This is a genomic window from Winogradskyella sp. (assembly GCF_045105575.1).
GTDB lineage: Bacteria > Bacteroidota > Bacteroidia > Flavobacteriales > Flavobacteriaceae > Winogradskyella.
In genome coordinates, this window is sequence record NZ_JBGCDQ010000056.1 from 1 (window position 1) to 42,471 (window position 42,471).

At 34.4% G+C, this 42,471-nt stretch carries 37 protein-coding genes; 22 read left to right on the forward strand and 15 right to left on the reverse strand.

Annotation, left to right across the window (positions count from 1 at the left end):
* The 4 genes from AB8B52_RS13090 to AB8B52_RS13105 form a co-directional block, all read left to right on the forward strand.
* A partial coding sequence (locus tag AB8B52_RS13090) for a T9SS type B sorting domain-containing protein (RefSeq protein ID WP_406028839.1) occupies positions 1-340 on the forward strand: 340 nt, incomplete at its 5' end.
* 38 nt (positions 341-378) lie between these two features.
* Positions 379-2,160 (forward strand): gliding motility-associated C-terminal domain-containing protein, encoded by a 1,782-nt coding sequence (locus tag AB8B52_RS13095; RefSeq protein ID WP_406028840.1) that lies wholly within the window; start codon positions 379-381, stop codon positions 2,158-2,160.
* 443 nt (positions 2,161-2,603) lie between these two features.
* Positions 2,604-7,448 carry a choice-of-anchor L domain-containing protein gene (locus AB8B52_RS13100; RefSeq protein ID WP_406028842.1) on the forward strand — a complete coding sequence of 1,615 codons (4,845 nt, stop codon included), beginning with the start codon at positions 2,604-2,606 and terminating at the stop codon, positions 7,446-7,448.
* A gap of 259 nt (positions 7,449-7,707) precedes the next feature.
* Entirely contained in the window at positions 7,708-10,059 is a 2,352-nt protein-coding gene (locus AB8B52_RS13105) for a choice-of-anchor L domain-containing protein (protein WP_406028844.1), read from the forward strand.
* 34 nt (positions 10,060-10,093) lie between these two features.
* Here AB8B52_RS13105 and AB8B52_RS13110 read toward each other — a convergent pair whose 3' ends face one another.
* The gene (locus tag AB8B52_RS13110; protein WP_406028846.1) at positions 10,094-10,963 is read right to left on the reverse strand and encodes a polysaccharide lyase family 7 protein; all 870 of its coding nucleotides are present in this window, start codon (positions 10,961-10,963) and stop codon (positions 10,094-10,096) included.
* Positions 10,964-11,179: 216 nt separating this feature from the next.
* On the opposite strand from AB8B52_RS13110, the gene uvrB reads away from it, so the two are divergent.
* Positions 11,180-13,183, forward strand: a complete 2,004-nt coding sequence (uvrB, locus tag AB8B52_RS13115) for an excinuclease ABC subunit UvrB (protein ID WP_406028848.1) — start codon at positions 11,180-11,182, stop codon at positions 13,181-13,183.
* A gap of 260 nt (positions 13,184-13,443) precedes the next feature.
* Here uvrB and AB8B52_RS13120 read toward each other — a convergent pair whose 3' ends face one another.
* Positions 13,444-13,845, reverse strand: coding sequence for a TerB family tellurite resistance protein (locus AB8B52_RS13120; protein WP_406028850.1), 402 nt, complete (start codon positions 13,843-13,845; stop codon positions 13,444-13,446).
* A gap of 141 nt (positions 13,846-13,986) precedes the next feature.
* Between AB8B52_RS13120 and AB8B52_RS13125 the strand changes: the two genes are divergently transcribed.
* The gene (locus AB8B52_RS13125) at positions 13,987-14,796 is read left to right on the forward strand and encodes an alpha/beta hydrolase (RefSeq protein WP_406028852.1); all 810 of its coding nucleotides are present in this window, start codon (positions 13,987-13,989) and stop codon (positions 14,794-14,796) included.
* 15 nt (positions 14,797-14,811) lie between these two features.
* Positions 14,812-15,081 carry a DUF1456 family protein gene (locus AB8B52_RS13130; RefSeq protein WP_299106131.1) on the forward strand — a complete coding sequence of 90 codons (270 nt, stop codon included), beginning with the start codon at positions 14,812-14,814 and terminating at the stop codon, positions 15,079-15,081.
* Positions 15,082-15,141: 60 nt separating this feature from the next.
* Here AB8B52_RS13130 and sucC read toward each other — a convergent pair whose 3' ends face one another.
* Positions 15,142-16,332 carry an ADP-forming succinate--CoA ligase subunit beta gene (gene sucC, locus AB8B52_RS13135; RefSeq protein ID WP_406028854.1) on the reverse strand — a complete coding sequence of 397 codons (1,191 nt, stop codon included), beginning with the start codon at positions 16,330-16,332 and terminating at the stop codon, positions 15,142-15,144.
* Positions 16,333-16,470: 138 nt separating this feature from the next.
* On the reverse strand, positions 16,471-17,127 hold the full coding sequence (locus tag AB8B52_RS13140) for a hypothetical protein (RefSeq protein ID WP_406028856.1): 657 nt from the start codon (positions 17,125-17,127) through the stop codon (positions 16,471-16,473).
* Positions 17,128-17,225: 98 nt separating this feature from the next.
* On the opposite strand from AB8B52_RS13140, the gene lysA reads away from it, so the two are divergent.
* The 10 genes from lysA to AB8B52_RS13190 all read left to right on the forward strand — a co-directional run bounded on the left by lysA (position 17,226) and on the right by AB8B52_RS13190 (position 28,802).
* Complete coding sequence (lysA, locus tag AB8B52_RS13145; protein ID WP_406028905.1) at positions 17,226-18,449, forward strand: diaminopimelate decarboxylase; 1,224 nt, start codon at positions 17,226-17,228, stop codon at positions 18,447-18,449.
* A 100-nt stretch (positions 18,450-18,549) separates the two neighbouring features.
* Complete coding sequence (locus tag AB8B52_RS13150; RefSeq protein ID WP_406028857.1) at positions 18,550-19,587, forward strand: AI-2E family transporter; 1,038 nt, start codon at positions 18,550-18,552, stop codon at positions 19,585-19,587.
* 74 nt (positions 19,588-19,661) lie between these two features.
* The gene (locus tag AB8B52_RS13155) at positions 19,662-21,551 is read left to right on the forward strand and encodes a histidine kinase dimerization/phosphoacceptor domain -containing protein (protein WP_406028859.1); all 1,890 of its coding nucleotides are present in this window, start codon (positions 19,662-19,664) and stop codon (positions 21,549-21,551) included.
* Positions 21,551-22,294 carry a LytR/AlgR family response regulator transcription factor gene (locus AB8B52_RS13160; protein WP_406028861.1) on the forward strand — a complete coding sequence of 248 codons (744 nt, stop codon included), beginning with the start codon at positions 21,551-21,553 and terminating at the stop codon, positions 22,292-22,294. Before AB8B52_RS13155 ends, AB8B52_RS13160 begins: the two co-directional genes overlap by 1 nt.
* A 154-nt stretch (positions 22,295-22,448) precedes the next feature.
* The gene (locus tag AB8B52_RS13165) at positions 22,449-22,973 is read left to right on the forward strand and encodes a nuclear transport factor 2 family protein (protein WP_406028863.1); all 525 of its coding nucleotides are present in this window, start codon (positions 22,449-22,451) and stop codon (positions 22,971-22,973) included.
* A 291-nt stretch (positions 22,974-23,264) separates the two neighbouring features.
* A complete protein-coding gene (locus AB8B52_RS13170; protein ID WP_406028865.1) occupies positions 23,265-24,005 on the forward strand; it encodes a hypothetical protein in 741 nt (246 codons plus the stop codon).
* 191 nt (positions 24,006-24,196) lie between these two features.
* A complete protein-coding gene (locus tag AB8B52_RS13175; RefSeq protein ID WP_406028867.1) occupies positions 24,197-24,778 on the forward strand; it encodes a hypothetical protein in 582 nt (193 codons plus the stop codon).
* A gap of 35 nt (positions 24,779-24,813) precedes the next feature.
* Complete coding sequence (locus AB8B52_RS13180) at positions 24,814-26,178, forward strand: MFS transporter (protein WP_406028869.1); 1,365 nt, start codon at positions 24,814-24,816, stop codon at positions 26,176-26,178.
* A 141-nt stretch (positions 26,179-26,319) separates the two neighbouring features.
* Positions 26,320-27,498 carry an acyltransferase family protein gene (locus AB8B52_RS13185; RefSeq protein ID WP_406028871.1) on the forward strand — a complete coding sequence of 393 codons (1,179 nt, stop codon included), beginning with the start codon at positions 26,320-26,322 and terminating at the stop codon, positions 27,496-27,498.
* 119 nt (positions 27,499-27,617) lie between these two features.
* Positions 27,618-28,802, forward strand: a complete 1,185-nt coding sequence (locus tag AB8B52_RS13190) for a DUF1624 domain-containing protein (protein WP_406028873.1) — start codon at positions 27,618-27,620, stop codon at positions 28,800-28,802.
* Positions 28,803-28,829: 27 nt separating this feature from the next.
* On the opposite strand, the gene AB8B52_RS13195 is transcribed toward AB8B52_RS13190, so the two are convergent.
* From AB8B52_RS13195 to AB8B52_RS13235, 9 genes are all read right to left on the reverse strand, one after another.
* A complete protein-coding gene (locus AB8B52_RS13195) occupies positions 28,830-29,417 on the reverse strand; it encodes a hypothetical protein (RefSeq protein ID WP_406028875.1) in 588 nt (195 codons plus the stop codon).
* Positions 29,410-30,288: a PPK2 family polyphosphate kinase gene (locus tag AB8B52_RS13200; protein ID WP_406028877.1), complete on the reverse strand. Its 879-nt coding sequence runs from the start codon at positions 30,286-30,288 to the stop codon at positions 29,410-29,412. The genes AB8B52_RS13195 and AB8B52_RS13200 overlap by 8 nt, the downstream gene beginning before the upstream one ends.
* Before the next feature lie 13 nt (positions 30,289-30,301).
* Entirely contained in the window at positions 30,302-31,465 is a 1,164-nt protein-coding gene (locus AB8B52_RS13205; protein WP_406028879.1) for a sigma-54-dependent transcriptional regulator, read from the reverse strand.
* A 2-nt stretch (positions 31,466-31,467) separates the two neighbouring features.
* The gene (locus AB8B52_RS13210; protein WP_406028881.1) at positions 31,468-32,358 is read right to left on the reverse strand and encodes a DUF6268 family outer membrane beta-barrel protein; all 891 of its coding nucleotides are present in this window, start codon (positions 32,356-32,358) and stop codon (positions 31,468-31,470) included.
* Positions 32,359-32,365: 7 nt separating this feature from the next.
* Complete coding sequence (locus AB8B52_RS13215) at positions 32,366-33,241, reverse strand: mechanosensitive ion channel family protein (RefSeq protein WP_406028883.1); 876 nt, start codon at positions 33,239-33,241, stop codon at positions 32,366-32,368.
* Between the two features lie 4 nt (positions 33,242-33,245).
* Positions 33,246-34,559 carry an ABC transporter permease gene (locus AB8B52_RS13220; protein WP_406028885.1) on the reverse strand — a complete coding sequence of 438 codons (1,314 nt, stop codon included), beginning with the start codon at positions 34,557-34,559 and terminating at the stop codon, positions 33,246-33,248.
* Between the two features lie 2 nt (positions 34,560-34,561).
* The gene (locus AB8B52_RS13225) at positions 34,562-35,488 is read right to left on the reverse strand and encodes an ABC transporter ATP-binding protein (protein ID WP_406028887.1); all 927 of its coding nucleotides are present in this window, start codon (positions 35,486-35,488) and stop codon (positions 34,562-34,564) included.
* 343 nt (positions 35,489-35,831) lie between these two features.
* Positions 35,832-36,953, reverse strand: coding sequence for a molecular chaperone DnaJ (gene dnaJ / locus AB8B52_RS13230; RefSeq protein ID WP_406028907.1), 1,122 nt, complete (start codon positions 36,951-36,953; stop codon positions 35,832-35,834).
* Positions 36,954-37,038: 85 nt separating this feature from the next.
* Positions 37,039-37,596: a nucleotide exchange factor GrpE gene (locus AB8B52_RS13235; RefSeq protein ID WP_406028889.1), complete on the reverse strand. Its 558-nt coding sequence runs from the start codon at positions 37,594-37,596 to the stop codon at positions 37,039-37,041.
* Between the two features lie 194 nt (positions 37,597-37,790).
* On the opposite strand from AB8B52_RS13235, the gene AB8B52_RS13240 reads away from it, so the two are divergent.
* Entirely contained in the window at positions 37,791-38,444 is a 654-nt protein-coding gene (locus tag AB8B52_RS13240) for a YceI family protein (RefSeq protein ID WP_406028891.1), read from the forward strand.
* A gap of 98 nt (positions 38,445-38,542) precedes the next feature.
* Here the strand turns inward: AB8B52_RS13240 and AB8B52_RS13245 are convergent, their stop codons facing one another.
* Complete coding sequence (locus AB8B52_RS13245) at positions 38,543-38,728, reverse strand: hypothetical protein (protein WP_406028893.1); 186 nt, start codon at positions 38,726-38,728, stop codon at positions 38,543-38,545.
* A gap of 49 nt (positions 38,729-38,777) precedes the next feature.
* Between AB8B52_RS13245 and AB8B52_RS13250 the strand changes: the two genes are divergently transcribed.
* The gene (locus AB8B52_RS13250) at positions 38,778-39,164 is read left to right on the forward strand and encodes a hypothetical protein (protein ID WP_406028895.1); all 387 of its coding nucleotides are present in this window, start codon (positions 38,778-38,780) and stop codon (positions 39,162-39,164) included.
* A 278-nt stretch (positions 39,165-39,442) separates the two neighbouring features.
* Here AB8B52_RS13250 and AB8B52_RS13255 read toward each other — a convergent pair whose 3' ends face one another.
* A complete protein-coding gene (locus tag AB8B52_RS13255) occupies positions 39,443-40,516 on the reverse strand; it encodes a branched-chain amino acid aminotransferase (protein WP_406028897.1) in 1,074 nt (357 codons plus the stop codon).
* A gap of 115 nt (positions 40,517-40,631) precedes the next feature.
* Between AB8B52_RS13255 and AB8B52_RS13260 the strand changes: the two genes are divergently transcribed.
* The 3 genes from AB8B52_RS13260 (at position 40,632) to mnmD (ending at position 42,285) form a co-directional block, all read left to right on the forward strand.
* Positions 40,632-41,135, forward strand: a complete 504-nt coding sequence (locus AB8B52_RS13260; RefSeq protein WP_406028899.1) for a DUF4920 domain-containing protein — start codon at positions 40,632-40,634, stop codon at positions 41,133-41,135.
* 76 nt (positions 41,136-41,211) lie between these two features.
* The gene (locus AB8B52_RS13265) at positions 41,212-41,571 is read left to right on the forward strand and encodes a hypothetical protein (RefSeq protein WP_406028901.1); all 360 of its coding nucleotides are present in this window, start codon (positions 41,212-41,214) and stop codon (positions 41,569-41,571) included.
* Positions 41,572-41,574: 3 nt separating this feature from the next.
* Complete coding sequence (gene mnmD / locus AB8B52_RS13270; protein ID WP_406028903.1) at positions 41,575-42,285, forward strand: tRNA (5-methylaminomethyl-2-thiouridine)(34)-methyltransferase MnmD; 711 nt, start codon at positions 41,575-41,577, stop codon at positions 42,283-42,285.
* The last annotated feature ends 186 nt before the right edge of the window (positions 42,286-42,471 follow it).

Consider the following 42,471-nt stretch of genomic DNA (forward strand, 5'->3'; position numbering starts at 1 on the left):
TATTGAACCCGGTTTATATACCGTTTATGTACGCGATAAAAATAACTGTGGTATTGCTGAAGATGCTGTTTCCGTAATTGGGTTACCTAAATTTTTCACACCGAATGGAGATGGTCCTAACGATTTTTGGCAAGTTTATGGCATTACAGAACAATTTGAAGCTAATGCCACCATATACATTTTCGATAGATACGGTAAACTATTAAAAGAATTAGATCCGCTGAGTGTAGGATGGGATGGCACTTACAATGGTGAAAAAATGCCAACTAGTGATTATTGGTTTAGAGTCACCTTAGAAGATGGTAGAGTCTTTACGAGTCATTTTACTTTGAAGCGGTAATTAAAATATTGTATTTTAGAGCTGCCAATCTTATACTATTGAAAATATTTAGAAATATCGTACTTACTTTTCTACTTGGTTTATCGTACACCTTGTCAGCTCAAGATATTTCCTTATTTCAACAATTTAATGGCAGGTACGATTATACAGCTATTGGTAATACAATGAATAATTCCGAAAATGGATCTGCTGGTTCTTGTACAATTCAAACTGAATCTTCAGCAAATTTAAATTTAGATAGCGGTCAGAATATAATTGCGGCTTATTTATATTGGGCTGGATCTGATACAGGTGATTTCGATGTTACATTAAATGGTATCGATGTCACTGCAGAACGCACTTTTAGTGATGCCTTAGGTAGTGAGCGTGTGTTTTTTGCAGCATTTGCAGACGTCACTGCTATAATTTTAGATCAAGGTAATGCAACCTATACACTATCTAATTTAGATCTTACCGATATTATTGAACCGTACTGCCCTACAGGAACAAATTTTGCAGGTTGGGCAATTACCATTATTTACGAAGATGTGAGTTTGCCACTCAATCAAGTTAATGTTTACGACGGCTTACAAAGCGTTCCCGACTTTTTAACTATAACTCTCAACGATTTAAATGTACTAGACAACGATAACGCCAAGATTGGCTTTATTGCTTGGGAAGGTGATAGTAGTCTTGCCGTCAACGAGCAGCTTACTATAAACGGTAATGTAATTAGTAATTTTCCATTAAACCCAGCCAATAATGCATTTAATGGTACCAATTCATTTACTGGAGACGCTGATTTATATAATATGGATATTGATGTTTATGATATTCAAAACCTTATAAATATTGGAGATTCGTCTGCAACCATTAGCTTAACCTCTGGACAAGACTTTGTAATGATAAACAATATCATTACTGTTTTAAATAGCCAATTACCAGATGCTACGATAGAAATAGACAACTTCACTGTTAACTGTGATAACAATAATATTGAATTATTTTATACCGTACGTAACCTAAATAGTACAGATATATTGCCAGCCAATACTCCAATTGCTTTTTACATTGATGGCGTATTTATTGGGGCAAGTGCTACACTAAATGCTATTGCTATCAATGGCAGCGAATCTAATTCTGTGATCCTTAATTTAGAAGAAGATACAAATCCAAATATTAGCCTTGTAGCTATAGTAGATGATGTTGGTACAATGGATGGCATTGTTACTGAAATAAACGAAAACAACAACAGTACTTTCGCCAATATTGAATTGTTAGTGATTCCAGAAATAATAACGCTTCCCGAACTTCTTGGATGTAATGAAGGTTTCGAGATTTCTACCTACAATCTATTTAATGCAGTTGAAACATTAGATTATAATGAGGAAGATATCACGTTTTATGAATCTCTAGACGATTTAGAAACGGAATTAAACTCCATATTAATACCTAGTGGTTATACAAATACTTTTAATCTTGAAACTATTTATGTGCGTCTAGCGAGCCCTCCATGCTACGAAATTTTTCAATTCAACCTCATTACCGAAAATTGTCCGCCTGAAATTCCTCAAGGCTTCTCTCCAAATAATGATACACTTAACGATTGGTTTAACATTCAAGGTTTGTACGATATATTTATAGAGCACGACTTACAAATCTATAACCGTTATGGTGTTCTAATTTTTGAAGGTAACAACAGTAAGCCATGGTATGGTAATATCAACCGAGGCATTAATGGTAATGGTAACCGAGTTCCTGTAGGTACCTATTACTATATTTTAAATTTAAATGATTCAAATTACGAACCTTTTGTAGGTTGGGTGTATGTAAATTATTAGAATTGTTAAAGTTTTAAGCCGTTGGTCTTATTTTTTTGCAGTTGTCCTAGACATCATTTAGTTTTAGCATCGTTAACAAAAAGAACCTTGTTAATATCTCCCTCATTTTAAAATCACCCTCAACATAAAAGAACTATAAATTCCATTAGTTATAAATTGGAATTGTACAGATACAATTTGAAGAAATTGAGTTTCTGGTTAAGCAATTTCTAGCTCATAGGTTAGAAATCTTTGAAGTCAATTTGGGAAGAAAGGCCTCTTTTTGAGGTCTTTTTTAATTCTAAACGCTTGTTTTGACACTTAAATGTTAACGTTTAGTGTATTTCAACGTATTTTTTTGTATTTCAACTTTTTTAGAACTACATTTCGCCCATAATTAAAAGAAGTGTTTGCGCTAGCCCCAAATCTACCCTTCACTATTTTTTTAAACTTAATCGAAACTAATGACTTATTTTAACCGCTCCCTCTGCTTATTTATAGGCCTAATTTGTAGTGTATCTTTTGCTCAACAAGTTACTGTAGATAATTCAGTTTCACCGCAAGACTTAATTCAAAACACCCTAATACAAGGTTGTGTAGAAGTCTCAAACATTTCGTCACCCTCAAACGGAACTTCCATAGGAATTGGTAGTTTTGGATATTTTGAGCGTTCAGCATCTAATTTTCCTTTCGAGAATGGAATCGTTTTAACCACTGGTAATGCAACATCTGCAGGTAATGGACAAAACAATACCATTTTAAATGAAGGCGATGCCACTTGGCTTACTGATAACGATCTTGAAACCGCCTTAGGTATTTCAGGAACGGTAAATGCCACCTCTATAGAATTTGACTTTGTCTCAATTTCTAACCAAATTCAATTCAATTATATTCTAGCTTCAGAAGAATACTTCGGTAATTTTCCATGCGAATATTCCGATGGTTTTGCGTTTTTAATTAGAGAAGCTGGCACAACAGATCCTTACGTTAATATTGCTTTAATTCCAGGAACTACAATTCCTGTTAATACCAATACCATACATGATGAAATTATAGGTTTCTGTCCACCATCTAACGAAGAATATTTTGACGGTTATAACGTCGGTGACACTAATTATAATGGTAGAACTACAGTTATGTCTGCTACAGCAACCATTCAACCTAATGTGCAATACCAGATTAAATTAGTAATTGCAGATCAAAATGATCAAAATTATGATTCTGCCGTATTTATAGAAGGGAATAGTTTTGATGCCTCTGTTGATTTAGGTGAAGATTTTTCAACCTGTGCTACGAGTGCAGTTTTAGATGGAAATATCGCTAACACAAACGCAACATACGAGTGGTTTTTAAATGACGTGTTAATTCCTTCGGAAAACCAAGCCACTTTGTCTGTTGCTGCATCAGGAAATTACCGAGTAGAAATCTCACTTCCGTTAGCAGGAAGCTCTTGTCTTATTGAAGATGATATTAATATTACCTTAAGTTCTACACAAACTTCTGATCCTATCACAGATTTTTCAATTTGTGACGATTTAAGTGGCGACGGTGTAGAAATGTTCGATTTATCGACGAAAGATGCTGAAGTTTTAGCGTCTGTACCAGCTTCTACTTATACAATTTCTTATCATTTTACCAATGCAGATGCTGTAAGTAATAGTAATGCAATAACGTCTGTCATTCAAAATACAAGTAATCCACAAACCATACATGTAAGAATTGAAGATACCGTCAATGGTTGTTTAGCGTTTTCGACTTTCAATCTTATTGTAAATACTTTACCTATAATTACGGATCCTACACCTTTAGTGGTTTGTGACGATCAAACTGCAGACGGAAGTACAGGAACAGATTTAAACACACTTAGAGATAATGAAATAACGCTTGGTCAAACCAATCTTGTGGTTACTTATCACAGTTCGGCTAGTGATGCCACTTCTGGAATTAATGCATTTTCAATGCCATACATAAATACAAACTCCGTTGAAGAGTTATTTGTTAGTGTAAAAAATCCTGAAACAGGCTGTATAAGCACAACAACTTTAGAACTTAGCGTTTTAGATAGTCCAGTCATAAACATGGACGACCGACACTACATCGATGCTTGTGATACTGATCTTGATGGTTTTGCAAATTTTGATTTAACTTTAATTACACCAAATGTACTGCAAGGCTTAACCGATGTTACTGTAACATTTCATGTATCGCCTGAAGATGCTTTAGCTGGCATTAACCCTATTACAAACCCAACTAATTATGGTAATGTGGTGAGCGAATTTCAATTGGTTTACATACGAGTAGAAAATTCAACTTCTGGTTGTGCGTCAATTGCTCCTATTGAAATTCACACTAATCTTTTGCTTACTGCTACAAATATTAGAGATGTCAATTTCTGTGATATCGATGGTGACGGTACTGAAGAGGTTGATTTTGTAAATATTGCCGATGGTATTATAAATGATCTGCCAGATGTTACAGTCGTTTTTTACGAAACAGAGGAAGATAGAGATAACCAAACCAATCCAATAAACATAGCATTACCGTATTTCTCGCAAGGTAATCCTCAAACCATTTATATTGGTCTGCAAAGCCCAACCTGTACTGCGGTTGAAGAATTTGATTTGGTTTTATTTCCTATCATACAATTTGATTCTGTGGTAAGTTTAATTGTTTGTGATACTGACCAAGATGGATTTACAACCACAGATTTATCTAGCCTAAGCAACGATGTTACTGATGGCGAAGAAGGTTTTGTCGTTACCTATTTCCCAACAGAGCAAGACGCAAAAGATAATACAAATGCATTGCCAAATAACTATACAAACACAACTAATCCTTTTACATTATTTCCAAGAATTACATTTTCTGAAACAGGTTGTTTCGACTATAATTCTTTCGAAGTAACCGTACTGCCTGCACCAGAAAGTGAGCCACTGTTAGATATCATTATTTGTGATGCCGATAGAGATGGATTTTCAACGATAAATTTGAATAACAGTATTCCTAATTCAATTTTGGCGACACCAAATAGATCTGTAACGTTTCATAATACGCTAGTAGATGCGCAACGCGATGAAAATACAATTGCTGATATGTCTAATTACGAAGCACAAACAGAAATTTTATACATGCGTGTTACAAATACAAATACTGGTTGTTACACTATTGAAGAATTAGATATTATTGTAAACACTTTACCTTTTGTAGGTGATTTATCAAATTTTGTGAATGAGCTTAACTTTTGTGAAGATAACTCGGATGGTTTTGGCGAATTCATTTTTGAACAAAAAGATTCAGAAGCCTTAAGCGGACAAATTGGTAAAGAGGTCACGTACTATCTAAATCAATCAGATGCAGACAATAAAACAAATGCTATTGATAAAACGAGTATTTATGAAAACGTTACTAATCCGCAACAAATCTATGTGAGAATTGATAATATTACTGATGAATCATGTTATGAAACGTCCTCTTTTACTATTGAAGTAGGCACCAACCCAGTATTCAATGAACCAACAGATTGGTTTGTCTGTGATGACAGTACTGTAGATGGTTCTGTACTATTTGATTTTTCGGGCACTATGGCAGAAGTTGCTGCAGGTATTCCAGACATACAAACAGTTAAGTTTTTTACTTCTGAGGCAGATGCTATCAATGATGTTAACGAAATTCCATTAGAATTTGCAAATACCGTAAATCCGCAACAAATATTTGTTCAGATCGACAACGGAACTATTTGCCAGTCCATTACGTCATTTGTTGTTAATGTGATTACCACACCAGAGATTGCTCCTGTTGATACCATTATAGAATGTGACGATGATACAGATGGGTCACTTCAGTTTGATTTAACCATCGCAGAAGACAATATTTTAGATGTAAGACAAGAAGATCTTGTGATAACCTATTTTGAGAATTTTGAGGATTCTGAAACTAATACAAATGCCATTTCAAATCCTGCAGCATATACAAACACATCCAATCCGCAGACGGTTTACATAAAAGTAACCAATACCATTTCTAACTGTGCGACGACGCTTCCTATTGACTTGGTTGTTAATCAACCACCTCATATAAATGACTTTCAGCAATACACAGTATGTGCTAATGAAAGCAATACGGTAGATTTAACAGAAATCAATGAAATTGCTAGAGATGTCAATTTCAACGTTATATTCAGTTATTTTGATAACGAAGCAGATGCTATTGCAAATACCAACGCACTAGATACAAATTACACCTACCTTACGGATTTTGATACACTATTTGTGAGAACCATGTTTAGTACGACTCAATGTTCTACGTATTATGAATTCAACTTAAATGTAGAACCTCAACCAATAGCCAATCAACCAAATGATTTAATGGCTTGTGATGATGACTTTGATGGTCTCTTAGAATTTGATTTAACACAACAAAACTCAAGCATACTAGGCAGTCAAAACGCTAATTTATATACCATAACATATCATAATACGGAACTACAGGCTAATGAAAATAGCACAGACTTAGAAACCAATTATATAGCATTTAACAGTGAAGTGATTTTTGCACGACTAGAAAATAATGCCACAGGTTGTTATAGCGTTACGCAATTTTCAGCAATTGTTAATCCTATCCCAGTTATAAATATTGGAGACCAAGTGATCTGTATTGATAATTTGCCATTATTAGTATCCGCAAACACAAATTCATCTACAGACACTTATTTATGGTCTACAGGAGAAGTGACTCCTGAAATTGAAATTACAGATGTTGGTAACTATTGGGTGACCGTAACCTCTCAATTTGGTTGCGAAAACACTCGTAATTTTGGAGTATCGGAATCAGAGTCAGCAACGATAGAAACAACTGAAATAATAGACTTCTCTGATCCCAACAATATAACGGTAACTATTAGCGGTATTGGTGACTACCTCTACCAGCTTAATGATAATGAACCTCAAGAGTCTAACGTTTTTCAAAACGTACCGATGGGTTATCATACGGTTACGATTATAGATCTCAATGGCTGTGCTAATGTTACTAAAGAAGTTTTAGTGGTTGACATTCCAAAATTCTTTACACCAAATAGTGATGGCACTAATGATACTTGGCACATTATAGGTATTGAAACATTACCAGGTACTATTATTACAGTTTTTGATCGTTATGGTAAACTGATAACACAGCTCAGCGCAGATACACAAGGTTGGGATGGTCGATATAATGGAGCACGTATGCCAACAAGTGATTACTGGTTTGTTGCAGATGTACAACAAGGCTCTATTGCCTTTCAAGTAAAAGGCCATTTTACCTTGAAACGCTAATGCCTAAAAATAAATGATTCGCTTTAAAATGAAATTATAATACGTGCTTATAGTTTAATTAAACACCATAGTACTTCAACACCATATGCTTAGCATAAAATCGATAAGACCTACAATTTTTAGGACTTATCGATTTTAAGGTTAAGAATCATTTTACACTTCGTCGATAACTTTTTAAGTTAAAAGCACCATTTCTTTAACATCTTTTTAAAATACGACTACAGGTTAGTGCTTATCTTTGCCCTCCCTTAGATGTGAAATGAAGCAAATATTACTTTTAGCTGCCTTACTAGTTTCCGTATTCACGTATGCTCAAAATATTACGGTAGACAGTCAAACCTATACACCACAGCAACTCATTGAAGATATTTTAATCGATAGTGATTGTATTAATAATATTAATGTCACCAATGTCGTAGGAGGTGAGTTTGGAAGTATGGATAGAAGTTATGGCTATTTTGATGCTACTGGGACTTCTTTTCCGTTTCAAAGTGGTATTGTATTGAGTACTGGAAGACTTAGTAATGTTCCAGGCCCAAATGATAGTTTAAGTGATGATAATGCAACGGGTTGGACGGGTGATTTAGATTTAGAAACTGCCGTTAATGAAAGTGGTACCATCAACGCAACCATTATAGAATTTGAATTTACCGCTGTAGCATCTCAAGTGAGTTTTAGATACTTATTCGCTTCCGAAGAGTACCAAGAAAACAACGCTAATAGTTGTCGGTTTTCAGATATATTTGGGTTTTTAATTAGACCAGCTAATAGTCAAACTCAATTTGAAAATATTGCGCTCGTTCCAAATACTAATACTCCAGTAAAAGTCACCACAGTGACTCCAGGTGTTCTAGGAAGTTGTCCACCAGAAAATGAAACTTATTTTGGTGATTGGAACGACTCCAATTATCAACCCATAAATTTTAATGGCCAAACAGCAGTTTTAACAGCTACAGCCAATGTGATGCCAAACGTCACTTATCAAGTAAAATTAGTCATTGCAGATGAAGGCAATGCAAGATTCGATTCTGCTGTTTTCTTAGAAGCTAGCAGTTTTCAATTATCAACGGATTTAGGTCCTAACCGACTTATTGCAACTTCCAATGCACTATGTGATGGAGAGGCTATAGAACTAGATGCATTTGAACCAGGCCAAAATATTTACGAATGGTATAGAGATGGTGTTTTGGTGCAAACAGATGCTGCCGACTGTGTGGTTTGTGGTAGCTATACCGTAACCCAACCTGGCACTTATTCTGTTGAAATCACCTTAGACAATAATTGTGTCGCTTATGGAGAAACCATTATTGAATATGCTCCATTACCAAACGCTAATGATTCGGTTTTAATTGAATGTGATCTTAATCAAGACGGACTCACTACTTATAATTTATTTGATGCCACAGAAGCTATTTTAACAGGAAATAGTAATGCTGTCATCACCTCATTTTATTTGTCTGAACAAGATGCAAGAACAGACACAAATCCTATAACCGACGCTGTAGCGTTTCAAAATACAAGTCCGAATCAATCTGTTTTTGCACGTATTTTAAATCCTACCAATTGTACTAATGTTGCACGTTTAGAACTTCAAACGTCTAACAATGTCCTTAGTATTCCAGATTTAGCAGGTTGTGATGGAGACGTAGTGGATGGTTTTAGTACCTTCGATTTAACTGAAATTCAGGCATCCATAATAGACTTAATTCCTGTAAATGCTAACGTTCGCTATTACGAAACAGAAGAAGATGCTTTTACTGAAACTAATCCGCTATCCAATACATTTATCAATAACGTTGCAGATTCTCAAACCATTTATATAAAAGTAACCACAAGCAATGCCTGCTTTAGTATTTCTTCTGTCAATCTCAATGTACTTTACACTCCATTATTAGAGGCTGATGAAACGGTTTTATATTGTTTAGATACCTTCCCAGAACCACTAACTATTTTTGGAGGTGTGCTCAATGACCTATCCAACAATTATTATTACGAATGGCAATTTAATGGCACAACAACAGAGGTAAACACCTTGTTTTACGACGTTACAGAACCTGGTACGTACACTGTTATTGTTACGGATCCTAATGGCTGTTCTTCTAGCAGAACTATCACGGTCTTGGCCTCAGAACAAGCAAATTTTGAAGGCTTTAATGTGGTCGGTATTGCACCAAATAATACAGTAACCATTCAACTCTCTGGAGAAGGAGATTATGAAATGGCTTTAGATGATATTGATGGTATCTATCAAGACAATTTTGTTTTTACTAATGTTTCTATTGGCATACATACCGTTTACATCAATGACAAAAATGGTTGTGGTATTATTGAAACTGAGATTTCTGTTTTAGGTTTTCCAAAGTTCTTTACACCAAATGGAGATAAAGACAATCCAACGTGGCAAGTTATTGGTACTGATGCACAATTCAACCAAATTGCATCAATTCAGATTTTTAATCGTTATGGAAAACTGATTACCCAACAAACTGCGACGAGTGGTGGTTGGGACGGTACTTTAAACGGAAACCCACTCCCAACAGACGATTATTGGTTTGTGGCGACCTTTTTAGATGGTAAACGCCATACTGGTCATTTTGCGCTGAAACGTTAGTAGTCTCAAATAAACCTCAGACTTATACTACTTTTTAATCATCAGGATTAACAACTAAGTCTTTAATAAGAACTTGTCCATAAACATCAGAACTAAAGTGACTGTTGCTTGTAGATTGCAAGTAACAGCCTGCCTTAAAATAGTTATTATCTGCATTACCTACATTTTGAGACACAAATAAAGTGGCTATTCTATTTCCACTATCATTCAAGTTATGCAAGCGCACCACTCCATTCTGCATGGTTAATTCAAAATAATATTCAGTATCTAGTTCCATATCAAAGTTTACGGTTTGCCCACTACCCAAAAGATCCTCGGCGACATAACCTAAAATTCTTAAATCGACACTGCCAGAACTTTGACCAGAACTTCCTTGAACTTGCACTCTAATAATATCATCATAAACATCATCTTCCTCATGAATTTGCATAAATGCCAACTTTCCCGAAGGAGGAAGATCTTCTACCTTAAATCTCATCTTCATAGAACGTTGTGCACTTGTATTACCATTCCAATAGTTATTTCCACCATTAATTAACTCCCTCAGTTCAGTTCTTGGATTAGAAGAACCACCAGAAGTTGGATTTCCAGCAAAGGTTTTAAAAGCGGCATATCCATCTTTTTCAAAAAAGAAATGACTTGCCTCAGTACTTGCATTATCGGCATAATTAAGCCCATTATTATTAGAACCTATATTTAAATTACCTGTATAACCATTCAATTTCCAACCACTACCAATAATTGCAGCAGCCGTGCCATCTGCTGGTGGGTCGATTACTTCTTCAGGATCAGTAATTTCTTCGTCAACAGTCGTTTCATCTTCCGCTGAGCAAGACGATAAAGCTATCAAAAACACTAAGGCAACTAATCGAAGTGTCTTAAAGGTGATTAAATTTTGAAGCATATTTATCGCAGTTTATATTTTAAAAATAATACTTTCTAAACCATCTTACGTGAATTGGTTAACCAATTTTAGCCAAAATCATTTTTTTTAACACTATTTTATAAATGGCACTCATTTTCTTCAAGTTTCAACGCATACAAACATCCTACAAAAATTGTCCGTCAACCTTAACATATCGTAACAATTCAAAGCCAAGATTTTTCTTAATTTTACAAAATGAAATTCAAAATTGAATCCGAGTTTAAACCTACTGGAGACCAGCCACAAGCTATAAAACAATTAGCAAAAGGCATTACCAATAAAGAAAAATACCAAACCCTATTAGGTGTTACAGGTTCTGGTAAAACCTTTACGGTTGCCAATGTTATAGAAGAAGTACAACGACCAACCTTAGTTTTAGCACATAATAAAACTTTAGCCGCACAGCTCTACTCAGAATTTAAACAGTTTTTTCCTGAAAATGCCGTTGAATATTTTGTGTCTTACTACGACTACTACCAACCAGAAGCTTACATTCCTACTTCGGGTGTGTATATAGAAAAAGATTTATCCATTAATGAGGAAATTGAAAAGATGCGTTTAAGCACTACTTCTTCCCTGTTATCTGGTCGCCGAGATGTGATTGTTATTGCTTCGGTTTCTTGTTTATATGGTATTGGTAATCCTGTAGAATTTCAGAAGAATGTCATTTCAATTGAACGCGATCAGGTCATTTCACGGACTAAATTACTGCACCAATTGGTACAAAGTTTATACTCTAGAACGGAAGCAGATTTTAAAAATGGAAACTTCCGAATAAAAGGAGATACCGTTGATGTCTTTCCTGGCTATTCAGATAACGCCTTCAGAATTCACTTTTTTGGTGATGAAATTGAAGAAATTGAAGCGTTTGATGCCAGAACTAATGAAATTATTGAACGTTACGATCGCTTAAATATCTTTCCTGCAAACATGTTTGTAACGTCGCCTGATGTATTGAATGGTGCCATAAAAGACATTCAAGATGATTTGGTAAAACAATTTGATTATTTTAAAAGTATTGAAAAACATCTGGAAGCCAAACGCCTTAAAGAACGTACGGAATTCGATTTAGAAATGATTCGGGAATTGGGTTATTGTTCGGGAATTGAAAATTATTCGCGCTACTTAGATGGCAGAGCTCCGGGAACACGTCCATTCTGTTTGCTTGATTATTTTCCTGACGATTACTTAATGGTGGTGGATGAAAGTCACGTCACCATATCGCAAGTGCATGCCATGTATGGAGGCGATCGTAGTCGAAAAGTAAATTTGGTGGATTATGGTTTCCGATTACCAGCAGCCATGGATAACCGACCTTTAAAGTTTGAAGAATTTGAAGCGCTTCAAAATCAAGTGATTTATGTTTCAGCCACTCCTGCAGATTACGAAATGCAGAAAACGGATGGTGTTTATGTGGAACAAGTGATTCGCCCAACAGGCTTATTAGATCCTATTATTGAAGTCCGACCAAGTTTAAACCAGATTGATAATTTAATTGAAGAAATTCAAGATCGTGTTGAAAAAGACGAACGCACTTTAGTAACAACACTTACCAAGCGTATGGCTGAAGAGTTGACGAAATATTTAACTCGAATTTCAATCCGTTGTCGTTACATTCATAGTGATGTCGATACTTTAGAGCGTGTGGAAATTATGCAAGATTTACGAAAAGGTGTTTTTGATGTTTTGGTAGGAGTCAATTTACTGCGTGAAGGTTTAGATTTACCAGAAGTCTCCTTAGTAGCAATTCTCGATGCGGATAAAGAAGGGTTTTTAAGATCTAACCGCTCGTTAACACAAACGGTAGGTCGCGCTGCGAGACACCTCAATGGAAAAGCAATTATGTATGCTGATAAAATTACCAATAGCATGCAAAAAACAATTGATGAAACCAACTACCGTAGAGAAAAGCAAATTGCTTACAATACCAAACATAATATGGTACCAAAGGCATTAAATAAAAGTTTAGACAGCGCTTTGTCTAAAAATTCAGTTAGCACATATCGTACTGAACTTGACGCCAAAATAGCAGCAGAACCAGAAAGCGAATACTTAACCAAGCCACAGCTCGAAAAGAAAATAAGAGAAAAACGCAAGGCTATGGAACAGGCAGCAAAAGCTCTAGATTTTATGGAAGCTGCGCGTTTTAGAGATGAAATTGCAGCTTATCAGAGCAAGTTGGAAGGGTTGAAGGTTTGATGGAAGTTCGAAGCTCGAAGTTTGAAGTTTGAAGTTAGAAGTTAGAAGTTAGAAAAAGCTAGAATTCCATATCTATAGTTTCAAGATGAAAAATAATGACGAAAGTTGATCATTATTCAATACTTAAATGGATAATTTGATATCAGCAATTCTAATGTATACGAAACAAATATCTCATTTGATATGATAAGACTTTTCAGCGGCATAAGTTCAACTAACTAATTTTAATCCGCCTTTGGCTTTTAAAATTAGAGTTTCACTTAATTATACTGAACCTTAAAAATATCAATTAAAAAATCTGGTGGTACTATTTTATTTGGAAAACTGTCCATTAAATCGAGGACTCTGTTGATAGACTCATGGCTCAATCCCATGCGCAAACCAAAATTATGAATTTTCACTAATTGTTTAGGTGACACTTTATGATCTAAATTCATAAGCAACACCAATCGGTGAAACTGAACAATACGCTCACTATGTGATTTTAAGTTGACGTAAGTCACAGGATGTTCAAAAAGATATTCGAAATCTTCTTTCGAAATGTCTAATTGTTTCGAGATACTAAATAAAAAATTATATTCAATAGCCTTTATATTTTCATCTGTTTGAGCGAACGCAATCATTTCGGAAAGTAAGCTCAATTTTTCAGCACGATTTATCATGATGTTGAGGGTATTTAGGATTATGTAAAGTTACATAGGATGATTATTTTATTGTCGTTGATATAATGTATCTTGTCGAAAAATTAAACGTACTTGGTCGAGATTATTAAACGTTTATCAACAAACAACACCAGTTACAGCATGAAATTGAAGCATTTTTACTTACTCATACTAGCCTTTATTCTGAACAAAGTAGCGGCTCAAAGCACTGCTTCTAAACAGGTTACAAAATTCATAATTGCTGCACCACAACTAGATACGTTGAAAACTATTTGGGTGTATTTACCTGAAGGTTATGAAACATCTAAAAAATCTTTTCCTGTCATTTACATGCATGATGCTCAAAACTTATTTGATGCTAAAACAGCTTATGCTGGAGAATGGCAAGTCGATGAGTATCTCGATAGTCTTACCGATAATCAAAGTATCATTATTGGTATTGAACATGGTAACAAAAAACGCATCAATGAACTCACACCTTATCCGAATGAAACTTATGGCGGAGGAAAAGGTGAGGCTTACTTAACCTTTATAAAAAACACCGTAAAACCGCATATAGATATGACCTACAGAACAAAACCCGAAGCAGAACATACTACAATATTTGGTTCGTCTCTAGGTGGATTACTATCATTTTATGCAACGCTTAAACATCCTGAAACCTTTGGTAAAGCTGGAGTCTTTTCTCCGGCCTTTTGGATAAATCCAGAGATTTTCGATTTAGTGAAAACGACAGAAATTCCTGAAACTTCCAAATTTTATTTTTTAGCTGGTACTGATGAAGGCGAAACTATGATTCCTAAATTAGAAAAAATGACAACCTTATTAAAATCTAAAGGCATAAAAGAAACACAATTTAAAGTGCATAAAATTGAAGGTGGTCAACACAATGAAAAATTTTGGGCTGCTCATTTTGGAGAAGCCTATCAATATCTAACAACTAATGACTAACAACACTCAACTAGCATGACAAACAACGACATATTCAAAAAACTAAGAGTAGCTCACAAGCTAAGAGACGATGATATTGTAAAAATATTAGAATTGGTAGATTTCAGAATTTCTAAAAGTGAGCTCAACGCCATGTTTAGAAATGAAGATCATCCAAAATATATGGAATGTGGTGATCAGATTCTAAGAAATTTTCTCAATGGATTAATTATTCATTTAAGAGGACCGATGCCTAAAAAAGGTGAGAAAAAGAAACAAGATATAAAAAAAGGTTCTCAAAATTGAGAACCTTTTTTTAATATATGTAATACCTGAAAGGTTTTTAAACACTGACAGAAAAATAGTTTATCCTAAGACCTGCTGCACCTTATCGGCTGCTTCTTGAAATTCAGTTGCACTCATGACATCTAAGCCAGAATTGTCAATCAATTCTTTAGCAATATCTGCGTTTGTTCCTTGCAGACGCACAATGATTGGCACAGAAATGTTACCCATATTTTTATAAGCATCAATAACACCTTGCGCTACTCTGTCGCAACGTACAATTCCACCAAATATGTTTATCAAGATCGCTTTTACAGCTGGATCTCTTAAAATCAATTCAAAAGCAATTTCTACTCTTGCAGCATCTGCCGTACCACCAACATCTAAGAAGTTAGCTGGCTCACCACCTGCTTGCTTAATTAAATCCATTGTTGCCATTGCTAAGCCAGCACCATTAACCATACAACCAACGTTTCCGTCGAGATCCACATAGTTTAATCCATGCTCACCAGCTTCAACTTCAATTTGATTTTCTTCGCGAATATCTCTTAAAGCTTCTAAATCTTTATGTCTGTATAAGGCATTAGCATCTAAAGTTACTTTAGCATCTACAGCCATGATTTTATCATCACTTGTTTTTAAAACCGGGTTGATTTCAAATAAAGACGCATCAGATTTATCGTAAGCCGTATATAAAGCCGTAACAAATTTTGTCATTTCTTTAAAAGCAGTACCAGATAAGCCTAAGTTAAAGGCGATACGACGTGCTTGAAAAGGCAAAATCCCAGTTGAAGGATCAATCTCTTCGTTATGTATTAATTCTGGGGTTTCCTCTGCAACCGTTTCAATATCCATTCCACCTTCTGTAGAATATACAATCATATTACGTCCTGTAGCACGGTTTAATAAAACAGACATATAATATTCGTCTGGTTCATTTTCACCAGGATAATAAACATCTTCAGCAACTAAAACTTGGTGTACACGCTTACCTTCCGCAGAAGTTTGTGGTGTTACCAAATCCATACCTATAATTTGTCCTGCGATATCTTCAACTTCTTGAAGGTTTTTGGCCAATTTTACGCCTCCACCTTTTCCACGTCCACCTGCATGCACCTGTGCTTTAATCACATGCCAACCTGTAGCAGTTTCCGTTGTTAATTTTTTCGCTGCATCTACAGCTTCTTTAGCACTTTGAGCAACAATACCACGTTGGATACGTACACCAAAACTGCTTAATAATTCTTTTCCTTGATATTCGTGTAAATTCATTTTTTATCAGAAATTTATTGGTCGAACAAAAATAAGCATACTAATAGTTTTTACCAATAGTTTTTAATGTTGATTTAAGCTCTCATATTTTGTAGCCTATAATTGTAAGATCATCCATTTTACTTTTACGAGAAGGATTCAATCTTTTAAACGTTTAATCACCGAAAAGGCTTTATCGACTAAATCGTCTTCAACAACGATGGTAAATTCATTAGTTGTAGAAACCACCTCATATAAAGTAATGTTTTCCCAAGCCAACCGTTTAAAAATTTGATAATACAAGCCAGCTATTTTAGAATTACCATCTGGCAAATAAATACTAATAGCCGATAATTTTTCTTGTAATCCTATCTGTGTTTCATTCTGAAAAGCCTTGAGAACACTCTCTTTTTCAGAGGTTGAAATAATGAGATTACTTTCAAACATACCTCTTGTAAAGGCATAAAAGATTTGTTGATTGCTACTGATTTTCTCTAAGATACGTGAATGACTGTGCATAAGCGTTTTCGAATTTTGAAACGTGAAATCACTTAAATTAGAACGGACTGTAATATCACCTAAATTTTTAAACACCTTTTTTAAACGTGAAGAATTCTCCAAATATAAAGGTTGCTGATACCGTCGTAATGCCATCATTATGGCACCATCCTTTACTGGTTTTCGTAACATCTCAGAAATAGGTTGATTTAAGTCTTTCGCCAAGGCTGAAAAATTAATGATTTGGCGCGACAAGCCTTCTTCTAAAAAAGGACGTGCGATAATCAGATCTTGCACACAGGAAGCTATAGTTTTCAAATTGTTAATTATTTAACATTATGTGTAAAATTAAGCATTTTCTTTTATTTATTATGATATACTTTAGGATTGCATTTAATTTGACAACCTAAATAAAAATTAAGACAGAAACTAAAATGAAAAACACCACCTTATTGCAAATTGCCAAAGATTTTGGAAGTCCGATATACGTTTACGATGCTGAAAAAATTGAATTTCAGTACAAACGCTTAACATCTGCATTTGGTAAGGTGAAACATTTAAAGTTGAATTATGCTGTAAAAGCCTTATCTAATATTTCAATTTTAAAATTGTTTAATACCTTGAGTTCTGGACTTGATACGGTTTCTATTCAAGAAGTCCATTTAGGTTTAAAAGCAGGATTTCAACCAGAAAATATCATCTTTACTCCTAACGGAGTATCGCTTGAAGAAATTGAAAAAGCTGCAAAATTAGGAGTTCAAATTAATATTGATAACCTTTCTATATTAGAACAATTTGGAACTAAACATCCAACAATTCCTGTTTGTATCAGAATAAATCCGCACGTTATGGCTGGTGGCAATACCAACATTTCAGTAGGACATATTGATAGTAAATTCGGGATCTCAATTCATCAGATTCCACTCCTACTTCGCATTGTAGAAAATACCAAAATGAATATCAATGGTATTCACATGCATACAGGAAGTGATATTCTAGATATTGATGTCTTTTTGTACGCCAGTGAGATTCTTTTTGAAACTGCAAAAAACTTTAAAGATCTAGAATTTATAGATTTTGGATCTGGTTTTAAAGTGCCTTATAATTCAGGAGACATAGAAACTAATATTGAAGAATTGGGTAAAAAACTATCGCAGCGTTTCAACGAATTTTGCAAGGAATACGGTAAAGATTTAACCTTAGCCTTTGAGCCTGGCAAGTTCTTAGTGAGCGAAGCTGGAGTCTTTTTAGCAAAAGTGAATGTGGTAAAACAAACGACGTCTACTGTTTTTGCTCAGATTGATTCAGGTTTTAATCATTTAATACGACCGATGCTCTATGGTTCTCAGCACGATATTATAAATATTTCGAACCCTAAAGGACGAGAGCGATTTTATTCCGTAGTTGGTTATATCTGCGAAACGGACACCTTTGCCAATAATAGGCGTATTTCTGAAATCAACGAAGGAGACATTCTCTGTTTTAAAAATGCTGGAGCCTACTGCTATTCTATGGCTAGTAACTATAATTCGCGTTACAGACCTGCTGAAGTCTTAGTCCATAAAGGCAAAGCGCATTTAATACGTAAGCGTGAAACTTTTGATGATATATTGCATAATCAGGTGGAAGTATCATTTTAGCATGAGTAACATTTCGCGTAATTGGGTTAATCTTTTATGCCATTGGAGCAAAGTACAAGCAAGTACTCCAGTATATTTAAGAAAATCTTAAATACGTTCAATGCCACAAATTTCGCCCAAAATAATTCGACAAATATTTATTTTACTTTTAATTATACTCACTGGTAGTTTAATTTTCAGGGAGCTCATACCTTATTTAAGTGGTTTCCTCGGAGCTATAACGTTTTATATTCTGCTTAGAACATTCATGAAGACGTTAGTGACCAAATTTAAATGGAAACCTTATTTGGCAGCTTTGGTTTTAATGTTAAGCTCATTTATAATCGTTTTAATACCACTTACAGGTTTTGGCTTTATGTTGAGTAATAAAATTTCTGAAGTATCTAGTAATAGTGAAAAAGTAATCAGTGCTTTTAAAAGCCAATTGGGACGACTAGAAAACAAATACAATATCGATATCAATTCTAAAATAGATACGCAAGCCATTACCTCATGGCTATCTGAAAGTTTACAAAGTATGGCTGGTAATACCTTTAATCTCATTATTGCCATTGGCCTATTGTATTTTATGCTTTATTTTATGCTTACCAACAGACAGGCTTTAAAAGACGCGTTACGCCATTATATTCCTATGAATACAGCCAATCTTAATGACATTGGTAATGAAATACAAGCGATGGTGAAGTCTAATGCTATTGGGATTCCGTTAGTAGCATTAGCGCAAGGTATCATTGCTTTAATCGGGTTTTTAATCTTTGGTATAGAAGATCCTTTCTTTTGGTTTGTAATAGTGACCATTGGTTCTATGATTCCGTTTGTTGGCACCTTAATTGGTATTTTGCCAATTTTTATATTAACCTTATCTACAGGACATTCATTTCAGGCTTGGGGAATTTTAATCTATGGCTTTGTAGTTGTTGGCTCTACAGATAATATTATCAGATTATTGGTACTTAAAAAATTAGACAATGTCCATCCACTAGTTACACTAATAGGAGTTCTTGTAGGCGTACCCTTATTTGGATTTATCGGTTTAATTTTTGGCCCCTTGTTAGTAAGTATCTTTATGGCTTTAGTTAAAATGTATCAGGTGGAATATGGCAAACAGACTGATAATCAACTAGAAGAATTACTTTAAATTAACAATTATTAACATTTTTGATTACCTTTAGCATTGCCCAAAGTCTTTTTAATCCCAACCATTAAAGACTTATGACTAAAACTATCTCTACACTTCTAACGGTATGCTTCTTTGTTTGCCTTAGTTTTTCGCAATCAACACCATTAAATTCAGACAATTTCAAAACAGTCTCTATTGACTCTTGTTTATCATGGCTGCGCGAAAACACCTATACAGGAAAAGATCTCGACAATTTTCATGCTATTGGGTTGCAAACACTGAAACGAAGTCAGAAAGAATCAGACATTACCACCATTGCGGAAGTTCATGAAGAACTCGTTAATTGGCATAGCTATAACGGAACGTTCTCAGGCGATTCTATTATTCATCATGCAGAAAAAGCACTAGACTACTACATTACATTAGATGATAAAAAGAAAATAGCCGACACCTATAGAGCCTTATCGATAGACTATATTAATATGCGTGAGTTAGATAAATCGCAAGACGTCTTATTTAAAGCCATTGCGCTGTTTGAAGCGCTAAAAGATGAAGCAGGTCTCGGCAAAGCTTACAGAACACTCGGTGCGCTTTATCAGGTAATGGAAGATTATGACAAATCTGTAGCGTACCTTAATAAAGCCATTCCTGTTTTAGAAAAAGCAGAGGACTTTGCAGGAGTAGCCATCGCTCAGTTTGGTCTCATACAGAGTTATGGTAAATTAGGCGAATACGAAAAAGCCTACAAAGCAGCCGATTACTGTATGGAGACGGTTAGAAAAAAAGTACCAGAAGAAACCTTTATTTTGGTAAGAGGACATTCTTACAGAGGTGAAGTTTATTTGGAAGACAAAAAATACGACGAAGCCTTAGAAGATTTTATTAAAGCGTGGGAAATATGTTCGGCTAAAATTGGTGAAGAACGCTGTGCAACGTATGAAACTGAAATAGGAAAAGTTTATTTATTACAACATAATTATGAAAAAGCTTTAAAACATTTATCTGCTGGTATTGAAGCCTACGAAAAAAAAGGAACGACCACGCTCGTTACACAATATGAAGACTTAGGGAAAAGTTATGAAATGCTAGGGGATTACAAAAATGCCATATTCTATAAAAACAAAGCACATACAAACCAAGTCAATGACCTAAAAGGAACTATCGCTAATCTCGAAGAAGAAACCATTGTTAAATATGAAACAGGAAAAAAAGATGAAGCTTTAGCAAATCAGGCATCTTTATTAGCGCAAAAGACAAAAACCCAAAACTTAATCATAGCCGTAGCAGCGTTATTAGGTCTGCTCTTATTGTCACTACTCTACTTTTTCAATAAAAATAAAAAAGCCACTAAAATCATTGAAGCAAAAAATGCTGAAAATGAATTATTATTGAAAGAAATTCACCATCGTGTAAAAAACAATCTTGAAATGGTGAAAAGTTTGATTTCGTTACAATCCGCACAAATGGAAGATTCTGCCAGTAAAGATGCTATGATTGCGAGTCAGAATCGCGTGCAATCGATGGGCATTATACATCAAAAATTATATCAAGGTACAAATCTTGGAAGCATAGAAATGAAGGATTATTTCTTAAACCTCAGCGAAGGTATTTTAGACACCTTTGATGCTGAAGATAAAGTAAAAATAGAATGTGCTATGGAAAATTTAGACTTAGATGTAGATACTGCGGTACCAATAGGACTTATTGTAAATGAATTATTAACCAATGCTTTAAAGTATGCATTCCCACAAGATAAACATGGAGCGATTTCTATCAGTTTAGAAAAAACGCTAGACAATCATTTAAAACTAAAAGTCTCTGATAATGGTATTGGTAAAGTTGAAGGTGTTGCGCCAAAAGGGACAGGATTTGGAACACAATTAGTGCGTTTATTAACCCAACAACTCAATGGTAAAATGACGGAACGCTCTGAAAGTGGTACTGTTATAGAGTTTGACTTTTTAATTGATACCGCTGCCTAATGAGCGAAAAAACAAAAATATTAATCGTTGAGGACGAAATGATTATTGCAGCCAATATTTCGCTCCAATTAACCAAATTAGGTTACGACGTTACTGGAATTGTGCCACGAGGTGAAGATGCTTTGCTTCATATTGAAGAAACAAAACCCGATATTATGCTGCTAGATATTAATTTGAAAGGAAAACTAGATGGTATTGAAACAGCAGAAGCCATGCAGAAAACGCATAATATTCCTGTGATCTATTTAACTGCAAATATTGATGACGACCATTTTAATCGTGCTAAAAAAACACATCCTTATGGTTTTATTTCTAAACCCTTTAAAAAATTAGACCTACAACGTGCCATTGAGTTAACTATAAGTCAGCTGAATACTAAAAATTCAGAATTAAATAAAACTGCTGAAATTAGTAACAAACCATTTATTCTTAGCGATAGTATTTTTGTGCGCCATCACAACACTATGGTAAAGGTTAATATTGAAGATATCCTTTATATTGAAGCCGAACGCAATTATTGTCGTATCTATTCAAAAACTAAAGAATACCTTTTAGTTATGACCTTAAAAGATTTGGTAGAAAAATTACCTTCAAAATATTTTCTACGCGTACATCGTTCATTTATTGTGAATCTTTCTCAAATTAATGAGATTGGTACGAGTCACGTTGTGATACAGAAAAAGGCCATTCCAGTAAGTAAGGCTTTTAAAGAAGAACTACTTAAACGACTTCAAACCATATAATTGTTTAAAAATTTTAATCGGATAAATGAAATCCCTTCTTAAAATAAGATTTTGTTTGGTTCGTCCTACTTGATTTTCAATTCGAATTTATTTAATGTTATTTAGAGGTGTAATCGCTATTGATTATTAACTATTAATCTAAAAAACCTTCAACATGAAAACTTTAAAAACATTAGTACTTGTTGCAATCCTGTGTTTAGGACAAATTGCAATGGCTCAGGACACAAATTTTAATGATACTGTAAAACTCAACCCTACAGCCAACGAAGACCTCAAAGTTGTTACAGACTATATGGATGCTTTAATGACCAACGATATGAAAAAAGTTGGAAGATTACTTGCGGACACTTATGTAGGCAATGGTCCAAGTACAGACGATAAGCAGACGAAAGCAGAACAAATTGCGAGTTGGACAGAAACCCATAAAGTGCGTACCAATAATAAAAATAGTTATGTTGTAAATACATGGCGCGTATTGAGTGGAGATTATAAAGGTGATTGGGTATCTGTTTGGGGCGATTATTCTTATACAGAAAATGGTAAAGATGTTAAACTAACCTATCAATTTACTGCAAATATTGAAGACGGTAAAATTCAAAATTCAATCATATACTACGATAACTTAGCGATTGCAAAACAAATGGGTTATGAATTGACTGCAGCTAAGAAAAAGGATTAATACTATTTTAGTTAAGGCTGTTTTGAAAGACAGTTACGTTTTTTAAAACAATCATTTAAATATGAAGCCATTGTTCCAATATTTGGACTATGGCTTTTTCTATTATCGTTTTTTAACAGTATTTAAAACACCTTATTTCACAAAAACCACTTCGATAAAGAAACGCTATCCTTCGGATAAAACTAAGAGCGTTTCGTCCTAAATCGATTTTATTTCTTAATGATTATCAGTTACTTGTGGTAAGAATTCTAAGGGGAATTCATATTAATTAACCATTTAAAGCTATTAATTATGAAGATTTTAAAAACAATTTTATGCGTGGCATGTTTTGCATTCTTGCTACCAACAACTGCACATGCTCAAGAAGCTGAAAGCTCTATTATGGAACTGATGGAATACACGATTAAATTCGGTGAAAACTCAAAGTTTACTGAAGGTGTAAAAAAATGGAAAAAATGCTACAAGGACAATAACGGAACTGATACTTGGAACGTATGGCATCGTTTACAAGGCAAAGGCAATGTATATGTAGGAACATCGCAATTCAAAAACTGGGCAGAAATGGGAGAATCTGATGATGCCGCAGGAAAAGCATGTGCTGCAATTGCCATGGAATTCATTCTACCTCATATCGAAAGTACAGAATTGAGCACTACAAGGTCTATGCCTGAGTATAGTAATACAGCAACTTTAGGTGATAATACTATTGTTTGGGTTACCAATTTTATAGTAAACGATAGTGAGATGTTTAGAGAAGCTGTAAACGAAATGACTTCGGCTATAAAGAAGAAAGAGGGAAATGCTCGTGGTTGGTGGTACCGTTACATGGGAGGAGAATCTGGTCATTATATGGTGTCGTCACCTTATAAAAACTTTGCAGATTTAGATACTGACAAAGAGAATATCTGGAAATTGTATGAAGCTGCAAACGGTAAGACTAAAACAAAAGATCTAAAAGATAAATTTAAGTCTGTTATTGATAAGCAATGGAGCTATACCTACACTCTTGATAAGGACTTAAGTATGAACTAGAAAAGTTATGTTCTATAATTTAGAACTTCTAAACTACTAAAAATTAGACAGGCACTATGTGGAGATAGGGTCAGTAATAGCAATATTTACTCAGAACAGTTTTAGGGTTTAGCTATTAGTTAATGCCATTGTTGTTACTGACTTGCCTGTCTTATTTAAAAATAATACATAAAACATTTAAACACATAAAAATGATAAAATCAATTAATTATGTCCTACCGCTCTTACTAGTATCACTTTTGATTGGCTCTTGTGAGTCTAATAAAAAAACAACTCAATCTAATAAAGATGACATAGTGAACAGTAAATATTCTATCGCCTCTGCCGAATATGAAGAACTTGTTGCTGAAGCATTAAATCATATCGAAAAATTTGAATTTGTAGAATTAGGTCATATGGTTTCAGATGATATTGAATATTATTTACCAGATGGCGGAGAAGAGAGCCGAACACGATTTATTGGAAAAGAAGCGTTCATGAATTTCTGGAATACGTATCAAGACAAAACTGGTCTTGATAATTGGACGGTAACAAACGTCGTTAGTTTTCCATTTCAAATTCACAATAAGTTAGCTTATAGTAATATTGATGGTATTGCGGTTTCAACTTACTTTTCACTGAATCTTAAATTTGGTGAACAAGAAACAGATATTAGAGCCAACTGGGCATTTCACTTTAATGAAGATAAAAAGATTGATAAGTTATATACCTATTATGACAGAACTCCAATAATTGAAGCAGCTCAACTCAATGTGCTTAAGTTGGAGTTGTAATAAATTAAAATTCACTATTTAATTATGCTTCCATTATGTCAAAATCAAAACAGCAATCAAATAATAATTTGAGCAGAAGTTTAACTACGAGTGCTTTCAGCCGCTATTTTTCATTTTCAGCATTATACACAGCACAAGGCATTCCTGAGGGTATAACCTTTTTCGCAATACCTGCATGGTTAGCCATGAATGATAAATCGCCATTAGAAATTGCAGCCTTTTTGGGTGTGGTTGGTATTCCTTGGAGTTTTAAAATCTTAATCGCTCCGTTAATGGATCGTTTTACGTTACTCTCTATGGGAAGAAAACGCCCTTGGGTTATTTTTGGGCAATTGGGTTTAATTTTAAGTTTTTTGAGTATTGGATTTATTGATGACCCTTTAAACAATCCAACTGGACTCATGATTACTGGGTTTTTAATTAGCTTTTTCGGAGCTTTTCAAGATGTTGCTACCGACGGTATGGCAGTTGATGTGATTCCAGAAGATGAACAAGCCAGAGCGAATGGCCTAATGTGGGGAACTAAAACCATCGGTATCTCATTATCATTGGTTATAGGTACAGCATTAATAAACAGCATTGGATTTTCGCTAGCCATAGCTTCACTATCTGCCGTGGTTGCTCTAATTATGTTAGTACCAGTTTATATCACAGAACGACCTGGTGAAAAATTAATGCCTTGGACCAAAGGAAAAGTAGCAACAGAATCTAAACAAACCCAGCTAAGAAGCTGGTCGCAAATTCTAAAAAGTCTATACCGTGTTGTAAAATTACGATCGAGTATGATTTTTGTTATTGCTTCTTTTATTATCGGAATTATGTATGGATTAATGGATACACTTTTCCCTATATTCTCAATTCAAGAATTAGGTTGGTCTAATACTACGTTTTCTCAAGTATTTTCTATTACCTCAATAATAGCAGGCTTTTTAGGCATGTTTATTGGCGGTTATTTAGTCGATTACTTCGGAAAAATAAAGATGCTCACACTCTATTTGGGTGTTATTCCGGCTGTAATAATTCTATTTGCTTTTTCAACGCATTTATGGACGAATACCACAGTGATGTACGGATTTATATTAATCTATTACACGCTGTATACTTTTTTATGTATTGCAGTTTTTGCTTCTGGAATGCAACTATGCTGGAAAACCGTAGCCGCAACTCAATTCACACTATACATGGCGGTTTCGAATATGGGACGCGCAGCTGGATCTGCGCTATTAGGTGTTTTAAAAACAAATTTTAGTTGGGAACATATATTTCTTTTTATCGCAATACTACCTGTAATAATGGGTATTATGATACGATTCATCAATTTCAGCAAACACAAAATAAAAGTAGACAGCTTTACTATTTTAAATAAAATATTAATAACACCACAAGTTATAAAGGATTAAAAACAAAACTACAGACAGGCACTATTTAGGGATAGAATCAGTAATACAAAACAACTATAAAAGTTTTAGGGCTTTGAAATTTTTTGCTATTAATTTCATTGTTATTACTGGTTGGCCTGTCTTTTTTAAAAATTGATTACAATGAAAACTAATCCAAACAGAACAGAACGTTTACATGCCTTAGATTCGCTTAGAGCTATTATGATGCTTTTAGGAGTTGTGCTTCATTCTGTAATCACTTACATAGGTGGAGAGCCTTATGCAGCGTGGCGTATAAGAGACCCTAATAACTTTAACACCAACTTAGAATTGGTTAATGCTTTTATTCATGTATTCAGGATGCCAATATTTATGTTAGTTGCAGGTTTTTTTGCAGCCCTTTTATTTTATGAACGCGGCACACGACAAATGTTTAAAAACAGAATGCGTCGTATTACGTATCCTTTTATTGTTTTTCTTCTGATTCTTTTTGTACCTGTTGCAGGTGGCATGTCTTACACCGAAAGTGTATTTGCGTCTAATACCAATGCATTTTCAGAAACTCTAGAACAATACACCACGTTACACAGTTTTATACCAGAACGAACCGTTCATTTGTGGTTTTTATATTATCTCATTATGTTCTCTGTCGTATCATTTTTATTGGGACTGCTATTTAAAAGTCTACCTAAAACTTCACAGTTCATTCACCAAGTGTTTCACAGTATATTCAAAAAACCAATTTTCAGACTAATTGTGTTTACATTTTTAACTGTTATCATTCTTCTTTTTATGGATCGGTATTGGGTAAAAACCTCAACAAGTCTTATACCTGATTTTCATACGTTTATTTTTTACTTCTTTTTCTATATGATTGGTTGGCTTGTTTATAAATCTAAATCGTTATTGAATACTTTTAAAACATACGATTGGCTATTCACGATATTAGCGATACTCATTTTTACATGGTACTTTTTCACAGATACAAACACTTTTGATTTATGGATGATTATGACTATAAGATCACTGTGTTGCTGGCTACTTATCTTTGGTGTTACAGGTCTTTTTATACGCTATGGTAGTCATCATTCTGCCAGAATGCGTTATATTTCAGATGCATCTTATTGGGTTTATCTGTTGCACCTTCCCTTAACAATTATAATTCCTGCTTTAATTGCTGATTGGGATATTTCTGGTGTTATCAAATTTTTGTTTGTAACCCTAACCACAAGTATCATTTGTTTTGTAACGTATCACTATTTTGTTCGAAACTCGTTTATCGGTAAATTTCTTAATGGGAAACGCTACAGTAGAAAAATTAGCGCTATTAAAGCTGTTTAAATTTAAAAAAGTGAACACCATTTATCACAACCACTAAGGAGAACCTTTAGAATCCGTTCAGTATAAATATTTCCTATATTTAGCATGATTGGCTGTTTAACTTAAATATTATAAACTAGATGTCAATAATCAAATCTAAAAGAATAGAGTCCATAGACATTCTGAGAGGACTTGTTATGGTACTTATGGCATTAGACCATGTTCGAGATTATTTTCATATCAATGCTTTTATGGATAATTATCCTGAAAATTTAGAATCTACAAATTTTATACTCTTTGGCACACGATTTATCACGCATTACTGCGCACCAGTATTTGTTTTTCTCGCTGGTACTTCAGCATTTTTATACGGACAAAACAAACCCAAGAGGAAACTATCTAAGTTTTTAATAACACGAGGTTTATGGTTGGTTCTTGTAGAAATTGTAATCAATAATTTTATTTGGTGGTTTGATGTAAGCTATGGCTTTGTGCAGTTGCAAGTCATTTGGGCCATTGGCATGTGTATGTTGGTTTTAGGCTTACTTATTTATCTACCAAAACGCATCATACTATTATTAGGCTTATTTATTGTGTTTGGACATAACACGCTCGATGGAATTGTTAAGGAAGGAGATAGTTTAGCATCCATACTTTGGTACCTAATACACCAAGCCAATGGGTTTAATCTCGATGGTCATTTTATACGTTTTTCTTACCCTATTCTGCCATGGATTGGTGTGATACTTTTGGGTTATTGTTTTGGTACGTTCTATACCAAAACGGCTTCAGTGACATTTCGAAAAAAATGGCTTATTTATATAGGCGTATCAGCAACCGTTTTATTTTTTATCGTTAGAGGATTTAATGTTTATGGTGATTTGAGTCCGTGGATGTATCAAGACACTATAGAAAAAACAATCATTTCATTTTTTAATGTTACAAAGTATCCACCATCACTAGCATATCTGCTGATTACATTGGGTCCAGCTTTGCTATTTTTATATGCCATTGAAACAATTAAAAACAGATTTACCAATGTCTTACTGGTTTTTGGACGTGTCCCTTTCTTCTATTATTTATTGCACATCTTTATTATTCATATCGCAGCAGTTATAGGATTATTAATCACAGGAAAAGACTGGAAAATAATGATACTGAATAATGAAACGTTTAGATCTGGCGCCTTACAAGATTATGGCTATTCATTAGTTACAGTCTATGTGGTATGGATTGGTATCGTTTTACTGCTCTATCCCATCTGTAAAAAATATATGCAATACAAAGTCAGCAATAAACATAAGTGGTGGCTTAGTTATTTGTAACTTCTGTTATAAAACGAATTTTATCATTTACTTTTTTACCTTTCCCATAAAATGATTCACCTTCGCATTTATAGGATTACCAGTTGCGCGTCTATAAATTGCTAATTGTCCACAATGCCAAATCGCATCTGCAATAGGGCCATTAACTTGATTCCAAAACGGAATTTCGCGCGCTCCAAAAATAATTTTGAACTGCGAAATATCATCGCTTTTTCTTAAAATATCAGCGGCCGTTTTTAGGTTTTCTAAGGTTTGTGCTCTTAATTGTAAATAAGATAATTCTTCTTTAACACTAGCGTTTGGTTCCTTCAAAGTAGAATTGACAATAATCTGAGACAAATCATAAATATGTTTTAGAGTTTCTTCTGAAGACCTTCCGTCATCGTTAGCTTTATATGCTAAATCTTTTTCCGTTAAACTATCACTAGCCCAATAAAATCGGAATCCTAAGGCATCAACCATACGTGCAGCCATAGTACCTGCCGTAAATTCTTCGGCATATTCTGGAATTTCATAATACGGAAGGTCATCTTTATTTTGGGCTTCATTCATCCAAGTAACACTTATAAAAATTATAACGATCGTCTGAAATAGATGTTGCTTTACCTTATTCATTTTCAAGTTGTTGTTTATATGAATCTATATTGGCTTTTTGATCGGCTGGCAACTCTGGTTCTTGAATATCTGTATATTCTTTTAACGTATCGTATAAAATTTTGGCAACAATATATCTTGCCGTGGGTTTATCATCTGCTGGAATATTATACCAAGGCGCATGTGATTTTGATGATCGGTTCAGCGCATCTTCATAATACGTTTGGTAATCGTCCCAACATAAACGTTCATCTAAATCATCTGGTGAAAATTTCCAGTTTTTACTTGGCTTATTTAAGCGACGTAATAGTCTGTTTTTTTGTTCGTCTTTAGAGAGGTTCAGAAAAAATTTAAAAACTATAGTTCCGTTATCTGCAATATGCTTTTCAAAATTATTGATCTCATTAAAACGTCGGTCCCAAAAGGCTTCGTTTACATCATCTAAACTATTTACGTTTGGCATGTTCTCGTACATTAAATATTCAGGATGTACGCGCGTTACCAAAACATTTTCGTAATGGGTTCTATTAAAAATTCCAAATTTTCCTCTTGCCGGAAGTGCCCTAACGTGTCTCCACAAATAATCGTGCTTTAACTCGCGTTCAGTCGGTTTTTTAAAACTGTGTGCCACAATTCCTCTGACATTAAACTCTTTAAAAACTTCGCGAATAAGACTATCCTTGCCTGCAGTATCCATACCTTGAATACACATTAAAACAGAATATTTGCCGTGAGCATACATCTTATTTTGAATCTCGGCTAAGTTTTCGCTAACCGTTCTCAGCTCACGCTCAATTTTCTTTTTACTAATACCCATGTCAACCGACGTTGGTAAGTCTTTAATATTGATTTGAGACGCAATTTTAAAATCGTCTATTTTTATGTTTTTCATAAGTGTACTTTTTTTATTTTGAAGCGAACATTTTCACATCTTGCTCACTTACTTCTTTACCACCCAATATAATGAGTCGCTCTATAACATTTCGTAGCTCACGTATATTACCTGTCCAGTCATAATTTTGCAACAATTTAACCGCCTTATCAGAAAATGATTTTTGAGCATTGCCTTGTTCGTTAGATATCTTTTTGGTAAAATAATTAATTAAAAGTGGAATATCATTTCGTCTTTCATTAAGTGCTGGCACTTCAATTAAAATAACGGCTAATCTGTGATATAAATCCTCTCTAAAGTTGCCATCTTCAATTTCTTTTTTAAGATTCTTATTGGTTGCAGCGACCACTCTAACATTGACTTTAATATCCTTATCACTTCCTACACGTTGAATCCGACTTTCCTGCAAGGCACGTAATACTTTTGCTTGAGCCGATAAACTCATATCACCAATTTCATCTAAAAATATGGTACCACCATTGGCTGCTTCAAATTTACCAGCTCTATCTTTTGCTGCTGACGTAAACGCCCCTTTTACATGACCAAACAATTCACTTTCAATTAATTCAGAAGGAATGGCTGCACAATTCACCTCTATCATAGGCCCTTTAGAGCGTTCACTTTTTTGATGTAACCAATGTGCAACCAATTCTTTTCCAGTTCCGTTAGGTCCTGTAATTAGCACACGAGCATCTGTTGGTGCTACTTTATCAATCATATCCTTGATAAGCGCAATACCGTCACTTTCACCTATCATCTCGTAGTTTTTGCTTACTTTTTTCTTAAGCATTTTATTTTCTACAACGAGTTCTTTTCTGTCTAAAGCAATACGTACTGTATTTAATAAGCGATTTAAATCTGGTGGCTTAGAAATATAATCAAAAGCACCTAAACGCATGGTGTTTACAGCAGTATCTAAATCTCCATGACCAGAAATCATCACCATTGGTATTTCTGGTTTTATCTTTTTAGTAGCTTCTAGGACTTCGACACCATCCATTTTTGGCATTTTAATATCACAAAGCACCAAATCGTAATCCTCTTTTTTAATTTTTTCAATTCCTGCTAAACCATCCTCTGCTTCTTCTACTTGATACGTATCATTTTCCTCAGAAAGTATTTTTACTAATACTCTACGAATGGCAGCTTCATCTTCTATTATTAATATTTTTGGCATAATTATATTTTAAATTTTAATCCGGTTCTCAAGTAAAATGCATTTAATGGATCTAAATTAAACACTTCGTCTCTATTTTCGTTTCTTAATACATTAGTTAATCTAAATGTGTACCCAATATAAGAATAAGCTACCAAATGCTTTGTAAAAAAGTATTCATAACCTAATCCTCCAACAGCAACCGAAAGTGAAATATTGTTAACAGCTCTCCCGTTAATTAAAAATGGTTCTTGAATATTAGCAAAATAACCATCTAAACCTACGAACGCTTGTAACATACTTTTTTCACTAAAAAAATATTTTAAATTCGATTTTGGTACACCTGCACTAAACGACCATTGCTCATTAACACGTCTATAATAACTGACAAACGGGAGGGGAAATGGCACACCAGCCGTTGTATTATAAGTCAATCCTAAAACCAAACGGTAAGGTTTTTCGATATCTTTAGCCTTTGTTCTATCCTTTATAGCGAAAATACCACCATTCAAAAACAAATCATCTGAGGTTAGTTTATTAGTTAACGTAGAAGCTATTCTCGGATTTATTTTTAAGCCTAATCTCCAATTTTCACTAGCTTTAAAGGTATATCCCAAATTAAGATCAATAATATGAAGTAATTGTAATTCTTTAGTATCAAAAGGATAAGGCTCTTGCAGATTTAGAATAATACGGTTATATTCTCCACCTATAATCAGGTAATCTTTCTCTTTAATTTTTATAGGATAATTTAATAAAGCTCTTAATCGTGTGTATTGATCTTCGGACTTACTACTTGGAATAAACGAGTATTCAAATCTTGCCAAATCTGTCAGTTGTGCCTCTGCAAAATGAATACAACACACCAAAACTAAAGTTAAGATGGTATTACATTTTGAAAAACACAAACGCATATAGGTTCTATTTTTGAATAATATGAATGTCCCTTTGCGGAAACGGAATTGAGATATTGTTTTCTCTAAACAACCGATCTATTTCAAAACGAATATCGCTTTTAGGAAATTGCGCTTTGAAACTGTCATCGATGGTAAAGATGAGTTTAAAGTCTAATGAACTCTCACCAAAATCAGTAAAAAGCACATTAGGCTCTGGACTAGAAACGACGTCTTCATTCGTTCTTGCTGCTTGTAATAGCAGTTTTTTTACCAACTGCACATCACTTCCATAAGCCACTCCGACACTTACTGACTCTCTGGTTTTACTTCCGTTTTGCGTCCAATTATAAAGGCTATTGGTTAAGTATAAATGATTAGGAATGACCAATACTTTATTATCAATAGTCACTGCTCTTGTGGTACGTAACTTAATTTCTTCAACACGACCGACTTTACCTTCTAATTCAATAATATCGCCAACGTGAACCGTTTGATCCACAAGAATAAAGATACCTGATATAATATCTTGAAACAAGGTTTGAAGCGCCAAACCAATACCAATTAATAAGGCGGCAGATGCTGCAAAAACAGCAGTAACATTAACACCAACATTATGTAACGTTACTAAAAGTATAATGATATAAACGAGCCATCTAAAATAGCCATACACTACATTGAATTTGGTTTTTTCTTGCTTTGGTAAATTTCTTGTGATGAGTCTAAAGAGCAGTCGTAATATAATAGTGGTAAAAAAAATGACACTAATAATGACTAAAATATCAAAAATTGAAATAGTGATATCCTTACCGAAAGTGATGTTTTTACCAAAAAAATCTTTGGTAGCTTCCCACGCTCCGCTTTCGGTGATAGAATGTTCAATATGTTCTAAATCTTGAATCATTTGGTTAATACTTCAACCATTTAAAAAGCTCTTTATACGTTGGTTTTTTACCGTACATTAAAATACCAACGCGATAAATTTTAGCGGCAAACCAAACGGCTAGAATAAAAGTTCCGATTAGTAATAACAGTGACAAGCCTTGTTGCCAAAGCGGTACACCAAAAGGAATACGCATTAACATCACTACAGGAGAGGTAAATGGAATAAACGAGAAGACCGTTGAAACCGTGCCATGAGGATCTTCAATAACCGTAAATACACCAACATAAACCGCTAAAATTAAAGGCATTAATATCGGTAACATAAATTGTTGGGTATCTGTTTCATTATCAACAGCCGCACCAATTGCAGCATAAAGTGAACTGTATAATAAATAACCACCAATAAAGAAAAATAGAAAAGCAATAATAAGATTGGTCATTGGTAAATTTCCAATGGCTGCAATTAAATTCTCTGCCATTGCTTGCGCTCCTTCTGCTTGCATGGCTTGGTTCATCATTTCTTGCTGTGGTGTTTGTACTGCTGCCATATCAATTCCGAAAATAGCTGTAACCACCGTTAATAAAACTCCACCTAAAATCACCCATATTACAAATTGCGTGATACCAGCTAAAGAGGTTCCTATAATTTTACCCATCATCAGTTGAATAGGCTTCACTGAAGAAATAATCACTTCTATAATTCGGCTTGTTTTTTCTTCAATAACGCTTCGCATAATCATGTTACCATAAATAATAATAAACATAAAAAGCAAATAACCTGCGGCTCCACCAAAGGCTAACTTTACAACATTGTCAATTTTAGAACTCTTTTCACCATCAAAACTCTCTTGAGCAATCTCAATATTAGAGTTAGAGGCTTCTATTTGCTCAAGTGATACTCCGTCTGTTTGCAGTTTAATTTCTCGTAAACGTTCTTCGATTTTTCTTTCTAAACTAGAAATCACCGTTAATGATGGTGAATCTTCGGAATAAAATTTAATATTATCAGAAATGTCTTCTATGGCATTAACATCATTAATATGCAACAAGCCATAATCTTCTTTTTCTTTAACCAAGGCAATGGCATCCTCTAAACTTAAACCGTTTAATTTGGTATACGTTGTTGTTTCGGTACTCTGAAAGACATCACTTAAATAGCCTGTCTCATCTAATATTGAAATTGTACGTTCTTTATCTTTATTTAATTGCGATAAATAAGCAACCACAGCAAAGAGTGCTATGGTAATTAGTGGACTTACAAACGTCATTACAATAAACGATTTGTTCTTCACTTTAGTGATATACTCACGTTTTATAATTAGTGGTAAATGATTCATTGTTAGTTGTTTTTTACAGTTTGAATAAAAATATCACTTGCCGAAGGAATCACCTCTACAAAATGATGCACCTGTGCTTTCGATGTTAAAAAGGACAACAAATCATTTGGTGATGCCTGCTCTCCTAACTTTATATTCAATTTTATATCGTCATTTAAGTTTCTGAAGGTAGCCGGAAGCACTTCAAATTTCTCTTTAATTTCAGACAGTACTTTATCGCTGTGTAAGGTTTCTAGACCAATTTCGAAGGTATTAGTTCTAAATTCGCGTTTAATATCATTTAATTTTCCGTCTAAAACTTTATTAGATTTATGAATCAATGCAATGTGATCACATAATTCTTCAACAGATTCCATACGATGTGTTGAGAAAATTACCGTAGCACCTTCATCTCTAAGCTGAAGAATTTCGTCTTTAATTAAATTAGCATTGATGGGATCGAAACCAGAAAACGGCTCATCAAAAATTAACAATTTTGGCTGATGTAAAACAGTAACCACAAACTGTATTTTTTGAGCCTGACCTTTACTTAATTCCTGAATTTTTTTATTCCACCAATCTCCAATCTCTAACTTATCGAACCAATATTTAAGTCTTGTCTTTGCCTCAGTTTTACTTAAGCCTTTTAATTGTGCTAAGTACAAACACTGCTCACCAACTTTCATTGATTTATAAAGCCCACGTTCTTCGGGCAAGTAGCCAATATCTCTAATATGCTCTGGCTTTAAAGGCTGACCATCTAAGTGCACAGACCCAGTATCTGGCATTGTAATTTGATTTATAATACGTATCAAAGTCGTTTTCCCTGCTCCATTAGGACCAAGCAACCCGAAAATACTGCCTTTAGGAACAGCAATAGACACTTCATTTAGTGCTTTAAAATTTCCGTAACTTTTAGAAACAGAATTAGCAACTAACAAGTCATTCATAGGTAACAAATTTTTATGGTGTGGTTAGGTTGTAAAGATATTAAATGTAAGAGATTCTTAATAAAAATGCTTGCTTAATTATAAATAATTCTAATATCGCTTATATCGTAATCTTCATTTCTATGTAACTAAGAATTGTTGAACTCCTATTTAATACATTTCTAGTCTTGTTGCATCTCCGCTTTAATTAAATTAAGACCCCAAAACAAGTTCAGGGTTAAAAACAAAACCCACCCTTATCGTTAGACAAGGATGGGAAAAAATTGCTATGAAAAAGAAAAATTACCGCTAATTAGCATTAGCGATAATTCAAATATACTATTTTTTATTAAATAGACCTGATTTATGAAAACATATCTTTTACCTTTTCAAAAAAAGATTTATCTGAGCTTTCTGGTTTTGGTTCAAAATGCTCATCATCCTTCATACTTTCAAAAAAGGCTTTTTGTTTTTTACTTAAAGTCTTTGGTGTCCAAACGTTTACATGAACTAATAAATCTCCCTTACCATAACCGTTAATGCTAGGAATCCCTTTACCTCGTAATCTTAGAATTTTACCCGACTGCACACCTGATTCTATTTTTATTCGCACTTTACCTGTAACGGTATCAATTTCTTTAGAATTTCCTAAAACAGCATCTGGCAAACTTACATACATATCAAAATGTAAATTGTCACCTTCTCTTTTTAATGTTGGATGCGCTTCTTCTTGAATCGCCACTAATAAATCACCAGCAATTCCATTACCTGGTGCATCATTACCTTTTCCTGTAACCTTAAGTTGCATACCATCTACAACACCAGCTGGTATTTTTACAGAAACAGTTTCCTCAGCTACTTTTAAACCCTGAGCATCAGCATCAGCAGGTTTTTTATCGATAGATTGACCAGCACCTCCACAAGTTGGGCAAGCCGCAGATGTTTGCATTCTACCCAAAATAGTATTGGTAACTCTGGTAACTTGGCCAGCACCATTACAAGTACTACACGTTTTATACGTAGTACCTGAAGCCTGTACTTTTCGTTTTACTTTAATTTTCTTTTCTACTCCATTAGCAATTTCTTCTAAAGATAGCGTTACACGAATACGCAAATTGCTTCCTTTAACGACGCGCTGTCTGCCTCCGCCACCAAAGCCGCTAAATCCGCCTCCACCTCCGAAGCCACCACCAAAAATATCTCCGAATTGGCTAAATATGTCATCCATATTCATTCCGCCGCCTCCAAAACCACCTCCACCTCCGTCAAAGGCTTGGTGACCAAATTGGTCGTAACGTGCTTTTTTGTCAGCATTACTTAAAACTTCATAAGCTTCGGCTGCTTTTTTAAACTTTTCTTCAGCTTCTGTGTTATCAGGATTTTTATCTGGATGATATTTCAAAGCCATCTTGCGATAAGCTTTTTTTATTTCGGCATCAGATGCTCCTTTACTAAGTCCTAATATTTCGTAATAATCTTCTTTCATATGAATTGCCCACGACAATGGGTGTCTTTTTTATTGATTTCCACAAATCCAAATAGCTATGAGGAGGAAAACTATGCTTTCACTATTATTGTCCTATCACTACTTTAGGAAAACGAATCACTTTATCTCCTAATTTATAACCACGCTCTACAACATCTATGATTTTACCTTTAAGATCATCGGTTGGTGCAGGAATCTGTGTTATAGCCTCATGATCGTCTGCGTTAAACACCTCGCCTTTATTGACTTCTATTTTAGACAATCCCTTTTGCTCTAGCGTGTTTACTAATTTATTATAAATTAAAAGCACTCCTTTGCGTAACTCTTCAGCTTCTTTGTCATCTTCAATGTGTGTTAAGGCGCGCTCAAAATCGTCTAAAACTGGCAACATCGATACCATAACATCTTGGCTGGCAGTTTTAAATAATTCTATACGCTCTTTAGTGGTGCGCTTCTTGTAGTTTTCAAACTCAGCAAATAAGCGCAGAAATTTCTCTTTCTCTGCAGCCAATTGATCCTGTAATTGTTCTTCTGGAGATTTCGCTTCTTGCGTCTCTTCCTCTACATCGCCTTCTATCGTTGCTGTTGTTTGATCTTCGACGTGTTGATCTTCAACATTTGTACTTTTATCTTTTTTACTCATTTTTGAGTTTTTTTTAAACTTTCCTTTAAATATCATTTCTTATCTCATCTAACTAAAGTTAGAATTGTTTATCAATTGGCAAAAGTACTGCCATTATTATAAAAATGTCAAAATGTCATTAACATTTTTTTATCATTCATTCCTATTCCTATTTTGTACATTTGTAACTTAATTTAACACAAATAATAACTAACATGAAGATCAATTTTTTTAAAATTTTAACGCTTGCAGCTGTAATTACCTTTTCAAGCTGTGGTGAAAAAGCCAAAGAAGCAGAAACAAAGAACGCTGAAGAAGCTGCTGTTGCTGAAGTAACGGCTGTAACTTACAAAGTTAACACTGATAAATCCATGATTGAGTGGAAAGGTTTTAAGCCTACAGGTGCTCACAACGGAACTATCGCCATTAAAGATGGATCTGTCAAGGTTATGGATGGCACTTTAGCGAGTGGAAAATTTGTAATTGACATGAATAGCATCACTGTAACGGATATCCCAGCAGAAGATGAAGGTAATGGAAAATTAAAAGGGCACCTTACGAGTGCAGATTTCTTTGATGTAGCCGTACATCCTGAAGCGCATTTTGAAGTGACTGGATTAGAAACTGTAGAAGGAAAAGCAATGCTTTCTGGAAACTTAACCATGAAAGGTAAAACTAACAACATCAGTATTCCTGTAACTACAGATATGCAAGGAGACATGATGATGTTAAATAGTGAAACCTTTACAATTGACCGTTCTAAATGGGATATTAAATATGGTTCGAAATCATTTTTTGATAATTTAGGTGATAAATTTATCAATGACGATATGGAATTAAAAGTAAGCTTAACGGCTTCTAAGGCTTAAGAAACCCTATTTTAAAATAGAAAAAAGCAGTCATTCATTTGGCTGCTTTTTTTGTTTCAGAATAATAATAGTTCTTATATAAATAAAGCAGAAGTCAATTACATGAAGATAAATTTTATAGCTGCAATCATGCCTATAAAACCAACAAAAGCGATAAGTATCCAAACAGTACCCTTGTAGTACTGCTTATGAATACGAAGATCTTTACGATATTGATAACCAATGATAATCACAAAGGCAATAAAAAATAATATTCCAAAAATCAATTGACCAGTCGTAAACATCTTCTTATTTTTATGCAAAAATAAGAATTAAGCAACTAAACCAACAACTATGCAAGACAAAATTAATGCTGTTAAAGCTTTTCATACCGCTTTTAAAATCGGACATCGCGAAACCCCAAAAGCCGACTTAGGTATTGATAAAAATATGCTCCGTTACAAATTAATGCGAGAAGAAAATGAAGAATATCTCGAAGCAGCTAATGACAATGATTTAGTAGAAGTGGCAGATGCTTTAGGAGATATGCTGTACATTCTTTGTGGCACTATCATAGAACACGGAATGCAACATAAAATAGAAGAAGTTTTTGAAGAAATACAACGCAGTAATATGAGTAAGTTAGGTGCTGGTGGTGAACCTATTTACAGAGAAGATGGAAAGGTTTTAAAAGGCCCTAATTATTTTAAACCAAATATTGAGGAGATTTTGGAAGGATGATGAAACAGTTGGAAGTTAGAAGCTAGAAGTTGGAAGTTAGAAGCTAGAAGCTAGAAGCTAGAAGCTAGAAGCTAGAAGCTAGAAGCTAGAAGCTAGAAGCTAGAAGCTAGAAGCTAGAAGCTAGAAGCTAGAAGCTAGAAGCTAGAAAAAAAATGGAATACCTATCGCTTTGCAATAATTAAAAAAACTTTCGACGATGTCACAAAAACGCTATCCCTGTTTTTTTTAGATCAAGTAGTGTTTCCCCTCTGGAGAATTAAAGGGGCTTATTATCGTTACTACTTCACTTCACGTCTCCAACCATGATTATCGTCAGCTAAGTTATGCTGTATATTTAATAAGGTTTGTTTAAACAATTTAGCATAAGAATTTGGATCATCTACACCAGAAATCTCAAATAATTCACCTTGATGTTCAAATGCTGAAATCTGACTAATCACAGCTGCTGTTCCAGCTCCAAATATTTCTTTAAGACTGCCATTTCTTGCTGCTTGCTTAATTTCTTCTACAGTAACACGTCTTACTTCGCAAGTAATGCCAAGATCTTCTGCCAACTGCACTATGCTTTTTCTAGTGACTCCATCTAAAATACGATCGCTTACTGGAGCTGTAATTAATGTATCATTTACTCTAAAAAATACATTCATAGTACCAGCTTCTTCCAAAAATGTATGCGTATTTGCATCTGTCCAAATCACTTGTTGAAATCCTTTTTGTTGCGCCAAACTTGTTGGATAAAACTGTGCTGCGTAGTTACCTGCAGCCTTTGCTGCACCTACTCCACCATCCGCAGAACGACTGTATTCTTCAGCAATTAAAACACGTACTGCCGAGTTGTAATACGATTTTGCTGGTGAGCAAATAATCATAAACCTGTAGCTATTTGCTGGTGATGCAGAAATTGCAGGTTCTGTTGCAATTACAAACGGACGTAAGTATAACGAATTACCTACACCTGGCTTTATCCATGCACTATCCAGTTTTAATAAAGCCTCTAAACCTTCAAAAAAATAATTTTCAGGAAATGCTGGCATCGCCAAACGTCCTGATGATTTATTAATACGTTCAAAATTTTGTTTAGGTCTAAACAGAAAGACCTTTCCGTCGTCGTCTTTATAAGCCTTCATTCCTTCAAAAACCGCTTGTCCATAATGAAACACACGTGCCGAAGGTTCAAACGTCATGGCTTGGTAAGGCATAATTTTAGGACTTTGCCACTTGCCATCCTCATAATCGCATACAAACATATGGTCTGTAAATACACGACCAAAGTCTAAATTACTAAAATCAACCGTTTCGATTTTAGAAGTTTTAGATTTTTCAATGCTAACGCGCTCTGTGTGAGTCCCCATAATTATTGTAATTTAGCCACAAAAGTACATAATCAGTAGCGTTAAAAAAAGGTAATATTCCGTTAAATTTTGTAATTTTGCAATTCAATATAAATACAATTAAAACCATCACATAATGAAAAAAATCGTCCTATTATTTGCCGTATGTTTTGCAATAGTATCTTGTAAAAACGAGACCAAAACTCCCGAAGATAGCACTCCAGAAGTTTCAAAAGAAATAGCCTACGCCTCTTTTGGTGAAAAAATTGAAGCCAATGATATTTTATCTCAAGAACAAATCATGAAAGCATACAAAGGCTTAAAAGTTGGTGATACCATTACCACAAAAATTGAAGGTAAAATTATTGAAGTCTGCTCTAAAAAAGGTTGTTGGATGACCTTAGATATGGATGGAGAAAATGAAGTGATGGTAAAATTTAAAGATTACGGATTTTTTATGCCATTAAATGCTGAAGGAGATGTTATTATTAACGGAAAGGCTTTTGTTACTGAAACTTCGGTTGACGAACTAAGACATTATGCAGAAGATGCAGGTAAATCTGAAGATGAAATCGCAGCGATTACTGATCCTAAATTCGAATACCGTTTTGAAGCTGATGGAGTGTTACTTAAACAATAAACTTACAAGTCTTCTCATTTTATCATTTTTAGCACTTATAAGCTGTAAAGATGAAGAAAAAGTAGTTGAGAAGCCTATGGAAAAGAAGGTCACCTACGAGATGTATCAACCTTCGGAAATGGCAAACTTTATGAATGCCATGTATGCTTATAATTTGCAAGTTAAAAATCAAATTATAGCAGGAGAAACTCCCGTGGCCATGCCTTTAGACTTAATGACCTTACATTCTGCAGAAATGACCGAAGGCAAAGGCAGAACAAGAGCTTGGAACAGCTTTGTCAACGTATTTATAACGTCTCAACAAAAGGTGATAGATACGATGTCTAATTTACAATTAAAAGAACGGCACAATGCTGCCATAAATAATTGTTTAAGCTGCCATAAGACGGAATGTGTTGGACCAATTCCGAAGATTAAAAAATTACTGATTCAGTAAAAAGTGATACGCAACATAATTACCACATCAGATGGTTCAAAAACCATACAAATAGAAGATTGGAATGAGCAATACCATTCCATTCATGGTGCTATACAAGAAGCAAATCACGTTTTTTTAAAACATGGTTTGCTTTTTTATTCTGAACGGTACAAAGAATCTCAAAATAAAGAACATTTTGATACTGAGCCTGTCGACGTAGCGATACTCGAAATAGGTTTCGGAACAGGGCTCAATGCCTTTTTAACCTTAATTGAAGCCGAAAAATTAAAGCTGAACGTCAATTACGTTGGTGTTGAAGCGTATCCTGTTGCGATTGATGAAATTAAACAACTTAATTATGTAGAGTTGATTTCTGAAGCACACGACGCTATTTTTGAAAAACTACACGATACCTCTTGGGAAGAACAACATGAAATTACCTCAAATTTTCAGTTAGAAAAGCAGCAACTATTCTTTAAAGATATTAAAGCGAAAGCCCAATTTAATCTTATTTATTTTGATGCCTTTGGTGCTAGAGTTCAACCCGACTTATGGACCGAAGACATCTTTAAAATAATGTATAATGCGCTAAAAGATGGTGGCGTTTTAGTTACCTATTCTGCTAAAGGAAGCGTAAGACGTGCCATGCAAGCCGTCGGTTTTGTTGTTGAGCGCTTGCCTGGACCTCCTGGCAAGAGGGAAATGTTAAGAGCATGTAAAATGCGCTCTTAACATTCAGCGAAGTGAAACGAGCTAAATGTTTAATACTAAATGTACACATAACATTCAGCGTAGCGCAGCGAACTAAATGTTTTATGCTAAACTTGTTCTTAAGATTCAGCGCAGCGAGCTAAATGCTATAACAGACTCAAAATCTTTAATCTGTTTGACTCTATTTTAACAGTGCTATTGTCGTTA

Coding starts and splice junctions, on each gene's coding strand:
- AB8B52_RS13165 (WP_406028863.1), top strand. CDS start 22,449: ATGAAAACTTTAAAAACATTAGTACTTGTTGCAATCCTGTGTTTAGGA.
- AB8B52_RS13185 (WP_406028871.1), top strand. CDS start 26,320: ATGAAAACTAATCCAAACAGAACAGAACGTTTACATGCCTTAGATTCG.
- AB8B52_RS13195 (WP_406028875.1), bottom strand. CDS start 29,417: ATGAATAAGGTAAAGCAACATCTATTTCAGACGATCGTTATAATTTTT.
- dnaJ (WP_406028907.1), bottom strand. CDS start 36,953: ATGAAAGAAGATTATTACGAAATATTAGGACTTAGTAAAGGAGCATCT.
- AB8B52_RS13190 (WP_406028873.1), top strand. CDS start 27,618: ATGTCAATAATCAAATCTAAAAGAATAGAGTCCATAGACATTCTGAGA.
- AB8B52_RS13205 (WP_406028879.1), bottom strand. CDS start 31,465: ATGCCAAAAATATTAATAATAGAAGATGAAGCTGCCATTCGTAGAGTA.
- AB8B52_RS13225 (WP_406028887.1), bottom strand. CDS start 35,488: ATGAATGACTTGTTAGTTGCTAATTCTGTTTCTAAAAGTTACGGAAAT.
- AB8B52_RS13235 (WP_406028889.1), bottom strand. CDS start 37,596: ATGAGTAAAAAAGATAAAAGTACAAATGTTGAAGATCAACACGTCGAA.
- AB8B52_RS13130 (WP_299106131.1), top strand. CDS start 14,812: ATGACAAACAACGACATATTCAAAAAACTAAGAGTAGCTCACAAGCTA.
- AB8B52_RS13210 (WP_406028881.1), bottom strand. CDS start 32,358: ATGCGTTTGTGTTTTTCAAAATGTAATACCATCTTAACTTTAGTTTTG.
- AB8B52_RS13215 (WP_406028883.1), bottom strand. CDS start 33,241: ATGATTCAAGATTTAGAACATATTGAACATTCTATCACCGAAAGCGGA.
- AB8B52_RS13105 (WP_406028844.1), top strand. CDS start 7,708: ATGAAGCAAATATTACTTTTAGCTGCCTTACTAGTTTCCGTATTCACG.
- AB8B52_RS13180 (WP_406028869.1), top strand. CDS start 24,814: ATGTCAAAATCAAAACAGCAATCAAATAATAATTTGAGCAGAAGTTTA.
- uvrB (WP_406028848.1), top strand. CDS start 11,180: ATGAAATTCAAAATTGAATCCGAGTTTAAACCTACTGGAGACCAGCCA.
- AB8B52_RS13175 (WP_406028867.1), top strand. CDS start 24,197: ATGATAAAATCAATTAATTATGTCCTACCGCTCTTACTAGTATCACTT.
- AB8B52_RS13120 (WP_406028850.1), bottom strand. CDS start 13,845: ATGATAAATCGTGCTGAAAAATTGAGCTTACTTTCCGAAATGATTGCG.
- AB8B52_RS13265 (WP_406028901.1), top strand. CDS start 41,212: ATGGAAAAGAAGGTCACCTACGAGATGTATCAACCTTCGGAAATGGCA.
- AB8B52_RS13100 (WP_406028842.1), top strand. CDS start 2,604: ATGACTTATTTTAACCGCTCCCTCTGCTTATTTATAGGCCTAATTTGT.
- AB8B52_RS13200 (WP_406028877.1), bottom strand. CDS start 30,288: ATGAAAAACATAAAAATAGACGATTTTAAAATTGCGTCTCAAATCAAT.
- AB8B52_RS13255 (WP_406028897.1), bottom strand. CDS start 40,516: ATGGGGACTCACACAGAGCGCGTTAGCATTGAAAAATCTAAAACTTCT.
- sucC (WP_406028854.1), bottom strand. CDS start 16,332: ATGAATTTACACGAATATCAAGGAAAAGAATTATTAAGCAGTTTTGGT.
- AB8B52_RS13220 (WP_406028885.1), bottom strand. CDS start 34,559: ATGAATCATTTACCACTAATTATAAAACGTGAGTATATCACTAAAGTG.
- AB8B52_RS13150 (WP_406028857.1), top strand. CDS start 18,550: ATGCCACAAATTTCGCCCAAAATAATTCGACAAATATTTATTTTACTT.
- AB8B52_RS13240 (WP_406028891.1), top strand. CDS start 37,791: ATGAAGATCAATTTTTTTAAAATTTTAACGCTTGCAGCTGTAATTACC.
- AB8B52_RS13260 (WP_406028899.1), top strand. CDS start 40,632: ATGAAAAAAATCGTCCTATTATTTGCCGTATGTTTTGCAATAGTATCT.
- AB8B52_RS13170 (WP_406028865.1), top strand. CDS start 23,265: ATGAAGATTTTAAAAACAATTTTATGCGTGGCATGTTTTGCATTCTTG.
- AB8B52_RS13245 (WP_406028893.1), bottom strand. CDS start 38,728: ATGTTTACGACTGGTCAATTGATTTTTGGAATATTATTTTTTATTGCC.
- AB8B52_RS13155 (WP_406028859.1), top strand. CDS start 19,662: ATGACTAAAACTATCTCTACACTTCTAACGGTATGCTTCTTTGTTTGC.
- AB8B52_RS13110 (WP_406028846.1), bottom strand. CDS start 10,963: ATGCTTCAAAATTTAATCACCTTTAAGACACTTCGATTAGTTGCCTTA.
- AB8B52_RS13250 (WP_406028895.1), top strand. CDS start 38,778: ATGCAAGACAAAATTAATGCTGTTAAAGCTTTTCATACCGCTTTTAAA.
- AB8B52_RS13125 (WP_406028852.1), top strand. CDS start 13,987: ATGAAATTGAAGCATTTTTACTTACTCATACTAGCCTTTATTCTGAAC.
- AB8B52_RS13160 (WP_406028861.1), top strand. CDS start 21,551: ATGAGCGAAAAAACAAAAATATTAATCGTTGAGGACGAAATGATTATT.